The sequence below is a fragment of the Roseibium sp. JB4-4 genome, from assembly GCF_055693425.1.
Window position 1 is genome coordinate 5,171,908 of sequence record NZ_CM146333.1, and the last position, 57,671, is coordinate 5,229,578.

General features: G+C 55.6%; 44 protein-coding genes, 1 other RNA gene and 2 pseudogenes (2 of these 47 only partly in view). 36 read left to right on the forward strand and 11 right to left on the reverse strand.

All coding sequences use genetic code 11. The features are described from left to right. Positions 1–1,529: the 5' portion of a putative bifunctional diguanylate cyclase/phosphodiesterase gene (locus tag ACZ1HV_RS24290; RefSeq protein ID WP_472716576.1), read on the reverse strand. 586 nt of this gene lie to the left of the window's left edge; the window shows 1,529 of its 2,115 coding nt (coding positions 1–1,529); its start codon is at positions 1,527–1,529; its stop codon lies beyond the left edge, outside the window. A gap of 310 nt (positions 1,530–1,839) precedes the next feature. On the opposite strand from ACZ1HV_RS24290, the gene ACZ1HV_RS24295 reads away from it, so the two are divergent. The 3 genes from ACZ1HV_RS24295 to ACZ1HV_RS24305 all read left to right on the forward strand — a co-directional run bounded on the left by ACZ1HV_RS24295 (position 1,840) and on the right by ACZ1HV_RS24305 (position 4,319). Beyond that, positions 1,840–2,532: a molecular chaperone DjiA gene (locus ACZ1HV_RS24295; RefSeq protein WP_152500750.1), complete on the forward strand. Its 693-nt coding sequence runs from the start codon at positions 1,840–1,842 to the stop codon at positions 2,530–2,532. Then, the gene (locus tag ACZ1HV_RS24300) at positions 2,529–3,293 is read left to right on the forward strand and encodes an N-acetylmuramoyl-L-alanine amidase (RefSeq protein WP_298821369.1); all 765 of its coding nucleotides are present in this window, start codon (positions 2,529–2,531) and stop codon (positions 3,291–3,293) included. The genes ACZ1HV_RS24295 and ACZ1HV_RS24300 overlap by 4 nt, the downstream gene beginning before the upstream one ends. 519 nt (positions 3,294–3,812) lie before the next feature. Then, positions 3,813–4,319, forward strand: a complete 507-nt coding sequence (locus ACZ1HV_RS24305) for a lytic transglycosylase domain-containing protein (RefSeq protein WP_472718498.1) — start codon at positions 3,813–3,815, stop codon at positions 4,317–4,319. A 78-nt stretch (positions 4,320–4,397) separates the two neighbouring features. On the opposite strand, the gene ACZ1HV_RS24310 is transcribed toward ACZ1HV_RS24305, so the two are convergent. Then, positions 4,398–5,072 carry a pyridoxamine 5'-phosphate oxidase family protein gene (locus ACZ1HV_RS24310; RefSeq protein ID WP_472716577.1) on the reverse strand — a complete coding sequence of 225 codons (675 nt, stop codon included), beginning with the start codon at positions 5,070–5,072 and terminating at the stop codon, positions 4,398–4,400. 80 nt (positions 5,073–5,152) lie between these two features. Here ACZ1HV_RS24310 and pdxR point away from each other — a divergent pair, with 80 nt between their 5' ends. Further along, on the forward strand, positions 5,153–6,628 hold the full coding sequence (gene pdxR / locus ACZ1HV_RS24315) for a MocR-like pyridoxine biosynthesis transcription factor PdxR (RefSeq protein ID WP_472716578.1): 1,476 nt from the start codon (positions 5,153–5,155) through the stop codon (positions 6,626–6,628). 21 nt (positions 6,629–6,649) lie between these two features. On the opposite strand, the gene ACZ1HV_RS24320 is transcribed toward pdxR, so the two are convergent. Together ACZ1HV_RS24320 and ACZ1HV_RS24325 are read right to left on the reverse strand one after the other, a co-directional pair. Next, entirely contained in the window at positions 6,650–7,225 is a 576-nt protein-coding gene (locus tag ACZ1HV_RS24320; RefSeq protein ID WP_472716579.1) for a TetR/AcrR family transcriptional regulator, read from the reverse strand. A 55-nt stretch (positions 7,226–7,280) separates the two neighbouring features. Continuing rightward, on the reverse strand, positions 7,281–7,847 hold the full coding sequence (locus ACZ1HV_RS24325) for a carboxymuconolactone decarboxylase family protein (protein WP_472716580.1): 567 nt from the start codon (positions 7,845–7,847) through the stop codon (positions 7,281–7,283). Between the two features lie 278 nt (positions 7,848–8,125). Here ACZ1HV_RS24325 and rnpB point away from each other — a divergent pair. Next, positions 8,126–8,538, forward strand: an RNA gene (gene rnpB / locus ACZ1HV_RS24330) — RNase P RNA component class A. 13 nt (positions 8,539–8,551) lie between these two features. Here rnpB and ACZ1HV_RS24335 read toward each other — a convergent pair. Then, complete coding sequence (locus tag ACZ1HV_RS24335) at positions 8,552–10,039, reverse strand: flavin-containing monooxygenase (RefSeq protein WP_472716581.1); 1,488 nt, start codon at positions 10,037–10,039, stop codon at positions 8,552–8,554. A gap of 42 nt (positions 10,040–10,081) precedes the next feature. Further along, positions 10,082–10,528: a cupin domain-containing protein gene (locus tag ACZ1HV_RS24340; RefSeq protein WP_298821355.1), complete on the reverse strand. Its 447-nt coding sequence runs from the start codon at positions 10,526–10,528 to the stop codon at positions 10,082–10,084. 122 nt (positions 10,529–10,650) lie between these two features. Here ACZ1HV_RS24340 and ACZ1HV_RS24345 point away from each other — a divergent pair, with 122 nt between their 5' ends. From ACZ1HV_RS24345 to ACZ1HV_RS24460, 24 genes and pseudogenes are all read left to right on the forward strand, one after another. Further along, on the forward strand, positions 10,651–11,694 hold the full coding sequence (locus tag ACZ1HV_RS24345; RefSeq protein ID WP_472718499.1) for an AraC family transcriptional regulator: 1,044 nt from the start codon (positions 10,651–10,653) through the stop codon (positions 11,692–11,694). A gap of 539 nt (positions 11,695–12,233) precedes the next feature. Next, positions 12,234–12,701 carry a division/cell wall cluster transcriptional repressor MraZ gene (locus tag ACZ1HV_RS24350; RefSeq protein WP_298821352.1) on the forward strand — a complete coding sequence of 156 codons (468 nt, stop codon included), beginning with the start codon at positions 12,234–12,236 and terminating at the stop codon, positions 12,699–12,701. Further along, positions 12,698–13,867, forward strand: a complete 1,170-nt coding sequence (gene rsmH / locus ACZ1HV_RS24355; protein WP_472716582.1) for a 16S rRNA (cytosine(1402)-N(4))-methyltransferase RsmH — start codon at positions 12,698–12,700, stop codon at positions 13,865–13,867. The genes ACZ1HV_RS24350 and rsmH overlap by 4 nt, the downstream gene beginning before the upstream one ends. Further along, positions 13,806–14,093 (forward strand): cell division protein FtsL, encoded by a 288-nt coding sequence (gene ftsL, locus ACZ1HV_RS24360; protein ID WP_472716583.1) that lies wholly within the window; start codon positions 13,806–13,808, stop codon positions 14,091–14,093. The genes rsmH and ftsL overlap by 62 nt, the downstream gene beginning before the upstream one ends. A gap of 10 nt (positions 14,094–14,103) precedes the next feature. After that, on the forward strand, positions 14,104–15,816 hold the full coding sequence (locus tag ACZ1HV_RS24365) for a peptidoglycan D,D-transpeptidase FtsI family protein (protein ID WP_298821346.1): 1,713 nt from the start codon (positions 14,104–14,106) through the stop codon (positions 15,814–15,816). An 89-nt stretch (positions 15,817–15,905) separates the two neighbouring features. Next, on the forward strand, positions 15,906–17,375 hold the full coding sequence (locus tag ACZ1HV_RS24370) for a UDP-N-acetylmuramoyl-L-alanyl-D-glutamate--2,6-diaminopimelate ligase (protein WP_472716584.1): 1,470 nt from the start codon (positions 15,906–15,908) through the stop codon (positions 17,373–17,375). Continuing rightward, entirely contained in the window at positions 17,372–18,802 is a 1,431-nt protein-coding gene (locus ACZ1HV_RS24375; RefSeq protein ID WP_472716585.1) for a UDP-N-acetylmuramoylalanyl-D-glutamyl-2,6-diaminopimelate--D-alanyl-D-alanine ligase, read from the forward strand. Before ACZ1HV_RS24370 ends, ACZ1HV_RS24375 begins: the two co-directional genes overlap by 4 nt. Positions 18,803–18,812: 10 nt before the next feature. Beyond that, entirely contained in the window at positions 18,813–19,898 is a 1,086-nt protein-coding gene (mraY, locus tag ACZ1HV_RS24380; RefSeq protein WP_298986299.1) for a phospho-N-acetylmuramoyl-pentapeptide-transferase, read from the forward strand. Between the two features lie 5 nt (positions 19,899–19,903). Next, complete coding sequence (gene murD / locus ACZ1HV_RS24385) at positions 19,904–21,304, forward strand: UDP-N-acetylmuramoyl-L-alanine--D-glutamate ligase (protein WP_472716586.1); 1,401 nt, start codon at positions 19,904–19,906, stop codon at positions 21,302–21,304. Between the two features lies 1 nt (position 21,305). After that, complete coding sequence (locus ACZ1HV_RS24390) at positions 21,306–22,463, forward strand: FtsW/RodA/SpoVE family cell cycle protein (RefSeq protein ID WP_152500766.1); 1,158 nt, start codon at positions 21,306–21,308, stop codon at positions 22,461–22,463. 17 nt (positions 22,464–22,480) lie between these two features. Next, a pseudogene (gene murG, locus ACZ1HV_RS24395) lies at positions 22,481–23,586 on the forward strand (undecaprenyldiphospho-muramoylpentapeptide beta-N-acetylglucosaminyltransferase). Continuing rightward, positions 23,583–24,983, forward strand: coding sequence for a UDP-N-acetylmuramate--L-alanine ligase (gene murC, locus ACZ1HV_RS24400; protein ID WP_298821329.1), 1,401 nt, complete (start codon positions 23,583–23,585; stop codon positions 24,981–24,983). The pseudogene murG and the gene murC overlap by 4 nt, the downstream one beginning before the upstream one ends. Before the next feature lie 11 nt (positions 24,984–24,994). Continuing rightward, positions 24,995–25,966 carry a UDP-N-acetylmuramate dehydrogenase gene (gene murB / locus ACZ1HV_RS24405; protein ID WP_472716587.1) on the forward strand — a complete coding sequence of 324 codons (972 nt, stop codon included), beginning with the start codon at positions 24,995–24,997 and terminating at the stop codon, positions 25,964–25,966. Continuing rightward, complete coding sequence (locus ACZ1HV_RS24410) at positions 25,967–26,893, forward strand: D-alanine--D-alanine ligase (RefSeq protein ID WP_298963849.1); 927 nt, start codon at positions 25,967–25,969, stop codon at positions 26,891–26,893. Further along, positions 26,881–27,795: a cell division protein FtsQ/DivIB gene (locus ACZ1HV_RS24415; protein ID WP_298821323.1), complete on the forward strand. Its 915-nt coding sequence runs from the start codon at positions 26,881–26,883 to the stop codon at positions 27,793–27,795. The genes ACZ1HV_RS24410 and ACZ1HV_RS24415 overlap by 13 nt, the downstream gene beginning before the upstream one ends. After that, positions 27,792–29,114, forward strand: a complete 1,323-nt coding sequence (gene ftsA, locus ACZ1HV_RS24420; RefSeq protein WP_298821321.1) for a cell division protein FtsA — start codon at positions 27,792–27,794, stop codon at positions 29,112–29,114. Before ACZ1HV_RS24415 ends, ftsA begins: the two co-directional genes overlap by 4 nt. 115 nt (positions 29,115–29,229) lie before the next feature. Further along, positions 29,230–30,996 carry a cell division protein FtsZ gene (gene ftsZ, locus ACZ1HV_RS24425; RefSeq protein ID WP_472718500.1) on the forward strand — a complete coding sequence of 589 codons (1,767 nt, stop codon included), beginning with the start codon at positions 29,230–29,232 and terminating at the stop codon, positions 30,994–30,996. Between the two features lie 256 nt (positions 30,997–31,252). After that, positions 31,253–32,197 carry a UDP-3-O-acyl-N-acetylglucosamine deacetylase gene (lpxC, locus tag ACZ1HV_RS24430; RefSeq protein ID WP_298821319.1) on the forward strand — a complete coding sequence of 315 codons (945 nt, stop codon included), beginning with the start codon at positions 31,253–31,255 and terminating at the stop codon, positions 32,195–32,197. Between the two features lie 256 nt (positions 32,198–32,453). Next, positions 32,454–33,266, forward strand: coding sequence for an outer membrane protein assembly factor BamD (locus ACZ1HV_RS24435; protein WP_298821317.1), 813 nt, complete (start codon positions 32,454–32,456; stop codon positions 33,264–33,266). A gap of 105 nt (positions 33,267–33,371) precedes the next feature. Next, positions 33,372–35,039 carry a DNA repair protein RecN gene (gene recN / locus ACZ1HV_RS24440; protein WP_298821315.1) on the forward strand — a complete coding sequence of 556 codons (1,668 nt, stop codon included), beginning with the start codon at positions 33,372–33,374 and terminating at the stop codon, positions 35,037–35,039. A 10-nt stretch (positions 35,040–35,049) separates the two neighbouring features. After that, a pseudogene (ligA, locus tag ACZ1HV_RS24445) lies at positions 35,050–37,205 on the forward strand (NAD-dependent DNA ligase LigA). Positions 37,206–37,584: 379 nt separating this feature from the next. Further along, positions 37,585–38,652, forward strand: a complete 1,068-nt coding sequence (locus ACZ1HV_RS24450) for a nitrate- and nitrite sensing domain-containing protein (protein WP_472716588.1) — start codon at positions 37,585–37,587, stop codon at positions 38,650–38,652. Further along, positions 38,555–39,649, forward strand: a complete 1,095-nt coding sequence (locus tag ACZ1HV_RS24455) for a methyl-accepting chemotaxis protein (protein WP_472716589.1) — start codon at positions 38,555–38,557, stop codon at positions 39,647–39,649. The genes ACZ1HV_RS24450 and ACZ1HV_RS24455 overlap by 98 nt, the downstream gene beginning before the upstream one ends. Positions 39,650–39,982: 333 nt before the next feature. Then, positions 39,983–42,421, forward strand: coding sequence for an ATP-dependent helicase (locus ACZ1HV_RS24460; RefSeq protein ID WP_472716590.1), 2,439 nt, complete (start codon positions 39,983–39,985; stop codon positions 42,419–42,421). 261 nt (positions 42,422–42,682) lie between these two features. Here the strand turns inward: ACZ1HV_RS24460 and ACZ1HV_RS24465 are convergent, their stop codons facing one another. Then, positions 42,683–43,168, reverse strand: coding sequence for a hypothetical protein (locus tag ACZ1HV_RS24465; protein WP_298963856.1), 486 nt, complete (start codon positions 43,166–43,168; stop codon positions 42,683–42,685). Positions 43,169–43,366: 198 nt separating this feature from the next. On the opposite strand from ACZ1HV_RS24465, the gene ACZ1HV_RS24470 reads away from it, so the two are divergent. Both ACZ1HV_RS24470 and ACZ1HV_RS24475 read left to right on the forward strand, forming a co-directional pair. Further along, entirely contained in the window at positions 43,367–44,095 is a 729-nt protein-coding gene (locus tag ACZ1HV_RS24470; protein WP_298822174.1) for a response regulator, read from the forward strand. A 19-nt stretch (positions 44,096–44,114) separates the two neighbouring features. After that, the gene (locus ACZ1HV_RS24475) at positions 44,115–45,419 is read left to right on the forward strand and encodes a HAMP domain-containing sensor histidine kinase (RefSeq protein ID WP_472716591.1); all 1,305 of its coding nucleotides are present in this window, start codon (positions 44,115–44,117) and stop codon (positions 45,417–45,419) included. Positions 45,420–45,478: 59 nt separating this feature from the next. Here the strand turns inward: ACZ1HV_RS24475 and ACZ1HV_RS24480 are convergent, their stop codons facing one another. Beyond that, a complete protein-coding gene (locus tag ACZ1HV_RS24480; RefSeq protein ID WP_298822176.1) occupies positions 45,479–46,045 on the reverse strand; it encodes a tetratricopeptide repeat protein in 567 nt (188 codons plus the stop codon). Positions 46,046–46,187: 142 nt separating this feature from the next. Here ACZ1HV_RS24480 and ACZ1HV_RS24485 point away from each other — a divergent pair, with 142 nt between their 5' ends. Then, positions 46,188–47,078 (forward strand): 50S ribosomal protein L11 methyltransferase, encoded by an 891-nt coding sequence (locus ACZ1HV_RS24485; protein WP_472716592.1) that lies wholly within the window; start codon positions 46,188–46,190, stop codon positions 47,076–47,078. A gap of 121 nt (positions 47,079–47,199) precedes the next feature. Here ACZ1HV_RS24485 and ACZ1HV_RS24490 read toward each other — a convergent pair whose 3' ends face one another. Beyond that, the gene (locus ACZ1HV_RS24490; protein ID WP_298963859.1) at positions 47,200–47,397 is read right to left on the reverse strand and encodes a hypothetical protein; all 198 of its coding nucleotides are present in this window, start codon (positions 47,395–47,397) and stop codon (positions 47,200–47,202) included. Between the two features lie 249 nt (positions 47,398–47,646). On the opposite strand from ACZ1HV_RS24490, the gene ACZ1HV_RS24495 reads away from it, so the two are divergent. Continuing rightward, complete coding sequence (locus ACZ1HV_RS24495; protein WP_472716593.1) at positions 47,647–49,461, forward strand: aminopeptidase P family protein; 1,815 nt, start codon at positions 47,647–47,649, stop codon at positions 49,459–49,461. 75 nt (positions 49,462–49,536) lie between these two features. Next, positions 49,537–50,571, forward strand: coding sequence for a phytanoyl-CoA dioxygenase family protein (locus ACZ1HV_RS24500; RefSeq protein WP_472716594.1), 1,035 nt, complete (start codon positions 49,537–49,539; stop codon positions 50,569–50,571). Positions 50,572–50,591: 20 nt separating this feature from the next. On the opposite strand, the gene ACZ1HV_RS24505 is transcribed toward ACZ1HV_RS24500, so the two are convergent. Continuing rightward, positions 50,592–52,235, reverse strand: a complete 1,644-nt coding sequence (locus ACZ1HV_RS24505; RefSeq protein ID WP_298986333.1) for a chloride channel protein — start codon at positions 52,233–52,235, stop codon at positions 50,592–50,594. Between the two features lie 161 nt (positions 52,236–52,396). Then, positions 52,397–52,885 (reverse strand): thioesterase family protein, encoded by a 489-nt coding sequence (locus ACZ1HV_RS24510; protein ID WP_472716595.1) that lies wholly within the window; start codon positions 52,883–52,885, stop codon positions 52,397–52,399. A 141-nt stretch (positions 52,886–53,026) separates the two neighbouring features. Here ACZ1HV_RS24510 and ACZ1HV_RS24515 point away from each other — a divergent pair, with 141 nt between their 5' ends. Then, positions 53,027–54,451, forward strand: a complete 1,425-nt coding sequence (locus tag ACZ1HV_RS24515) for an FAD-binding oxidoreductase (RefSeq protein ID WP_472716596.1) — start codon at positions 53,027–53,029, stop codon at positions 54,449–54,451. A 198-nt stretch (positions 54,452–54,649) separates the two neighbouring features. Continuing rightward, positions 54,650–57,671, forward strand: the 5' portion of a protein-coding gene (locus ACZ1HV_RS24520) for an AsmA family protein (RefSeq protein ID WP_472716597.1). The gene runs 755 nt beyond the window's last position; the window shows 3,022 of its 3,777 coding nt (coding positions 1–3,022); the start codon lies at positions 54,650–54,652; its stop codon lies beyond the right edge, outside the window.

Below are 57,671 nucleotides of genomic sequence, written 5' to 3' on the forward strand. Positions count from 1 at the left end.
GCGACGCGGTGCTGTGTTTCACCCGCAATGAACTGAGCTGCTGAAACGTTGACCGCAATACGTCGGCTCTTGTCTTCCCAAAGTGCGGCCTCCAGACAGGCATGATTCAAGACCCAAGTGCCAATCTCTTCGATAAGTCCTGTATCTTCGGCTATTGGAATGAATATGTCCGGACGAATGGTACCTTTGGCCGGATGATCCCAGCGGATCAGTGCTTCATAGCCCTTCAACTCCCCGTCGCGCAAAGAGTACTGCGGTTGGTATAGCAGTTTGAACTGGTTGAACTTAAGGGCCTTGGACAGGCCTTCCTCGACTTCTTTCCTTTTTTGAGCTTCGGCGTCGAGCTCAGCGGTGTACCAGGAAAATGTCGACCGGCCGCTGTGTTTTGCCCGGTAGAGGGCAAGGTCGGCGCAATGGAGCAGTCGCGATGCCCTCCAGGATCCGTCTGTTGCGCGTGCAATCCCGACAGAAAGCGAGATCTTGATGTCCTTGCCGTCTATTGTGCAAGGGGCATCGGTGGCCGCAATCATGTCCGCTGCAAGGCGGGTCATGCGGGCCGGATCCGAAATTGACGTCAACATGACCGCGAATTCGTCGCCAGACAGACGGGCAACAAGGTGATTGTTGAAGACAGATTTCAAACGCTCGCCGACAATCTGCAGAAACACGTCACCTGTTCCATGGCCGTACGTGTCGTTGATTTCCTTGAATTTGTCGACGTCGATCAACATGACGCCAATGTTGGAGGCTTTGGCCTGTGACAGACGCAGAGCTTCCGTCAAACGTGCATTGAATACGGCCCGGTTCGGCAGCCCGGTGAGCGTGTCGTGGTGAGCGAGATATTGAATGTCGCGATTTGTGCGCACCTGATCATAAAACCGCATCCACAAGAGAAAGCCTGCAAACACGATGGAGGCAAGGCAGAGGCCACCGATGGCCGCGCTGATTGACCAAATAAGAGGTGTCAGGCTTGTAAGGAGTTCCGACTGGGTCACCAATATGAGCAGACCGGGCACGTTCGGACCGATGTTTTCAGGTCTGTAAGCAAGCACAGCATTCGGCCCGAATTTCCCGAACAACGTCATGTCCGGCACGGCTGTCAGCAACTTTGAAGAATTCAATGCAGTGCGTGCGCTGGTCAGCGTGTCAGCAGAAACCAGCGTGTTGGCTTTGTACCAGTCAATCTTGCCGAAGCCGGTATCGAATTTCTCGGCGCTCGATGTTGAGCCGGGAAAGACAAGTGCTGCGTCCAGGACTTCGGACCGCCCCATCTTAAGCTGCAACATGTCTCTGATGTTGTTCAAAGTGCTTGTGGGTAGCAGGGATGTCGGCTCTTGTGCCTTGGATAAACGGAGCTGACTAACGTTCGGCAGCGCCGGCTGACGATCCTGCTGCAAGGACACAAGCATGTCCTGTATGGATTTCTCATACGGGATGAAGGCTTGTTCCAAACCACGCACAACCAGCCAATGAGTCAGCAGTCGGTTGCTGGCATAGACCCCCAGCGCCAATGTCAGAACCAGTGACATCGATATGAAAAATATTACAATGTTTCTTCTGACCAGGGGGCAGCCATTCGGCGTATTACCAGTATCTCAACATAAGTGCGAAAATTTTAGTCGCAATTCCTTTAACCATCATGAATCCCCATTGGGAATCAGGGCTATATTTGCTTATCTCAATTGTCTTCAGTCCCAGTCACGCTGTTGATCATGGCCAGTTGCCGCCATGATCACTGGTCAAACATCCCTGTGGTGGATAAGAGTGTTATGAGCAATTGAATCAGATGGATTGGGCTGGCCAGAACTTTCTGGTGCTATTCCGAATAGGAGCGCATGGGTGAGCGTCTGGAGCAGCCTGGGCAGTATTGTAAGTTCTATTGGTACGGGTGGAGCTCAATTCGTCGACCGGCTCGTGCAGCTTGTGCTGGCACGCCCGGAAGGCACCAGCAGTGTTGGCTTTACCGTTGCAATGATCGCCTTGTCGGCCAAGATGGCAAAGGCTGATGGGGTTGTTACAACCGATGAGATCATCGCGTTTCGGGAGCTTTTCGAAGTTCCACCGAAAGAAGAGCGCAATGTTGCCCGCCTTTTCAACCTGGCGCAGGAAGATGTCGCCGGATTTGAAGTCTATGCCAAGAAGCTGGCTGATCTGTTTCCCTACGATCACAAGACTTTGCTCGACATTCTTGACGGCCTGTTTCACATCGCCAAGGCCGATGGTGTCGTTCACGAAAGCGAAGTCGGCTACCTTTCAAAAGTGGCTGAAGTCTTTGGACTGGACGAACGAGAGTTTTCAAAAGTCCTCGCGCGTCACGTTCGCAAGGACGGAAATCCTTATGATGTCCTCGGGCTTGGACCTGACGCCAGCAATGCCGACCTCAAGGCTCATTATCGCCGGGAGGTTCAGGAAACCCATCCGGACCGCTTGATAGCCAGGGGTGTTCCAGAAGAATTCGTCCGCATTGCGAATGACCGGCTCGCCGCGTTGAACAACGCCTGGGCACAAATCAGTGCGGAAAGGGGTATATGAGCGCCTTAACAGATACGGGAGTTCCGGCGAGGGTTCATCCGTCTCCCAATCACGGCCCGCGAGCTAATGGTGCCCAAATCGATATGGTCGTTTTGCACTATACGGGCATGCAATCAGCGGAAGCCGCCTTACAGCGGCTATGTGATCCCCGAGCAGAAGTGTCTGCACACTACTTTGTTGACGAAGATGGATCGATCCTCCAGTGCGTTCCGGAGGCCCGGCGTGCATGGCATGCGGGGCAAGGTTCCTGGAAAGGTGAAACGGATACGAACTCCCGCTCGATCGGCGTTGAAATCGTCAATCCGGGACACGAATTTGGGTACCGTTCTTTCCCAACCGCCCAAGTCGCTGCAGTTATCGAGCTTGTCAGCGACATTTGTAGAAGACACGGAATTCAGCCCTGGATGGTTTTGGGACATTCCGACATCGCTCCGGAACGAAAAGTTGACCCTGGAGAGTTGTTCCCTTGGGACCGCCTGGCCGCATCCGGGGTCGGGCACTTCGTCGACCCGAGCCCGATCGGCAGCGGTTTGATGATGCAGGAAGGCGATAGCGGTCAGCCTGTAGAGGCTCTTCAGTCCATGCTCGCTCTTTACGGCTACGAGGTCGCCGTCAGCGGTGATTTCAGCACCCAGACAAAGCATGCCGTTTCCGCGTTTCAACGGCACTTCCGCCCTGAAAAGGTGGATGGGGTGGTTGACAGATCAACGATCGAGACATTGCACGGCCTTCTGAAAAGGTTGCCGTCGCTCGCGAGTTGAACCGGACAGACGTCTGAGAAAAACTGTTGGCTCAAAGTTCGTTCACGCAACTGTTGAAATTATGCTGCGCTGCGGCAAGAAAGACTTCTGATTCGCCAGATGGCGTCACAGTCTTTCTCCAATTTGCCAACCAAACGCCCTGTTGCCTGCCCAATTTCGTCAAAATTTGCAGTTTCTGACGAATTTTTGCGCCGAAACTCCGAGAGAATTCGAAATAAATTGAAATAAATCGTGATTGGGAGGTGCCCAATTTTGTCCCATAGCTCCGTCATTTCTCCGCCTCGAAATCAACAACACCAAAAACCAAAAGGGCTGGACTGAATGTTACGGTCATTGACGAAAGTTACTGGGGCGCTTTGCCTTTTCGCCTATGCTACATCCTCTTTCACATCTTCTGCCATTGCAGTCGGATCAGGTGCGGACCCGATCCTGCATGTCATAGACACTAAGAAGAAGGACAAGGATGCCAATTCAAATGATGTGAAGCAGGTCACGAATGTCGGTTCGGGATCAAAACCGATCCTTCACATCATCGAACCGGAAAAACCGGAAAAGTCTGCGAAGAAACCCAAGGCATCGTCCGCGAAAGCGAAATCGAGTGCGAAAAGCACAAAAAACGCCAAGGCCAAGACATCCAAGAGGTCAGCAAGTCGCGACAGTTATACCACGCTGATCCGCAAGGCAGCTGCAAAACACGGAGTTCCGGTCAAGATCGCCAAGGCTGTTGTGGAAGTTGAAAGCAATTTCAACCCGCGCGCACGGGGCAGGGCCGGTGAAGTAGGTCTGATGCAGATCAAGCCAGCGACGGCCCGTGGCATCGGATATCGGGGCTCGACAAAGGCGCTTTACGATCCGGCGACCAATCTCGAATGGGGCATGAAATATCTTGCCGGTGCCCATCAGAAAGCCGGTGGCGACTTGTGCGGCACGATCTTGCGCTACAACGCCGGACACTATGCAAAGCGCATGAATCCGGTCAGCCGCCGCTACTGCTCCAAGGTCAAGCGTCTTATAGGTTCCATCTGAATAGATTGCAGGGCGGTCAATCGTGGACCAAAACCCGTCGGGAGATCCCGGCGGGTTTTTTGTTTGCATACTCCAAAGCTACGCAAACTTTCGCTGCGCTGCGGGTACGGAAGCTGGAACAGGCGTCCCTTCCGGAACATCTGCGGCGGCAAAGGGTGGACCAAGGGCAGTAACGACAGGGACGACACCTGCCCACAGGTCTGTTCCAAGGTCTTCCTTATCGTCGACTGGACCGCCAGTTCTGACCTTTGAACTGGCATGTTCGATCTCAAGTGCGAGCACGCCTGTTGCTTTGTGCTCGGTCGCTGTCATTTCGCGGCATTCATCCCAACGACCGGGCATCAGATGATCGGTGATGGCTTTCAAGGCATCGATTTGCTCGGCATGGTCCTCAACAAGTCGCGCAGTGCCATGAACGATCGCGCAACGATAGTTCATCGAATGATGAAAAGCGGAACGAGCGGCCACGATGCCGTCGACGAGAGTCACGGTCAGACTTGCGGGGGCACCCTCTGCATTTTCCTTGATGATGCGTGTTTTGCTCGCACCGTGAATATAGATCTTGTTGCCGGAACGTGCATAAGCCATCGGGATGACCATCGGTCGTTGTTCATGGATGAACGCACAATGCGCCAAAAGACCCGCGTCCAATATCTCGTTGACGAGATCTCGGTCGTAGCTTCCTCTGTTCATCTGCCGGATTTTAGCGTAGCGCGGCAAATCATTTGCCTGCCGCTTTTCCAAGGAGGACATCAAACTCTCCACTTGACTGTCAGTTGTGCGATGTTCTTTGCTCAAGAAATTGGCTCCACAAAAGATCCGGTTTTTTAAAAATGACAGAACCAGTTTTACCCGAAGGTGTTTTGACGCTCAAAAGACGGTCAGACGTGCCGCTCGCTGAGCAGATTTATCGGTCGATCAGGATAGCTGTTCAGTCTGGTCTGCTGCACTCGGGCAGCGCCTTGCCATCAACGCGTCGTCTTGCTGCCTCGTTGCAGGTCGGCAGAAATACGGTGAATACGGCATACGATTTGCTCAGAGCTGAAGGGATTACCAGGGTCAAGTCCGGAGCCGCGCCGCGCATTGCAAGCGGCATTCGTCTGGAAGGTGGACCTTCCCCTGCCGGACGTGGTGCGACGTTGCCGCGCCTCTCTGGGCGCGGAGAACTCATGGCAGCAAATATTCGTGGAAACGGGTGGGCCTTCAGACATGGAGCGCTGCAGCCTGGAACGCCCGCATTAGACTGTTTTCCATATGAAGAGTGGGCAAGATCGCTTCGCCGAGCCGCCCGACTTGAGCGTAGTCCGGATCTGCAATACCGAAACTTTTCCGGCCTGCCTGCATTGAAGAAACGTCTAGCACGCTACCTTGCATCTGAACGTGGGGTAAGAGCAGGACCGGAACAGATCCTGGTCACCAGTTCCATGCAGGCTTGCCTGTCCTTGCTGTCTCTTGCATTGGCCGACCCCGGAGATGAAGCCTGGCTCGAGGAGCCAGGTTATCTCGGTGCTCGCACTGCGTTTCATGTGGCAGGGCTTAAGGTTCGGCCGCTGCCGGTGGATGAAGAAGGCGCAGATCCGGGCAAACTCGCACAGTGGGAGAAACCACCAAGGCTGATCTACGTCACGCCTTCCCATCAATACCCGCTTGGCATCCGCATGCCGCTCGCGCGACGTCTTGCGCTGTTGGACGCAGCACGCGAGGCCGGGGCGGCAATCCTGGAGGATGACTACGACAGCGAGTTCCTGTTTTCAGGTCGTCCAGTTGCAGCGTTGCAGGGCCTGGCGAGCGAGGGTCAGGTGATTTATCTCGGGACCTTCTCGAAAAGTCTGATGCCGGGTTTGCGCATTGCCTATTGCGTGGTTCCGCAAGGCCTGGTGGCATCGCTTGAGCAATTCATGCGCAACATGGGTTGTGCAGCCAATGTGCAAGCTCAGGCAGCTCTTGAGCATTTCATGGACTGCGGTGCATATCAAAAACACCTGAAGCAGATCCGCAGGGTCTATGAAGCGAGGGGGATTGCGCTGGTCGAAACGTTGCGGGCGTGTTTGGGCAATCGCGTCGACGTCAAGCTGCCAACCGGTAATGTACAGGTTGCGATCCTCTTTCGAGAACCGATTGACGATGTCTCTCTTGCCGTTGCCATGCAATCGAGAGGTTTCGCGGTTTCGCCGTTGAGCAACTGTTATCTCGACAGGGGCGCTAAACCCGGGCTTATCATCGGTTTCGCTAGCGCTCAGGAGAGACAGATGGTGGCCGGTATCGATACTCTCAGCAATCTCTTGGACAGTGGAAATTTCTGTATATGAAACTTCGAGGTTTTATCGCTATCAGGACGCAATGCTTCTTGCGGCATAATCCGCTGCTGCCCTAATTCTTGAAGAGCCGCAGTCAGCTTTGGCCATTGCGTTGAGGCCAAGAATAACGGCGAGAACGAAATTGGCTTGGTCGCGGGCACAGAGCGAAGCCGTTTCGTCGCTGTCTCTTTCCAGCGTTCGCAACAGCCGATTTTCCAGTTCGGTCATCTTTGAGCAAACAAACGACTGTTCACCACTATGCGCATCAGCTGTTTCGCTAGATGAAGACAAAAGCAGGCAGCCTCGTGGCGTATTGAGGGACATGAACGATCCGATGTGCCGAATGAAGTTCGCGACCGCCTGTTTTGGCGGCTTGTCTTCGTCGAGGATCTTGAGGCCAACCTCGGTCGCCTCATTCCAGTATTTTTCAAGAACTCTTTCGAATACGTCGTCCTTGCAGCCGAAAGCGGCATAGAAACTGCCGCGTTTGATGCCGGCAGCGTCTTGAAGATCGTCAACAGAAGTTCCTCTGTAACCGTTGGTCCAGAATACATCGACAAAGGCGTCAATAGCCTCATCGACATCAAAGGATTTTGGTCTTCCGGCCATGAAACCTCATTGCATTTCAGTCTCCGGCATTTGATTTGCCGGAGACTGAAAATCGTTATTCGGCTGCGATCGCCGCTGGAGCCCAGGCGAACTTCTGAAACGGTGGATCAACAGGCGTGTCAGCCAGGTGGTTGACGTAATTAGACATTACTTTCTGTGCGACGCCAAGAATGACGTCAAGAACATGTTGTTTGGTGTAGCCGGAGGCCAGAAAGCTCTCCACATCTTGCGTTGAGACATTGCCGCGTTGACGCACGACCTGAAGCGTGAACCGACGAAGGGCTTCAAGTTTCGCGTCTTCAAGCGGTTTCGCGTTTCGAAGGTCTTCGATGAGGCCGCTGTTGATTTTCTGCATATGTGCAATGGCGGTATGGGCCGGTACGCAATAGTGACAGGCGTGCTCCACATTGATCGTCATCCAAACCACAGTCTGCTGAGCTGCAGTGAGGCTGGTCTGCTGAAAGAGCTCATGAAGCTTCTGGTAGGCCTCCAGGTGCTGGGGAGATTCAGCCATGACGGCATGCAGGTTCGGTATCATCCCAAACGCTTGAAGTGAGTTGTTGAGAAGCGGTTTGCTCTGCTCTGGTGCGGTCTCAAGTGTGTGGCGTGAAAATTCAGTCATATGCCTGTCTCTCTTTCATTTCAGAGCGCGACTCGCACTCATGATGGCAGGAGACATATGGGAATTATGTACTGCATAGTCAAAAATGTAGCGATGCTATTTTTTGGCAGAAAACATGGGTTTTTTAGTTCGCTCAAGGAAACGTGAAACCGAGGCTTTCAGCTGAATTCCCTAAAAGTTAGCCAAAAGCCGTGACAGTCAAATAAAGATCGGGTAGCGCACCAGCGCCATGCACAGTTGCTTGACCTTGCCGACAAAGCCACTTAAGTCCGCAGACGCCAGTCGGCCGGACAGCCGCTGCCGCAAATGCCGAAAGGTTGCGGGGGAGGAAAGTCCGGGCTCCAAGGAAACACGGTGCCGGGTAACGCCCGGCGAGGGCGACCTTAGGGAAAGTGCCACAGAAAGCAAACCGCTCCGGGCCAATCGAAAGGTTGTATCGGAGTAAGGGTGAAAGGGTGGAGTAAGAGCCCACCGCGCTGCTGGCAACAGCAGCGGCATGGTAAACCCCACCGGGAGCAAGACCGAATAGGGACAGCATTGGGCCATGGAGCGATCCTGGCCCGGGCCCGTTTCCAGGCCGACTGTCCGGGTTGGTTGCGCGAGGTGCCTGGTAACAGGTGCCCCAGACGAATGGCTGTCACGTCCGCGAAAGCGGGCCATACAGAACCCGGCTTACAGGCCGACTGGCACTTCTTTGACCACTTTCAGCATGCGGTATATTGCGGCGTGCTTTTCAGGAAATCTCCATATGCATCTGCATTTGGGTATGAGAACTGTTCGGCCACCGGATTGGCGCGCTTGCGCTTTGTTGCGCCCATGTCGGCCAGCAACTCGTCGAAGTGACGGAAATGAAATGGTGCAGAACACAACCCACCATAAACCTTGGCGGCGGGACGTTCGTGACGTTTCCATTCAAGCATTTCATCGATATTTTTGCGCATGACGTCTGCGCTGGGCTGGTTGGCAAGCTTACCGTCGGCATAACGTACCAGCCAGTTGGCGATCATCTCGGCCGACAGGATCGTGCAGAAGCTGGAATTGAAACCGACGAACCCCATGTCGGGCAGATCGGGATTAACGGCAAGTCTAAAGACCCGATATTGCCCGTCAGGTTCAATCAGCTTGTCCTGATACGTTTGCGCCAGGTATGGGACTCCCAGTTTCCAGCCAACAGCGAGAACGGCAAGGTCGCAGGGCAACTTGTCGCCGTTCGCAAGAACCACTTGACCTTCCTCATACCGCTCAAAAGTACTTCTTATCGGCTTTATAGATCCGTTCTCAAAGCCTTCAAACAGGCCAGGCGTTACGATCGGCAATGAGCAAGATGCGTCCTTCTCGATGGGGCCGTCTGGAACCATGTCCCACTTCTTCAGTTTCAGTTGAAGTTTGAGAAGCGTTTCAAGCCCTCGGAAGTTGGCCCAAATCAAGGGTGTGAATGCGGCGAAAACAGCTTTGCGTATGGTCGAACGCCCCCAACCGTTGAACTGCTGCTCCTGCGCGCGCATGTACAAAAGCCGTTTGAAGTTGATGCCGCCCACAAAATATGGAACGCGCCATACAGGTTCCCGGTAGACCATTGTTACGGATCTCGCTCCGTTTCGGGCTGCATTGACGACGATGTCGGTGGCCGATTTCGACCCGCCCAACACGACCACTCTTTTGCCATCTGCCAGATTGCTATCGGTGTATTCGGAACTGTGCACGACGTTGCCACCGGCAGCTTCGAATTCGGCCTGTCCTGGGTGGCGTATGATGTTCTTGTCGGAAAACTGGCCGGTACATACAGCGACGAAATCGAATTCTTCGGACCATGTCTTTCCGGCTGCCTCCAGAATAAGTGTCCAACCTTTCCCGCCATCGGCGCGCTTCTCCATGGATTGTACGCGGGTATTGAGACGAAAAAGTCTGCCTAGCTTATGCTTGTCGGCATAAGCATGCAGGTAAGCGTGCACCTGAGGCCCCTTTGGCCATTCCGGATAACTCTCCGGCATCGGCATATCTGTAAAACGGTAAAGGTCTTTCGGCGATTGTGTCTGGACATCCGGGTATGACCTTGATGGTTCCCAAACCCCGCCAAGATCGTGACTGCGTTCAAACCCGAGTACGCGGTGGCCGCGCTCGTCAAAGGCTTTGGCAGCCGCAAGCCCACTTATGCCGCCGCCGATGACGGCGACAGTCTTGCGTTTCGTCATTGAACTAGTCCTCTGTCTTAATCTATGAGACGGCTCGTTCGATCAGGCCTCATCTGGCGGGGGTAGAAAATCGACCTCGTGCAACGCAGAAAGCCGCACAAGCTCCGCGGGGTCGGTAATGCCGTTCAGGGCGCCGAAAAGGTCAAACAGCTTTCGGGTCGGCGCGACGCCAAAGACGCAGGTTGCCGTCTTTCCGGACCGATTGAAGATGCCGTGAGCTTCGCCCATGGGCATGCGCACCGTGTCTCCAGGGCCGGCTTTGTGAACGTTGCCGCCCATTTCTACCTCCAGTTCCCCCTCCAGCATGACGATCCACTCGTCCTGTGTGGGATGAATATGAGGTGGCACGAAGGTTTCCGCCGGTATCTCGGCATGCCAGATAAAGGCGTTGTTGCTCACTAGCTTGGGCGTATAGGTGTGGCCAACAACATTCCAGCTGACATTGTCCAACCCCTTTTCGGCAGAGGTGACGCCTGCTCCGTTCTGCATGATGTTTGTCTCGCTTGTCTTTGCGTTAATCAGCGCAAAAAGCTAAGCGCGCCTTGCGCAAATGTTTTATCCGATTTGCGAAATTACCTGATCACCTGCTGTGAAATGCCGCATTGCAGAACGTGTTCTTCTTGAACAGCGAAGGCTTCGACGGCATGCTCTCATGCATGATTTCGCAGCTGTCAGGCAAAACTCCGCTGGATCGCTATCGGTGCTTCGAAACGTTGGATGTCGATGAAGCCCGGGACATTGTTGCGCGCCATTTTTGCAATCATCGATTGGAGTTGGCTTCGGCAGATGCTCGTTTTGACGCTTGTCAGAACAGAGTGGCCGGCCGGCACCTGTCACTGAACTACCTTCGATACGGTGCCGATGTGTCCATCGACCCCGGAGAGTTGGCGGATTTCTACCTGATACAGATACCTATCGCCGGCACCGCAGAGGTCGCGAATGGTCATCAGTACGTCTCGTCCGATACCAGGACAGCGACACTTCTGAACCCTGATCGCCATACGAAGATGCAGTGGCATGCGGGTTGCGAACAGGTTCTCTTGCAAATCGAACGCGCATTTGTTCGGCAGATTGCGGTTCGCATGGCTGGAACCGAGCTTGGCCCCATAAGGTTCAACGCAAAGCTTGATCTTACGCAGCCGGAGCTTGCCCGGTGGTCAAGGAGGCTTCGCGGGCTTTTCAAGGGAGCTGAAGCGGGGGAGATCTTTAGCAATAAAAACGATCGTTGCCAGGACCTCCTGGAAGAAATGCTGGTTGCATCGCTGTTAGATAGCCAGCCAAATACCGTTTCTCCGATGCTGGGCAGGACCAGCAGCGGGGCGACGCCGGCGATCGTCAAGCGTGCTACTGAAATGATCTGTGAGCGCTTTCAGGAAGATATCAGCCTGCTGGACATCAGTTCACACTCCGGAACAACGCCGCGCAATCTCCAACTGCTTTTCAAGCGCGAGTTTGGTCGCAGCCCGATCCAGTATCTGCAAAGCATCCGGTTGGCATATGCGCGCCATCTTCTGATCAGTGGATCCGACAGTCTCACGATTGCGGAAGTGGCCGACATGTCGGGGCATCGGCATTTCGGCCGTTTTAGCGTCGCTTACAGACGGTGTTTCGACGAAACTCCTCGGGAAACCCGGCGTTATCAAAAATTCCGTTGAGCTCCGTTTTTGGGAAGAGACGAATTTCCCAAGTGTTTAACGTAATCCGCGCGTATTTTTCTTGGGTGAATTGGTAACCCGGTTCTTGGGATGCTGCGAGAACCGGCTGAATTTTGCTTAAGGTGGTGCGCGGTTTCCCGTCGTTTTTCATTCTCCACAAGTCTTTAGGCGCTAGGCAATTTTTGCCGAAATCCGCAACTGCAATTTGGAAAACCTCCGTATTCCTGCGAATCCGATTCTTGGTTTCTGTCAAGGCTTCATTAAGCATGTTCGTCTTAACATCGCTCGACGGGGTCGTGTGCGATCAAATCATGCTGGAATCCAAGAGATTCCATTGACCGCCCATGAATTCCCATGGTATCCCATAAGAACCCAGAATGGGGAGTGCGGGCCCATATTTGTCGGGCTCAGGGCATCTGTTTTAACGGCTTAGCAGGAGCCGCTTTCGCAAATTGCATGTCCTGGCGGGTATCTGGCCTTCCTTCATTCCAGGGTGATTAGGGGATTTCTGCGGGTGGGGACCCGCTTCGAGGGGATTTATGGCCGGATTTGTTTCTCACTACACCAACCGGCTGGATGCCAAGGGTCGCGTTTCGATCCCGGCACCTTTCCGCTCGGTGCTTGCGAGAGATGGTTTTGAAGGTCTTTATTGTATCAAATCCTCCCATTGCGACGCGGTCGATGCAGGCGGCAACGAACTGCTGGCGCAGATCGAGGCAACGTCTGAGGCCTTTGCCAAACTTTCACCTGATCACGATGCGCTTGCCGTCGCACTTTTTGGGGCCAGCGAAAACCCGAGAATTGATGGAGATGGGCGTATGACCATCTCCGACATGATACGGGACCACACAGGCATTTCCGACCAGGTCACATTCGTTGGCCTGAAATACAAATTTCAGATCTGGGAACCAAACAAGTTTCGTGAGTACAGCGCGGAGGCCCAAAAGCGCGCGCTCGCGATGCTGTCGGGGCAGAGCCCCGTCTCCTCTCAAGGAGGACCGGCATGATGACGCTTGGCGTAAGAGATGAAAATCTCGCCGCAGGCGGACCTGAGCGTCATGTGCCGGTTCTTCTGGATGAGGTTCTTGAGTGGCTGGACCCGCAGCCCGATGAAGTCATGGTGGATGGCACATTCGGCGCCGGCGGTTATTCCCGTGCAATTCTAGAGCGTGGCGCAAAAGTTGTCGGCATAGACCGGGATCCGGATGCGATTGCCGGTGGGCAGACGTTGGTCCAGGAAGCCGAAGGCCGCCTGATACTTGTTGCTGGACAGTTTGCAGGTCTGGAAGATCATGCTCGTCAGTCTGGATTTGATGGTGTTGACGGGGTTGTTCTGGACCTTGGCGTTTCGTCCATGCAGCTCGATGAGGCCGAGCGTGGTTTTTCCTTCATGAAAGACGGCCCGCTTGACATGCGTATGGAGCAGTCCGGCCCGTCTGCGGCCGATGTGGTCAACGAGATGCCGGTGAAGGACCTTATTCGCATCATTGGCCTTTTAGGGGAAGAAAAGCGGGCTACGACCGTTGCGCATGCGATTGGCAATGCGCGCAAGGAAAAACCATTTTCTCGCACGCTGGAGTTGGCGCGCCTTATCGAGAAGGTGCTTGGCCGCTCACCGAAGAAAGCCCAGATTCACCCGGCAACGCGTACGTTTCAGGCGCTGCGGATCTACGTAAATGGAGAGTTGCACCAGGCAGCTGAAGCATTGGGTGCCGCTGAGCGCATTCTTAAGCCCGGCGGGCGTCTTGTGCTGGTGAGTTTTCATTCGCTGGAAGACCGTATCGTGAAGCGGTTTTTCCAGGACAGGACACGAACTCGCGGGGGTGGTTCGCGTCATATGCCCGAGCAAGAAGTGCCTCCGGCGACATTTGAGCTTTTGACGCGCAAGGCTGTGGAAGCGGCGGCGGATGAAACAGGCGTCAATCCGCGGGCTCGTTCCGCAAAGCTCAGGGCTGGTCGCCGCACGGAAGCGCCGGCGCGGGAATTGGATATCCATGCAGCGGGTGTTCCACGCCTGGCAGACTATCATGGGTTAGGGGCTGAAGGTGGTTCGTACGCTGAACATATTGTTCATTCTGGCAGTCGTTATTGGCGCTGCAACCGTCTACGACATGAAGCTGGCGGCAACAAAATCGGCGGAGAAAGTTGCCGATCTTCAGCGTCAGATAGATGAAGAGCGAAATTCCATCCGGCATTTGAAGGCCGAGTGGAGCCTGTTGAACAAGCCCGACCGGCTGCAGGCCCTGGTCGAACGTTACAACGATTATCTCCAACTGAAGCCGCTTGATGTGAAGCAGATCGTGGCGCCGGAAGACCTTCCTGCGCGCCCGGTCATGCTGGAGCCGATCGGCGGCAACCAGATGGGCGGCTATGCCGGCTCATCGGCAACGATCCGATGAGGGCGGTAAAATGACGTTGGTAAGCGAACCGGAAAGTTTCCTCCAAGTGCGGCGCTCCCAGCCACGGGCCGCCCGGGGATCCGTGTCATCAAGCGCGGTCAAGTCTCGTGTCTACGTCGCCATGCTTGCCTTTGCATGCGTTTATGTCGCTATTGCCGGGCGTCTTGTCATGCTTGCGCAGATGGAGGAGGCACCGTCGCGTGCCTTTATCTCCGCTCAGGACTCTGTCTCGGCATCGCGGCCTGATCTCATTGATCGTAATGGAGAAATCCTCGCCACGGATATCAAGACCGCGTCGCTCTATGCCGAGCCGCGTCGCGTCATTGACGTTGACGAGGCCGTCGAGGGGCTGATCCGCGTTCTGCCGGAGCTTGATGAGGCCCTGGTGCGCCGCCGCCTGGAAAGCGGCACCGGCTTTGTCTGGCTGAAGCGCGAAATGACGCCGCAACAAGCCAAGAAGATTCACAATCTGGGTCTGCCCGGCGTCGGGTTCCTGTCTGAAAACCAGAGATTTTATCCAGGTGGTCCGACTGCGGGACACATTGTCGGTTCGGTCAATGTCGACAATCAGGGTCTGGCTGGTATTGAAAAATACATTGATGGTGAATGGCTCGCAGATCTGCAGTCTCTCGGCTTCACGTCGGACCGCTCGATGGAGCCCGTACGCCTTTCCGTTGATCTGCGTGTTCAGCATGTAGTGCGCGATGAGCTGGTCAAGGCAATGGAGCGCTACAAGGCAATCGCAGCCGCTGGGATCGTTCTGGATGCTAAAACTGGCGAAGTCGTTGCGATGTCCTCCTTGCCTGATTACGACCCGAATGATCGTTCGCAGGCACTTGAAAAAGACCGTCTGAACAGAGCAACAGGCGGTGTCTTTGAAATGGGCTCCGTTTTCAAAACATTCACGACTGCGATGGCGCTGGATTCCGGAGCGGTTTCAATCAACGACAGTTTTGATGCCACGCGCCCGATTCGAGCCGGAGGTCGCACAATCTCTGATTTCCACGGGAAAAACCGCATATTGTCGGTCCCGGAAATCTTCATCTATTCCTCCAATATCGGCACAGCCAAAATGATGCTGGCAACCGGCATATCCAGACAGCGTGAGTTTTTCGAACGCCTTCATCTGACGAAGCGTTTGAAGACTGAGTTGCCGGAAAATGCAGCGCCGTTGCTGCCGCCGAAATGGAACGAGCTGGCAGCCATGACGATTTCATTCGGTCACGGAATATCGGTGACCCCAATGCAGACCGCAGTTGCTGCAGCTGCACTCGTGAATGGCGGTAAACTCCTGCCTCCAACCTTTGTGCCACGCAGCCCGGCAGATGTCCAAGCTGTTGAAAAACAGGTCATTTCACCCGAGGTTAGCCGGATCATGCGGTATCTTTTCCGCCTGAACGTGCTGTCCGGATCGGGGCGCAAGGCGGATGTTCCCGGCTATGTCGTTGGCGGCAAGACGGGAACTGCGGAAAAGATTGAAAATGGCCGATATGTCGACAATAAGCGGCGTAACTCGTTCCTGTCAGCCTTCCCGATGGACGATCCGCGCTACGTGGTGCTTGTCGTGATCGACGAGCCCAAGCGCGAACGCGAGGGAACAGGCGTTACAGCAGGTTGGAACGCTGCGCCCATGGTTGGCGCAATTGTACGCCGCTCCGCGCCGATGTTGGGTGTAATGCCGCGTTTCGGTAAAGGGGATGAACCAATCGAGATTTCCTATTAAGGAGACACTTTAACAAGGTTCGAGAGCCGGCGGGGTCGCAGCCGGTACCGGTTCTCGAAAAGACGACGCACAGATGACGATCGGGTGAAATGGATCTTGAATATCTAGCCGCTGGCCTTGATGTGCCGGGCGAGGCGAAGAACCTGCAGCTTTCTGGGTTGACGGCGGACAGTCGAAACGTCGGGCCCGGCTATCTTTTTGCAGCTCTGAAGGGCGCCACAGTCGACGGCACAAAGTTCGCCCCGGATGCGGTTTCTTCCGGGGCTCTTGTCATTTTATGTGCTTTGGATGCGGTCGAGAGCGTCAGAAACAACTGCCCAGCTGGGACGATCGTGCTTGGCGCTGGAGAGCCGCGGCAGGTTCTGGCGCGCATGGCGGCAAGGTTTTACGGGGCTCAGCCGGATACGATTGTTGCTGTTACCGGAACCGCAGGCAAAACCTCCGTCGCTCATTTCGTCCGGCAGATTTTTCAGTCGGCAGGCCATCCGGCAGCAAGCCTTGGAACACTTGGGACAATCAAGCCTGATGGTGAAAGTTACGGCGGACTGACGACGCCTGACCCGGTGGCCCTCCAGAAGGAGCTTGCGGAGCTTCATGTCGAGGGGATTGACCATGCCGCTATGGAGGCCTCGTCCCACGGGCTGGATCAATTCAGATTGGACGGTGTGCGGCTGACAGCGGCGGGTTTCACCAATCTTGGCCGCGATCACATGGACTATCACGCCACTCTTGAAGACTATCTTCAAGCCAAGCTCCGCCTGTTCTCAGAACTTCTACCGACTGGCGGAACGGTGGTTCTGGATCCAGGCGAGAAATATGCTGACAGGGTTGCAGATGTTGCCCGAGAACGTGGTCTGGCCGTATTCACGGTTGGAGAAACGGGCAAGGATCTCACTCTCACCGGACTGAGGCCGCAAGGTGCGGGGCAGGAGTTGACCCTCCAGACCGTACGCGGCGAATACAGGGTTACGCTGCCTCTGATTGGCCGGTTTCAGGTTTCCAACGCGTTGATTGCTGCCGGATTGGCGATTTCAGCCGGTATCGATACGGGCACGGCACTTCGGTCGCTTGAGAATCTGAAGGGAGCGCCTGGACGACTGGAACTCGCCGGCAAGACCGGTTCAGGGGGGCTTGTATTTGTCGACTACGCCCACAAGCCGGACGCGCTGGACAACGCTCTAGCGGCGCTGAAGCCCTTCGCACGTGGAAAATTGTCCGTCGTGATCGGCGCTGGTGGCGATCGGGATCCCGGCAAGCGTGAATTGATGGGGGCTGCGGCTTCCCGTCAGGCAGACCTGGTCATTGTCGCCGACGACAATCCGCGGTCCGAAGATCCGGCCACGATCCGCAAGGCCGTTCTTGCGGGTGCTCCGGGAGCCATTGAGATCGGGGATCGGTTTGAGGCGATCGCGGAAGGTGTCCGCCGTCTTGAGGCCGGCGATATCTTGTGTGTTGCGGGAAAAGGACACGAAACGGGCCAGATTGTTGGCGACACAGTGATTCCCTTTTCAGATCACGATGCAGTGCAACGCGCCATCAGCAATGAAGGAAACACATGAGCGAGCCGCTTTGGACTCTGAATGCCTTTGCTGAGGCTGCAGCAGGCAGCACCAGAGGTGATGTTGGTGCAGACATCACCGGAATATCCATCGACAGCCGGTCACTTGAGCCCGGGGATGCTTTCATAGCGATCAAAGGCGACCGCCTGGACGGCCACGACTATGTTGCCGCAGCGCTTGATGCCGGTGCAGCCGTGGCGCTCGTGTCGGAAGACAGGCTTTCAGAATTGCCGGAAGACGGACGCTATGTGATCGTCAGTGACACGCTGGAAGCGATGCGCAAGTTGGGTATTGTTGCGCGGGCGCGTTCAAATGCCAGAATTGTTGCGGTGACCGGGTCCGTTGGCAAAACAGGAACGAAGGAAGCACTTCGCATGACGCTGGAGCAATCCGGCAAGGTTCATGCCTCAGCTGCATCTTTCAACAATCATTGGGGCGTGCCCCTGACGCTTGCGCGTATGCCTGCGGATGCAGACTTTGGAGTGTTCGAAATCGGCATGAACCACGCCGGTGAGATCACACCTCTGGTCAAGATGGTTCGCCCGCATGTTGCGATCATCACCACGGTTCAACCGGTTCACCTGGAATATTTCGATTCAGTTGAAAAGATTGCCCAGGCGAAAGCGGAGATCTTCAGTGGCTTGGAGCCGGGCGGTATCGCGATCTTGAACAGGGACAACCAGCAATACGATCTGTTGAAGTTCCTGGCCGTCAATGCGGGCGTATCGGTCGTCCAAACCTTTGGTGAAACAGCTTCGGCCGACAGTTGCATCGAAAACCATGCCAGTTATCCAGGTGGATCGAGTGTCGATGCAAATATCCTGGGACAGGAGATCACTTACAAGATCGGTGCACCCGGCAAACATTTCGTCAAGAACAGCCTGGCGGTGCTGACCGCAGTTGTTGACCTTGGCGCCGACCTTGCAAAAGCCGGTTTGGCGCTTGATGCGATGCGCGCTCCCAAGGGCAGGGGTGAGGTGACGCGGCTGCCGATGCCAGATGGCGAACTGAACCTTATTGACGAAAGCTATAATGCCAATCCGGCTTCAATGCGTGCGGCTCTTGCGGTACTTGGCGAAGCGCCGGTCACACGTCCGGGGCGACGCGTCGCGGTTCTGGGCGACATGCTGGAACTTGGCGCCGACGCCGATAGGCTGCACGGAGAGTTGCAGGTGCCGATCTTTGAAGCTGGCATAGATGCGGTCTACTGCGTTGGGCCTCACATGCATGTGCTTTGGCAGAACCTGCCACGGGAAATTCGGGCTCACTACAGCGAAAGTGCAAAAGATCTGGAAGACCTTCTTTTGGGCGACGTCAGGTCTGGTGATGTTGTTATGATCAAGGGATCGCTTGGTACCCGAATGGGCCCGCTTGTCGAGGCCCTCAAAAAGGAATATCCGCCCGCGGACGATATCGCGGCGGCATAAGGGATAGCTGATGTTTTATTTCTTGGGGGAATTTGCGGACCAGATATCGGCACTGAACGTGTTCCGGTACATCACGTTCCGCACAGGCGGTGCGATCATGACCGCCTTGTTTTTTGTCTTTCTGTTTGGTCCCAAAATTATTGCCAGCCTGCGTATTCGCCAGGGACACGGTCAGCCCATCCGCTCCGATGGACCGGAGAGCCATCTCCTGACCAAAAAAGGCACACCGACGATGGGAGGGTTGATGATCCTCTCCGGTGCGATGGTTGCAACCCTTTTATGGACGGATCTCTCCAACCCTTATGTCTGGGTGGTGATCTTCGTAACACTTGGTTTCGGCAGCATCGGTTTTTATGATGACTATCTGAAAGTGACAAAGTCGTCCCACAAGGGTTTCGGCAGCAAAGCGCGTCTTGGTCTTGAATTTCTGATTGCCGGAGTTGCCGCCTATGCGGTCACAGTGCTCGACACTTCGGAGTATTCCGAGGCGATAACCTTTCCATTCCTGAAGGACTTCACACTCAATCTCGGTCTGATTTTCATCCCCTTTGCCGCCTTTGTCATGGTCGGCGCAGGCAATGCGGTCAACCTGACGGACGGGCTCGATGGGCTCGCAATCGTACCGGTGATGATTGCATGTGCTTCCTTCGGTTTGATTGCCTATCTGTCCGGTAACGCTGTTTTCGCAAGCTATCTGCAAATCCATCATGTTTCGGGAACAGGTGAACTCGCGGTCATCTGCGGTGCCGTCATTGGCGCAGGTCTCGGGTTCTTGTGGTTCAATGCGCCTCCGGCGGCGATCTTCATGGGTGACACGGGATCGCTTGCTCTGGGCGGTATGATTGGAGCTATTGCAGTCGCAACCAAGCACGAGATCGTACTGGCAATCATCGGCGGTTTATTCGTGCTTGAGGCTGTTTCAGTGATTGTCCAGGTCATATCGTTCAAATTGACGGGCAAGCGTGTTTTCCGAATGGCCCCGATCCACCACCATTTCGAGATCATGGGTTGGACCGAAAGCCAGGTGGTGATCCGCTTTTGGATCATTGCTGTTGTGCTTGCTCTGGTTGGCCTCGCCACGCTGAAGCTGAGGTAGGCCACATGATCCCAGTCACCACATTTGCAAACCAGAAGGTTGCCCTGTTCGGATTGGGTGGATCCGGACTTGCGACCGCGCGTGCCCTCAAGGCAGGCGGTGCCGATGTGGTGTGTTTCGACGACAACGAAGGCAGGGTCCAGCAAGCTGCCGGCGAAGGCTTGCAGACATCAGACTTGAAGCAGATTGACTGGTCGGATGTCAGCGCACTGGTTCTTGCGCCTGGAGTCCCGCTGACACATCCGTTACCGCATTGGTCAGTCGAACTGTCGCGAGATGCGGGTGTTGAAATCATCGGCGATGTGGAGCTCTTCTGCCGCGAAAAGCGCAGGCTTTGCCCAGAAGCCCCGCTGATTGCCATCACAGGCACAAATGGGAAGTCGACAACAACCGCACTTGTTGCCCATCTCCTGAAAGAGCTTGGACTGGATGTCCAGGTTGGCGGAAATATAGGCACACCGGTCCTGGATCTTGAAAGACCGCAGCCCGGTCGACACTATGTTGTGGAGTGTTCTTCCTACCAGATCGATTTGGCTCCATCGCTTGACGCGACCGTCGGCATCCACATGAACCTGTCGCCCGACCATCTCGACAGGCATGGTTCCATGGAAAACTATGCTGCGATCAAGGAGCGGCTGGTGGCGGGTTCGAAAGTTGCCATTGTCGGCGTGGATGACCGTCTGTCCTCAACGATTGCCGATCGCCTGGAACTTGCGCGCAAGCCTGTCTGCCGGATCGCTGGTGAGCGTGAACTCACCAATGGAATCTATGCGCGCCACGGTCGCCTCTTCGAAGCGCACGAAGGAACACAGAGTGAAGTTGCGACGCTTGGGGGTATCGACAGTCTTCGCGGTGATCACAATGGCCAAAACGCTGCCGCGGCATTCGCTGCATTGCGCGCGCTGGAGCTTCCTGCAGACCGTATCGCTGAGGCAATGAAGACCTTTCCGGGCCTTCACCATCGCATGGAAGTCGTTACGAGGCAGGGACGTGTTCTCTTCATCAATGATTCCAAGGCAACAAATGCAGACGCGGCTGCGCGGGCACTGGCAAGTTTTGACCGGATTTACTGGATTGCAGGCGGGCGGGCCAAAGAAGGCGGCATTTCATCCCTGGACGAGTATTTCCCGAAGATTGCGAAAACATTCCTGATCGGCGAAGCAGCTGACGCTTTTGCGAAGACGCTGGATGGTCGTGTTCCTTACAAGGTCAGTGGAACCATGCCACAGGCGGTCAAGGATGCAGTTGCCGAAGCGGCTGAAGACGACGCAGCCGAGATAGCGATCTTGCTGTCTCCTGCCTGTGCGAGCTTCGACCAATTTCCGAATTTTGAACTGCGGGGCGCTGCTTTTGTAGATGCGGTGCGTGCCTTGCCTGGTGCTGGTAACACTCAGGAGGTGGCATAGCATGGTCTCGCGCGCGGATCGCAGCAAATTTGCCGAATGGCTCTGGACGGTAGATCACTATCTGCTTGCTGCCTTCGGACTTTTGCTTTTGGCAGGCGTGGTCTTTGCCTTTGCCGCAAGCCCGCCCGTGGCGGAACGGATTGGCGTTGACTCTCTTTATTTCGTCAAACGTCAGGCAATGTTTGTTGTTCCAGCACTTGTCATCATGTTGGCCGCGTCTTTGATGACGCCCCGCATGGTTCGCAGGGCAGCGCTTGTCGTGTTCACAGTCTCGGTATTCCTGTTGATTGCCACGCTGTTCATGGGATTTGAAACTAAGGGCGCGCGCCGGTGGATTTACATAGCCGGGGTTTCTCTGCAGGCCTCAGAATTCCTGAAGCCGGCTTTTGTAATCCTGGTGGCATTTTTGCTTTCTGAAAGTGGCCGTCGGCGCGAGATCCCAGGTATCTTGTTTGCCTTTGTCCTGTTTGCCATTTGCGCGGCGCTGTTGATCGCGCAGCCCGATTTCGGTCAGACCATGCTGCTTGGTCTCGTCTGGGCAGGCCTGTTTTTTCTCAATGGCATTTCCTGGGTGATCATCATTGCGCTGGGGCTGATCGGCGTTGTGGGGCTCTTTGCGGCCTACGTTTTTCTGCCGCACGTTACCAATCGCGTTGATCGTTTTCTTGATCCGAGTTCTGGCGACACATTCCAGGTGGATACGGCAATGGAGTCCTTCCTGTCTGGTGGCTGGTTCGGTCAGGGGCCGGGTGAGGGGACCGTCAAACGCGTTCTGCCGGACAGCCACGCGGACTTTATCTTCGCTGTTGTCGGCGAGGAGTTTGGCGTTGTTGTTTGTCTGTTACTGGTTGGTGTCTTTGCCTTTATCGTCATCCGGGGTCTGAGCCACGCGGGCCGTGACCAGGATGCGTTCAGCCGTCTTGCCACGGCAGGTCTCCTGGTTTTGTTCGGGTTGCAGGCGACCATCAATCTCGCCGTCAATCTTCACTTGATCCCATCCAAGGGCATGACCTTGCCATTCATTTCCTATGGCGGATCGTCGCTCCTGTCGTCTGCCATGACTGCAGGTGCCATTTTGGCTCTAACCCGACGGCGTCCGCGGCCCTCGCGCAGCGAAGCCGTGACGGTTAGCCGACTTTCGCCTTCTTCGTTGATGTAGTTTCAGACCGGTATTCCATGGGTAAGACAGTATTATTGACGGCGGGTGGCACAGGTGGCCATCTTTTTCCCGCACAGGCGCTGGCAAGCGAATTGCTCCGGCGTGGTTGGACCGTGGAACTGGCGACCGATGAGCGTGCAGACAAATACGGGTCTGCTTTTCCTGCCAGAAATGTTCACATCATCGCTTCTGAAACCATCCGTGGCCGCAATCCGATTTCGCTCGCCAAGACTGTTTTCAGTCTCCTGAAAGGCACGTTGCAGGCACGTTCCGTGATCAGGACGTTGAAGCCAGACGTTGTCGCGGGATTTGGAGGTTATCCAACTTTTCCACCCATGTTTGCAGCTCGAATGACCGGAACGCCGTCCATTCTTCATGAGGCCAATGCGGTCATGGGCCGTGCAAACAAGCTCCTGGCGAAAGGAGTGACCGCGATTGCCACAAGTGTTCCGATCGAGGACTTGTCGGATACTTTCTCAAGCAAACAGGTCGAGACGGGCAATCCAGTGCGCGATGCTGTGCTGGAGGCTGCTGATTTGCCTTATGACGCGCCGTGCTCCGGTGGTGAGTTCAAACTGCTTGTCTTCGGCGGCTCCCAGGGAGCACGTTTCTTTTCAGATTTGGTTCCACCGAGTGTTGAACACCTGCCTGGTGAAGCAAGATCCCGTTTGCGCATTGTGCAGCAATGCCGTCCCGAAGACATGGATCGCGTGCAAAAGGCCTACAAGGATCTTGGCGTTGCCGCCGAGTGCGCCCCTTTTTCCAGGATATGCCGAAGCGCATCTCACAGGCGCACATTGTTGTTTGCCGCTCTGGTGCTTCGTCCGTGAGTGAGCTTAGCGTACTTGGCCGTCCATCCATCCTGGTGCCGCTTCCGGGTGCAATCGACCAGGACCAGGCGGCCAACGCCAAGGTTCTTGAAAAGGCCGGTGGCGCCTGGCCGATCCGCGAGGTGGACCTTCATCCGGAGCGCCTTTCAAAAGAAATCCTCCGCTTCATGGATGCACCCGACATGCTGTCGAAAGCTGCCGAAAGAGCACGCAGTGTCGCCAAACCCGATGCAGTGAAGCGACTGGCCGATTTGGTCGAGACCATTGCGCATAAAAAAGGAGAACGGCCATGAAAATGCCGCAGGACATCGGACCGATCCACTTTGTCGGTATCGGCGGTATCGGCATGAGCGGCATTGCCGAAGTGTTGAAGACACTTGGCTATCAGGTTCAAGGCTCCGACATGGCCGAGAACGCGAATGTTCAAAGACTGCGTGCGAATGGAATTCCGGTCACTGTCGGGCATGAGGCGGATAACCTCGGCGAAGCTGAAGTTCTCGTCGTGTCTTCGGCGATCAAGAAGGACAATCCGGAATTGGTCGCCGCTCGGGAGAAGCTTATACCTGTGGTTCGGCGTGCTGAAATGCTGGCGGAACTCATGCGCTTCAAGCAGGCTATTGCGGTCGGCGGAACTCACGGCAAAACCACCACCACTTCCATGGTGGCGGCCTTGCTCGATGCCGGACGGTTGGACCCGACGGTGATCAATGGCGGTATCATCAATGCTTATGGAACCAATGCCCGGATGGGTGCCGGTGACTGGATGGTGGTAGAGGCCGACGAAAGCGATGGTACGTTTGTAAAACTTCCTGCAGATGTTGCCATCGTGACGAACATCGACCCAGAGCATCTCGATCACTATGGCGATTTCGCAGGGGTGCGCGCAGCGTTCCGGCAGTTTATCGAAAATGTACCGTTCTATGGGTTTGCGGTGATGTGTCTCGACCATCCGGAAGTCCAGACCATGATCGGAACCATTGAAGACCGCCGTGTTGTTACCTACGGCACCAATCCACAGGCGGATGTCCGCTTCACCGATGTCTCCATGGATGGTGGTAAGTCCATCTTTTCGGTCACAATCAGGGATCGGCGCACGGATCAGGAGATCGAACTGAAGGATCTCGTTCTGCCGATGCCAGGATTGCATAACGTATCCAATGCTACGGCTGCAATTGCAGTAGCGGCGCAACTTGGTGTCGGTCCCGAAGATTTGGAAAAGGGAATATCGTCTTTTGGCGGTGTGAAGCGTCGGTTTACTCACACAGGGACCGTGGACGGTGTACAGATCTTTGACGACTACGGTCATCATCCCGTGGAAATCAAGGCGGTTCTGCATGCAGCCCGTCAGTCAACAACGGGCAAGGTTATCGCCGTCATGCAACCGCATCGATATACGCGGCTGCAGAGCCTGTTCGACGATTTTTCGAACTGCTTCAACGATGCCGACAGTGTGATAATCGCGCCGGTTTTTGCTGCGGGTGAGCAGCCGATTGAAGGCGCTCTGCACACCGACCTCGTGTCAGGCATGAAAACACGCGGGCACCGGCATGTTCAGGCCATCGACGGTCCCGAAGAGATCCCTGGCCTGATCAAGGAACTGGCTGAACCCGGTGACTTCGTTGTCTGTCTTGGAGCCGGGAATATCACGCAATGGGCCTATGCATTGCCCAAGCAGCTTGAAGAATTGTGAGGGAGACAGAAATGTCGTTTCCCGATCTGCTACAGCTCTACCCGGAACTTGTAGAGGGTGTTCGCGGCAGGCTTACGGCCAATCAGCCGCTCTCCGCAGTGACCTGGTTCCGGACAGGGGGACCGGCGCAGCTGATGTTCCAGCCTGCAGATGAAGACGATCTGGCCGTTTTTTTGACGAAGCTGCCGCGCGACATTGCGGTGCTGCCCGTCGGTCTTGGTTCAAACCTGCTGATCCGCGACGGAGGCCTTGAGGGTGTGGTTGTGAGGTTGAGTGCCAAGGGCTTCGGTTCGATTGACACGGCGGGTGGAAACCGTCTGCGTGCAGGGGCCGCTGTTCCGGACAAGCGTCTGGCTGAAGCTGCGGCGACAGCTGGGTTGGGCGGTTTTGCATTTTACACCGGCATTCCTGGCGGGCTTGGCGGCGCACTCCGGATGAATGCGGGTGCGCATGGCACCGAAACGCGCGAACGCATGGTTGAGCTGACCGCAATCGATCGAGACGGAAAGAAGGTGGTGTTGAGCAATCCGGAAATGGGGTACGCGTATCGTCATTCAGCGGCCTCAGGAGACCTGATTTTCACCTCTGCAGTCTTCGAGGGCATTCCACAGGACGAAAGCGCCATTCGCGAGGAAATGGCTGAAGTGGTGGCCCATCGGGAAAAAGCCCAGCCTATCCGAGAAAAGACAGGCGGATCGACTTTCAAGAACCCACCGGGGACTTCGGCCTGGAAGGAAGTTGATGCGGCCGGCTGCCGGGGTCTGACGATCGGCGGCGCGCAAATGTCAGAAATGCACTGCAATTTCATGATCAACACAGGCTCGGCAACCGGACACGACCTGGAACTTCTGGGCGAAACGGTGCGGGCGAGGGTGCTGGCACACAGCGGCATAAAGCTGGAATGGGAAATCAAACGTCTCGGTCAGTTTGGCGCGAAGGGTGCCATCAAGCCGTTCCTTGGACAAGAAGGGGAGGCCGCGTAGATGGCTAAGAAACACGTCGCCGTTTTGATGGGGGGATGGGTCAATGAACGGCCGGTTTCCCTTTCCAGCGGAAAAGACTGCGCCGATGCTCTGGAAGAGGCGGGCTACAAAGTTACTCGTGTCGATGTCGACCGGAATGTCTCTGCCGTATTGAAGAAACTGCAGCCCGATGTGGCCTTCAATGCGCTTCACGGACCGTTCGGTGAGGATGGGTGCATTCAGGGAATTTTAGAATTTCTTAACATCCCCTACACGCATTCCGGTGTGATGGCTTCAAGCCTTGCGATGAACAAAGTGAAGGCCAAAGCAGTGATGGGAGCCGCCGGAATTCCGGTGACTGAACACATTGTCGTGAACCGGCACAAGATCCAGCGCGAACACCCGATGGATCCGCCATACGTGCTAAAGCCGATCAATGAGGGCTCCAGCTTCGGAGTGCTGATTATCAAGGAAGATCAAGAGTTTCCGCCCCAGGAGCTGAGCCGTACGGACTGGCCTTATCCCGATGTTCTGATGTGCGAGCGGTTCATTGAAGGACGGGAACTTACCTGCGCGGTCAGGGACGATACCCCCCTTGGGGTCATTGATATCATTCCAATGGGGCACGGCTTCTACGATTACGATGCAAAATATGTAGAAGGCGGTTCAAAACACATTCTTCCTGCAAAAATTTCACCGATTGTTTACCAAACCATAGAGACACTAGCGGTTAAGGCGCATCAGGCTTTGGGATGCCGAGGTGTTTCCCGGGCCGATTTCCGATTCGACGAGCGCGAAGACGGAAGCGGAGAACTGATCTGCCTTGAAGTGAACACGCAACCAGGCATGACGCCCACATCTCTTGTTCCGGAAATGGCGGCGCACAAGGGAATGAGTTTCAAAGACCTGGTCAGTTGGATGGTTGAGGACGCAAGTTGCTGTCGCTAGGGCGAAAAAATAACCGGGACCTACTGACCCCGCTGGAAGCCGAACTGGCTCCGCGCGGGCGCGGTGTCGCGCGTTTGCATCGCCAGCCTGTGTGGCGATCCGCAGGGCGTCTCGCCGATCTTCCTCGCTGGACGGGGTCCGCAGCTGCTCTGGGTTTCTTAACCTTAACAATTGGTTATGGAATAGTCATAGGAGGGCATGGGCGCATTGTTTCCGACGCGTTGCTGTCTGCAGCCGGCTTCGGGATCGAAGCGGTCAAGCTTTCCGGTCAGCGTGAAATCAACGAATTTCAAATCCTCGAAGCGCTCGAAATTCACGAAGGGACATCTCTGGCACTGTTCGATGCTGCCGGGGCCCGCGAGCGTTTGAACGACATGGCCTGGGTGAAGAACGCTTCGGTGATGAAATTTTATCCGAGCACACTTCAAATCAAGATCGAAGAGAGAGTGCCATATGCTCTCTGGCAACGTGGCGATCTGGTATCGATCGTAAACGAATCAGGTGACGTCATCACCGACGATGTCGACGGGCGCTATGCGAATCTGTTGCTGGTCGTCAATCATGGTGCGCAGCGAAGGGCTGTCGAAATTAACAAGGCCCTTGAAAATGTGCCGGAGCTGCGGCCGCGTGTGCGTGCTGCATTCCTGATCAGTGATCGTCGTTGGGATCTTCAACTTGAAAACGGTATTTCGATCCGGCTACCGGAGCAGAATATTGATGCGGCTCTGGCAGACCTTGTGAAGATGGATGATGAGAACGGGCTCTTGTCGCGGGATATTGTGGCCATCGACATGCGCCTTGGCGACAGGGTCACTGTCCGTTTGTCGGATGAGGCTGCCGAAGAACGGAATATCATGACCGGTGGCGAAGGCGGATCAAAGAAGAGGGAGCGGGATACATGAGCCGTTCCTCTTCAAATCTCTACCTTCCGAAAATGCGGCCGCTGCCGAGCAGACGGGCTGTTGTCATGTCTGTTCTTGACGTCGGGTCGACCAAGGTCTGCTGCCTGATTGCCAAATTGATCCCGCAGGAAGATAAGGCGATCCTGTCGAGCCGGTCCCACAAGGTGGAAGTGCTGGGATATGGCTATCAGCGTTCGCGCGGCATCAAGTCGGGTGTCGTCGTCGATATGGATGCTGCCGAGCAGGCAATCCGTCTCGCAGTTGACAGCGCAGAGCGTATGGCCGGAGTAACCGTTGAATCCCTGATCGCAAATATCAGTTGCGGCCGTTTGCAGAGCGAGATCTACAGCGCGGGTGTGCCGCTGGCTGGTGACAGCGTCTCTGAGGCCGACATTCAACGCGTGCTTTCTGCAGGTTCCAGCCATTCGGTGACGGAAGGCCGCGCGGTTACGCACGCTTTGCCGATTTCCTATTCGCTCGACGGCAGCCGTGGAATTCGTGATCCGCGCGGCATGATGGGCCACAAGCTTGGCGTGGAAATGCAAGTGGTCACAGCAGAAGTGCCGCCTGTCCGCAATCTCGAGCTTTGCATCAATCGCGGTCATCTTCATGTGGAAACCATGGTAGCAACACCGTTTGCCAGTGGCCTGTCCACAATTGTCGATGATGAGGCCGAACTTGGCGTTGCCTGCATCGACATGGGTGGTGGCACAACAACGCTTTCGGTCTTTGTCGACGGTCACATGGTGCACCTGGATGCGATTGCCGTTGGCGGCAACCATGTGACAACAGATATTGCACGTGCATTTGCAACGCGTCTTCAGGATGCGGAGCGCTTGAAAACACTTTACGGCTCGCCGCTGGCGTCCAGCTCTGATGATCGTGATCTGCTTACGGTCCCGCCGCTGGAAAGTGACAGCGACTTGCCAAACCAGATTCCGCGTTCGGCGTTGACAAGAGTCATTCGTCCGCGCGTGGAAGAAATCCTTGAACTCGTGAGGGATCGGCTTACGGCCTCCGGTTTTGCCGGAAGGGTGGGCAAGCAGATCGTTCTGACAGGGGGCGCAAGTCAGCTCACGGGTCTAGGAGAAGTTGCGCGTCACATCCTGGGGCGCAACGTCCGTCTTGGCCGGCCATTAGGCGTCGCCGGTCTTCCCGAGGCTGCCAAAGGCCCGGCATTTGCTGCCGCGGTAGGCCTCTTGATTTATCCGCAAGTCGCCCAGATCGAACAGTTCGAGCACAAGAGCCGTCGATCCGGGTGGGGCGGGCAATCTGGTTATCTGGCCCGTGTCGGTCAGTGGATCAGGGAAAGCTTCTGACGACATGAGCCAAGAAGACGAGAACCAGGAAACGGAGCTGCCGAACATGGCAGATGAAATTAGGGAAGAAGAGGGTTCTCCCGTAGCGGGGGCGCCAGTGGGTCGCGAGGATAATATGACCATCAACCTGAAGATGCCCGACATTCAGGAGCTGAAGCCGCGAATTACGGTCTTCGGCGTCGGCGGCGCGGGCGGAAACGCCGTCAATAACATGATCACTGCAGGTCTCCAGGGGTGCGACTTTGTTTGCGCCAACACGGATGCCCAGGCACTGGCCATGAACCAGTCCGACCGCCTCGTCCAGATGGGCGTGGCTGTAACGGAAGGTCTTGGTGCAGGCTCTCAGCCGGAAGTCGGCTCAGCCGCGGCCGAAGAAGTGATCGACGAAATCAACGATCATCTGTCTGGATCGCACATGGTGTTCATCACCGCCGGAATGGGCGGTGGCACCGGTACTGGCGCTGCGCCCGTTATTGCCCGCGCAGCACGCGAGCAGGGCATCCTGACAGTTGGTGTTGTCACAAAACCGTTCCAGTTCGAAGGCGCCCGTCGCATGCGCATTGCCGACAGCGGCATTGATGAACTGCAGCGCAATGTCGACACGCTGATCGTTATTCCGAACCAGAACCTGTTCCGGATCGCCAACGCACAGACGACCTTCGCGGACGCATTTGCCATGGCCGATCAGGTCCTTTATTCCGGGGTTGCCTGCATCACCGATCTGATGGTGAAGGAAGGCCTGATCAATCTTGATTTTGCTGACGTCCGGTCCGTGATGCGCGGTATGGGCAAAGCGATGATGGGCACCGGTGAAGCCAGCGGCGAGAAGCGCGCGCAACAGGCTGCCGAAGCCGCGATTGCGAACCCGCTTCTGGATGAATCATCCATGAAGGGTGCCAAGGGTCTGCTCATCTCGATCACAGGCGGTAACGACCTTACCCTGTTCGAGGTGGACGAAGCTGCAACCCGCATTCGTGAAGAAGTCGATTCAGACGCAAACATCATCCTTGGCGCGACATTCGACGAGACGCTTGATGGTATCATCCGGGTGTCCGTGGTTGCTACCGGAATTGATCGGGAGGAAGGCGCAGCCGCCGATCCGTTTCCCGCGTCAGCAGCACAGTCTTTGAAGTCTGCGGCTCCTGCACAGATCGCTGAAATCGCAACGCCCAAGCCGGCAGCTGCGAAGCAAATCACCGCAGATGCCGCCGCAAAAGCAGTCGCAAATCTTGAAAAGGAACTTGCGATCCCTGAGCCGACACCGGTATCCGTTGCCAGCGACCCGGCTGTTGAGATCAAGAAGGTGCAGCCGGTCGCTTCGGGTCTGGCAAACAAGTCACCGATGATGGACATCGAAGACGAAACGCCTACGCGCGTCGTCGAGGATGCTCCGGTCAGCAAGCCCTATATTCCGCCCGCAGCGGAAGAACACAGCCCTGCACCGCGCATGCCGCGCGTTGAAGATTTCCCGCCGATCGCTCAGCGTGAGATCCGTGCACAGCACACAGAGGCGCCGGCACCGCAAACTGCGGCTCAGCAACCCGCGCCGTCTCAACCTGCCGCTCCCACCACGCAGTTCGATGACAGTGGTGAGGAAGACAGGCGGCCAATGGGGCTGTTGCGACGCCTTGCCAGCGGTCTTGGCCGCCGGGAAGACGAGGAAGACCAGGAACAGGAACTGAACGCGCCTCAGGCCGCGCGTCCGGCTCCGCAGATGCAGCCTGCTCTTCAGCCAGCACCGCGTGCGCCGCAACAAAGGCCTGCCGCGCAAGGGGCGACGGGTCAACTTGACGGCACCGGACGCGCTGCGCCCAAGCCGGTTGCCGCCTCAGAAGACGAGCAGTTGGAAATTCCGGCGTTCCTGCGCCGCCAAGCCAACTGATTCGAAACGCGATCTCCTTCCCTGATCGCAACAGCCCGGAGCTCACGCTTCGGGCTGTTTCCGTAACGGAATTGATTTCCGCTTTTAGATCAGTGATTTGCTGGTCTGTGGATCGTTACAAAGCGTAATAAAGCTTTATTTCGTTCATAGCTGGTTCGCGACTATCTTGCCCCCAACTTGTGATCGTTAAAAGTTCGTAGACCCGGATAGGGGATTTTGCGGCTGTCCAGATCACACACTGGAAGGGTAGGGGCTTATGACCGCTTATGTAGACCGACAAACGACACTTGCAGAACAAGTGACGTTGACCGGTATCGGTGTTCATTCAGGCAAGCCCGCCTCGATTACCTTGATACCGGCCGAAGCCGGTGTCGGAATTGTTTTCACCCGCACAGATCAAGATGACAGTGTCGAGGTTCCAGCTCGCTGGGACAAGGTTTCCGCTACTGCCCTTTGCACCGTTCTCGGCGATCCTTCCAAGGATGGGATCTCCACGGTTGAGCACATCATGGCTGCGCTTTTTGGCATGGGTGTCGACAATTTGATTGTTGAAATCGACGGCCCGGAAATGCCGATTATGGACGGCAGCAGTGCCGTCTTCGTGGAAGCCATCGAACAGGTGGGCGTCAAGCGGCTGGATCGCGGTCGCCGTTACCTGAAAGTCAAGAAGGCCGTTCGTGTGGACACCGGCAGCGCCTGGTGTGAACTGCATCCCTATGAAGGCACGAAGTTCGACATTACCATCGACTTCGACACGCCTTTAATTGGGCGCCAGGAATTCTGTGCCGACATGACACCGGGTGTGTTCCGTGACGAGTTGTCCCGGGCTCGGACATTCGGCAACGTCAAGGATGTCGAGCAGCTCTGGAAAATGGGTTTTGCGCTCGGTTCTTCCCTGGAGAATTCCGTCGCGATCGCCGAAGACAAGGTTCTCAACCCGGAAGGCACGCGCTGGCCGGACGAGTTTGCCCGTCACAAGGCACTTGATGCAGTTGGCGATCTTGCTCTTGCAGGCTTGCCGATTCTCGGTCTCTACCGCTCCTACAAGGGCGGCCACAAGATGAACCACGCCATTTTGGTCAAATTGTTCGAAGATCCAAGCTCTTTCGAGGTTGTGGAGTCACCGGCCTTCAGGCAGGTCGGTCAGGTTGACAACGGCGGATTGGCCGCAGCAGTCGCTTTCGGCCCGGACGTATCCTGACAAGATTGATCGTAAGTTACGGGCCGCTTCATTGAAGCGGTCCTTTTTATTTGGCGGAAAAACTGATCAAATAAGGCACCTTGCCATAAAAAAGCTCAAAAAAACCGTCAGATGGCCGATGAAGGCGTGACGGGGACATGCGATTTCCGCTAAACACTGCTGTCGACGCAGGAATATGGCCGGATGGGCGAATGAGCCCGGGAGTATGGGTGTGAACGGAATGGACACTGGTTTCGCTTGGAACGGGACCAAGCGAATGCAATTGTTTCTCAGAATGAGCGTACTGGCATTGCCGGTTGCCCTGGTTGCGTGCGGCGGCAAGGACGACCTTGACGAACTTGCTCTGAACGACACCCCGCCAGAAGTTCTCTTCAACGAAGGGCTTGCTCTCCGCTCTCAGGGGAAACTTGGCGATTCAACGCAGAAGTTCGAGGAGCTGGACAAGCTTTACCCCTATTCCGAATATTCCAAGAAATCGCTGGTGAACCTGGCATTCCTGAATTATTCGCGTGGCAAATACACGGAAACCGTTACAGCAGCTAAACGCTTCGTGACGCTTTATCCGGGTGATCAAGATTCGGCCTATATGCTTTATCTGGCGGGTCAGAGTTATTTCCGGCAGATGCCCGACATCACGCGCGATCAAGCTGTCACCAGAAAGTCTGCCGCGGCCTTTAACGAGTTGATCCAGCGTTATCCGGATTCAGAGTATGTTCCGGACGCGGAAAAGAAGCTGCGCATCGTGAAAGACCAGCTTGGCGGCAAGGAAATGCAGGTCGGGCGCTACTATCTGAAAAAGCGCAACTACATTGCTGCCATCAATCGCTTTAAAACGGTTGTCGTGGACTACCAGACGACCCGGCATGTTGAAGAAGCGCTGTTCCGGCTGACCGAGGCCTATTATGCGCTCGGTGTTGTCAGCGAGGCACAAACCGCTGCCGCCGTCCTGGGTCACAACTACCCGGATACACAGTGGTACAAGGATGCGTTCTCGCTTCTCAACAAGGGTGGCTACGAGCCGACAGAAGACAGTGGAAGCTGGATCAGCCGCGCATTCCGCTCGGTCTAGTCTGCAACCGCTAAAATCAAGTTGAAATGCCTTAACAAGGCTCTGGCAAGACGGCGCGGTCCTCCTATATGGTGGTCCGCGCCGAACTTTTAGGAGCGACCCTTCATGCTGGTCACGCTGTCTATCCGTGACATCGTTCTCATTGACCGTCTTGATCTTGATTTTACGGCTGGAATGTCTGTTCTTACAGGCGAGACCGGTGCCGGTAAGTCAATTTTGCTGGATTCCCTGTCACTTGCGCTTGGGGCGCGCGGAGACGCGGATCTTGTCCGTCATGGTGAAGCCCAGGGTCAGGTGACGGCGGTCTTTGACGTAGCCGGCGCTCATCCGGTACGCGAATTCTTGCGATCAAATGATGTCGATGACGACGGCGACGTGATCCTGAGACGCATACAGACAGCGGATGGGCGAACCCGTGCCTTTGTCAACGATCAGCCGGTCAGCGCGGGCCTTTTGAGACAGGCCGGAAGTCTGCTCGTCGAAATACACGGTCAGCATGATGATCGGGCGCTTGTCGATCCAGATAGCCACCGTTCGCTGATCGACCTCTTTGGCGGCCTGACGGCCGATGCAGAAGGTGTTTCTGCGGCCTATTCTGCCTATCGGGCCGCTGCGAGAGCGGTAACCGAACATGAGCAACGTATTGAGGCTGCGCGCAAAGAGGCAGACTATCTGCGATCTTCCGTTGATGAATTGTTGCAGTTGAAGCCGGAGCCTGGCGAAGAACAGCAACTGGCAGAACGCCGCACGGACATGATGCAGGTGGAGAAGATCGCTGGTGATCTCAACGAAGCTTTCGAGACGCTGAACGGATCGGCGTCTCCTATCCCGGAACTGGCAAGCCTGCTCAGGCGCCTTGAGCGCAAGGTTGACCAGTTGCCGAGGCTGTTGGGGCAGCCGGTTCGATCGCTCTCCGAAGCATTGGATCAACTTGAAGAAACGCGCGGCGGACTTGAAAGCGCTTTGCGTGAAACGGAATTCGACCCACGCGAGCTGGAAAGCGTAGAAGAGCGATTGTTTGCACTGCGCGCTGCGTCCAGAAAGTACTCGGTAACTGTCGAGGAGCTTCCGGCCCTCTGCGACCGGATGGTCGCCGATCTTGCAGACCTTGATGCCGGTGAAGACAAGTTGGCAGCCCTGGTCGATGCATCGGCAAAGGCCCAGTCGAGCTACGACAAGAAAGCAGCGTCCCTGTCGCAAAAGCGGCGAAAGGCGGCAAAGGCGCTGGAGAAGGCTGTTGAGCAAGAATTGCCGGATCTGAAGCTGGAGCGTGCCCGCTTTATCGTTGAAATGCAGAGCGAACCCGAAGCCCGAGGCAGAACCGGCACCGATCAGCTGGAGTTTCACGTCCAGACCAATCCCGGTACCAAACCCGGTCCGATGATGAAAGTTGCTTCCGGCGGTGAACTGTCGCGGTTCCTTCTGGCCCTGAAAGTGTGTCTTGCGGACAAGGGCTCTGCTCCAACGCTTGTCTTTGATGAGATCGACACTGGTGTCGGGGGGGCCGTTGCCGAGGCGATTGGGGTTCGCCTGGCGCGGCTTGCCAGTACCGTTCAGGTGCTGACGGTCACGCATGCGCCACAGGTTGCTGCGCGTGCCGAGGGACATTTCCTGATCGCCAAGGAGGCTGCCAAACCGGACAGGGTGGCGACCCGCGTGCAACGAATTGATGATGACCATCGCAGCGAGGAAATCGCTCGCATGTTGGCGGGCAGCGTCATTACCGAAGAAGCAAGGGCCGCGGCCCGTAAACTCCTGACAGTTGCGGAATAGAGAGACGCTCATGGCAGACCCCGTTGAGACCTCCACACTCGATATCGATGCGCTGTCACCGGATCAGGCCACGCTCGAGCTGAAGCGGCTGGCAGCGGAAATTGCCGAACATGACCGCAGATATCACCAGGAAGATGCTCCAACTATTTCCGATGCGGACTATGATGCATTGCGCAGACGAAATACAGCGATTGAGGAGCGATTTCCGGATCTTGCCGTTGCAGATGGACCCTCCACCCAAGTGGGGGCGGCACCCGCGTCCGGGTTCGGCAAGATTGCCCATCGTGTGCCGATGTTGTCATTGGACAATGCCTTCAACGACGATGATGTGCGTGATTTCGTGGGTCGGGTCCGGCGGTTTTTGAAGTTCGATCCACTTCAGGGTGTCCTTGGTGTTACGGCCGAACCGAAGATCGACGGCTTGTCCCTGTCGCTGCGTTTTGAGAACGGTGATCTTGTCTATGCAGCAACACGCGGCGACGGCACGACAGGCGAGAATGTCACTGCCAATGCAAGAACCATAAAGGACATTCCGCAAACGCTTGCAGGCAAGGTCCCGGAGATTGTCGAGATCCGGGGCGAAGTCTATATGGCGCACAAGGATTTTCAGGCCTTGAATGAGCGCATGGCGGCCAATGGCGGCAAGGTTTTTGCCAATCCGCGCAATGCGGCTGCCGGTTCTTTGCGCCAGTTGAAGTCTGAAATAACGGCGTCCAGGCCCTTGCGTTTCTTTGCCTATGCCTGGGGCGAGATGAGTGCGATGCCTGCCGAAACACAGTTCGGCATGGTTGGCCGGCTCAAGGACTGGGGCTTTCAGATCAACCCCTTGATGAAACGATGCGAAACCGTTGAGGAGCTTCTCGGTGTCTACCATGGCATTGAGGAAAACCGCGCGCGGCTCGACTATGATATCGATGGTGTCGTTTACAAGGTCGACCGGCTCAATCTGCAGGAACGGCTTGGGTTTGTGTCCCGTTCGCCCAGATGGGCAATTGCACACAAGTTTCCTGCCGAGCAGGCATTCACTGTACTGAATGATATCGAAATTCAGGTTGGCCGAACCGGTGCACTGACACCGGTTGCCAAGCTGGAGCCCATTACAGTTGGAGGCGTTGTTGTCTCCAACGCGACTTTGCACAACGAAGACTATATCAAAGGCATCGGCCAGGATGGGGAACCCCTCCGCGATGGCAAGGACCTGCGGATCGGCGATACGGTCAAGATCCAGCGCGCGGGTGACGTGATCCCCCAGATTGTCGATATTGACCTCGAAAAGCGCCCCGTTGACGCGGTTGCGTTTGAATTCCCGACTGTTTGTCCTTCCTGCGGCAGTCATGCGGTGCGCGAAGTAAATGAAAAGACAGGCCGGGTAGATGCGGTTCGGCGTTGCACCGGAGGGCTTATCTGCCCGGCTCAGGCAACAGAGAAGCTGAAACACTTCGTTTCACGAAATGCCTTCGACATTGAAGGTTTCGGTGACAAGCAGGTCGATGCCTTTTACCAGGATGGTCTGGTGAAGAGCCCCGCGGATATCTTCACATTGGAAGAACGGGACAAGCGGTCACTGACCAAATTGCGCAACAGGGAGGGCTGGGGAGCCTTGTCGGCCAAGAACCTTTTCGAAGCGATCAATGCGCGCCGGGATATTGACCTGCACCGTTTTATCTTCGCACTTGGTATCCGGCATGTGGGCGAGGGGAACGGCAAATTACTGGCAAGAGCCTATGGGTCGTGGCAGGCGTTCTACGACGGCATGCAGGCAGCTCATGACACTTCAGGAGAAGCCTTTGCCGATCTGAATGACATTGATGGCATTGGGCATATTGTTGCAGACGCGCTGGTGGAGTTTTTTGCAGAACAGAGAAACCGTGCACAGCTCGACGCTTTGCTGGAAGAGGTAAGGCCCAAAGAGGCTGAAAAGATCGATGCCACAGGATCACCTGTCGCCGGAAAGACTGTTGTCTTTACCGGCTCTCTGGAGCGTATGACCCGGGAGGAAGCCAAAGCGATGGCCGAGCGCTTTGCGGCAAAGGTATCGGGCTCGGTCTCGAAAAAACCGATCTTGTGGTGGCAGGTCCTGGAGCTGGCTCCAAGCTGAAGAAGGCGCAGGATCTGGATGTGGAGGTCATCTCTGAGGATGACTGGTTTGATCTTGTCGGCATGTAGGCGAAGGTGCTCATATTCGGTCAGTCAATTCATTGCGGAACACAAGACCTGCCTTGAGGCTCAATTTGGCGCAATGCGGATTTTTCGCATTGTGTGCTTGCTGACCATTGGCAGTCTCAAAGGGCAAAATTGGTGTGAATTCGCGCCTAGAGAATCCTCCTGGAAATGACACGACAGGGCAAACGTTTCCGGGTCCGGTGATATACGTATTGGCACTTATGACAGGGGCAGAAAAATTGAGACTACCACCTGAAATTGATTCGCTTGGCGAATGAAATTTTTTGCGTCGGAAAATGCCAAGTTTGCGATTGACGTTAAGTAACAAGTAACGCGCTCCCTCCACTTTTAAGGAACGTAATTTTGTTCTGGAGGGGATGCGATGATGAAGCGCATTAAGGTGCAAATCGGGCTCCTTGCGATTGTTCCGATGCTCGCCGTGGTCGGTTTCGCGGCTTTGAGTGTTTATGAAAAGTCTGTCGAATTGGCGCATCATGAGTTCATGAGACCGCTGACCCGGATTGCCGAAGATGCCGGCAATCTCATTCACGAGCTTCAAAAAGAACGGGGTATGAGCGTTGCGCTCATCAAGTCGGATTATGATCCAGCCGCTCGCGCCAGACTTGATGCACAGCGGCCCAAATCCGACGATGCTCTGAAGACGTTTGACGATCATCTCGCCGCGATTAGTCTCAGTGACGAAGCGTTGCTTGCTGATCTTCAGCATGTCGCGGAAGAAGTGCACAAGACCGACTCATTCCGGCAGGCCGTTGATGCGAAACAGTTCACGGCTGGCGATGTGGTCAAGAATTACACCTACGAAGTCCAAAAGTTGATCCATGTGATTGGCATCACGACGGAATCCAGCCCATCAGCCGAAATCACCACCGAATTACTTGCCTATCTGACGGTTGTGGAAGCCATGGAATCCGGCGGCCTGGAAAGGGCAACGGGCGCAGCTCTGCTGAACGAGTTCAATCTTTCCGGAGAAGTTAATCTTCAGACCTACAAATCCGTCATCACCCACTATGGTGGCGAGAAAGCCTTCCTGAAGGAGTTCGCATCAATCGCGACAAAAAAGCAAAAAGCACTTTGGGAAAACACCGTAAAAGGTGCGTCGGTTGACGAAACGCTTGCATGGCGGAAGGTTATTCACGACTTGCCGGCAACCAAGGACGCGAAAGGCATTGAAGGCGCCGCTTGGTTTGCCAAGGCGACGGAACGCCTGAACCTGATGAAAACGGTTTCCGACGATTTCATTCACCGTGCCGAAGCGGCTGCCGACGCCGATTCTGTCCCGACTGAATTCCGAGATCTTCGTCCTTGCGGCGGTTGCCGTTGGTTTTGTTGCAGTGACGCTGGCGCTCGTCGTTTGGCAGGTTATGGCAGTTACGAAAATGCTGGGTCGTCAACGAGATGGCATCACCGAACTGGCCGATGGCAATCTTGAAATCTCAATCTCTGACACGGATCGTCCTGATGAGATTGGTGATATTGCGCGGGCTTCCGAAGTCTTTCGCGAAAAGCTGATCCGTCAGCAGGAACTTGAAGAAGCTGCGGAAGTTGATCGTGTTAAGCGCCGCGAGCGACGGACACAGCTGGAAAATGCGATCCGGCATTTCGAGACATCTGTGACGAGTATCCAGGAACAGCTTTCCGGCGAGACCAGAGGTGTTCAGGACAGTGCCGGTGAAATGCTGACAATTGCCCTTCATGCCGACGAAAGCGCTCGTGCCGCCAATTCGGCAACGGAAGAGGCAACCACAAATGTTCAGACGGTTGCTTCTGCTGCGGCCGAACTGTCGGCGTCTATCGGCGAGATTTCCCGCCAGGCCGGAACGGCCATGCAGATCTCAGCGTCCGCTTCTGAAACGGCGGTCGCGGCCGACAAGGATATCTCCATCCTGGCGGAAACGGCCGACAAGATCGGCGAAGTCGTCGAGATCATTCGCGCCATTGCCGAGCAGACAAATCTGCTGGCTCTGAATGCGACTATCGAGGCTGCACGCGCAGGTGAAGCCGGAAAAGGGTTTGCGGTTGTGGCTGCGGAAGTGAAAGAGCTTTCCACCCAAACAGCGAGGGCGACCGATGAGATCGCCAGCCAGATATCCGGCATTCAGGGATCGACCCAGAAATCGGTTGCCGCAATCCGTGACATCGTTGAGAAAATCGAGGAAGTGCGCGGTGTGACCGAGACGATTTCTGCTTCCGTCGACGAACAGAATGCTGCGACAAGCGAGATTACGCAAAGCATCACCTTTGCTTCCGATGGCGCTTCCGCTGCGGCAAGCAACGTTGCCGGTGTCTCCGGTTCAATTGATCAGACACGCCAGAAGTCGGAAACACTGAGCCAATCCGCTGAACAGTTGGGTCTGGTTGCCAATGATCTCTCCGACGCTGTCGGGGAGTTCCTCAACGAGGTTCGTGAAGAAGAAGAAGCGGCCTGACCGACAGCGAATAGTCGATTGAAGCGGGGCAGTCCCTTGATACTGCCCCGCTTTCATTTTTTCTGGTCATGTTCATGGATACCATTGCAGCTGCAACGAAGCTGAGCGAAGGGTGTCCCGGAAACTGCCTTGGTTTTGACGCTCTCCTGAGATTTGCCTGTGACCATCGTGAGACAGGCAGCTGTCCTTTGGCGCCAACCTGCCAAACCCATATTCCAAGCTGGTTCGCTGGTTTATCTTGTCCCCACGAAATCCTTATCTTCTGCCTCGCCACGTTCATTTTGTTGCTATATTGTTCTCTATGAACATTTTTATGTAATCGGACCAAAAATCATGGCAGACCCTGACGGGTATGACGATCCGTTTGATGATCCCTTTCAGCCGATTGGCACGAAGGCGGAACCCGCAGCAGCACCTGCAAGACCCGCGGGTGGGATCGCAGCCCGCGCCATGGCGGCACGTCAGGCGCCCGATTACCTGACAGGTCTCAATCCGGAGCAGCGGCTTGCTGTCGAGACAACGGAAGGTCCGTTGCTTGTGCTGGCGGGTGCCGGAACTGGCAAAACGCGAGTGCTGACCACACGAATAGCCCATATTCTTGCAACGGGTCTCGCGCGCCCTTCCAAAATTCTGGCCGTCACGTTCACCAACAAAGCGGCACGGGAAATGAAAGAGCGTATCGCGGGTTTTGTCGGTGGCAATGTGGAAGGCATGGCCTGGCTCGGGACTTTCCACTCCATCTGCGTCAAAGTCCTGCGAAAACACGCTGAACTTGTCGGACTGAAATCCAGCTTTTCCATTCTCGACACGGACGATCAGATCCGGTTGATCAAACAGATCATTCAGGCGGAAGGCCTTGATGACAAGCGTTGGACAGCCCGCGCCTTTGCCGGAATGCTCGATGGCTGGAAGAACCGTGCGCTTGGTCCTGCAGACATTCCCGAAGGCGAAGCGCGCGCTTTTGCCAACGGCAAGGGGCGCAGGCTCTATGAGGAGTATCAAGAACGCTTGTCGATCCTCAATGCCGCTGATTTTGGCGATCTCCTGTTGCATGTCATCACGCTCTTCAAGACCCGTCCGGATGTCCTGAAGGAATATCAGCGCCGGTTTCGCTACATGCTGGTTGATGAATACCAGGACACGAACATTGCGCAGTATCTCTGGTTGCGATTGTTGGCACAGGGAAACCCGAATGTGTGCTGCGTAGGTGATGACGACCAGTCGATATATGGTTGGCGCGGGGCCGAAGTTGATAACATTTTGCGCTTTGAACATGATTTCAAAGGCGCCGAGGTTATCCGACTTGAGCGAAATTACCGGTCGACCAGTCATATTCTGGCTGCGGCGTCCCATCTCATTTCCTACAATGAAGGGCGACTCGGCAAAACGCTTTTCACTGATTTCAACGAGCCGGATCATGATCTGGTTTCGGTCGCTTCCGTTTGGGACTCAGAAGAAGAAGCCCGCACCATCGGTGACGAAGTTGAAGCGTTGCAGTCCAAAGGGCACGTGCTCAATCAAATGGCGGTGCTTGTCCGCGCTTCCTTCCAGATGCGCGAATTTGAAGATCGTTTTGTAACCCTGGGGCTGAATTATCGGGTGATTGGCGGTCCGCGGTTCTATGAACGTATGGAGATCCGCGATGCCATGGCCTATTTCCGGTGCGTTGCCCAGCCGGCGGACGACTTGGCATTCGAACGTATCGTCAATACGCCAAAGCGTGGGCTGGGTGATGCCACGCTCAAACTTGTCCATGGTCTTGCCCGCGCGGAACGCATTCCTTTGATGCAGGCTGCAGCGCAATTGATCGACACAGAAGAGCTGAGGCCGAAGCCCCGCAATGCACTAAAAAATGTGCTCGATAATTTCGAGCGTTGGCGGCACCAGCTTGACCAGATCAAACACACCGAGCTTGCCGAAATCATCCTGGACGAGAGCGGCTATACTGAAATGTGGCGTCAGGACCGGTCGGCCGAGGCGCCTGGCAGGCTCGACAACTTAAAAGAACTAGTTCGTTCCATGGACGAATTTGAGTCTCTCAGTGGTTTTCTGGAACATATCTCGCTGGTCATGGATCGGGACAGTGCGGATGCGAGTGACGCCGTTTCCATCATGACACTGCACTCGGCCAAGGGGCTCGAGTTCGACACAGTGTTCTTGCCGGGATGGGAAGAAGGCCTCTTCCCCCACCAGCGTGCCCTCGACGAGAGTGGCCGGGCAGGGCTTGAGGAGGAGCGCAGGCTTGCCTATGTCGGCATCACCCGCGCCAAGAAGCGGGCAAAGATCTACTTTGCCTCCAATCGCCGGATTCACGGATTGTGGCAATCCACGGTGCCGTCCAGGTTCCTGGACGAATTGCCACCCGATCACGTCGAAATTGCCGAACCGTCTTCAAATTATGGCGGGTATGCGGGTGGAGGCTATGGCCCGTCGCGTTTTGACAGCAATGACCCTTTCGAGCGCGGCAGCTATTCGACGCCCGGTTGGCAGCGTGCACAGCGGGCCAAGCAGAACTCAGATGGTTTTTCAGAAGGTGGTGGACGCGGCTATAAATCCGCTCGCATGAAGCGCCAGGGACCATTGACCATAGAAGGGGAGCTGGTGGCGAAATCTGTCAGCGAAACACCGTCAGAATACTCCACTGGCGAGCGGGTCTTTCATATCAAGTTTGGCTATGGCGCGATTAAATCGATCGAGGGAAACAAGTTGACCATCGATTTTGAGAAGGCCGGCATGAAAAAAGTCATCGACAGTTTTGTCGAGCGGCATTGATGGGTGTTCCGGCTGTGTGTCTCTGGGTTCGTCTGTGTTCAGCGCCGTATTGAGCAGCGACATATTTTCCGAGCACGTTTGTTTGGCGATGCCTCTCAAAATAGGGGATTGACCAAGGAAAAACCGGCCACCCGAAGATGACCGGCCGGTTTCCCGAACCAGCTAGGCAAAGTGTATTCGAGTTCTTGGCACGAATACAGTTGATCGGGAGACCTAGTCTGACCGCGCAAACGTGGGGCGTGCGTCAGACATTCCAGACGGCTAAGCTGTGTAGTCTGCAAGCAGCGATGTGACATCGGTGTCGGATTGATCGCCGGACCCATCGTAGGCAGAGCTGCTTTGCATTTGCGTCAAGATAGCGGACATCAATTCTTCCATCATGGCGCTGCCGTTTTCACCCGGAGGTGGCTCTTTGGCCCCTGGAGGTCGCCCGATCTCACCTTCCTCGAACATTTCCAGCAGGTGCTCGGCCTGGTCCTGGTCGATGGTCCCGGCTTCAATCTGATCGTCAAGCATGCTTTCAAAATTTGCCTGAATTTCTTCTTTGGTGGGGCGTGTACTGTTGGGTGGTGGAGGCCCATTCTCCATTCGCTCAGCATGCATGGCATCCAAAGCTTCCAGCATGGCGTCCTGGTCATCGGCAGTGATTTCACCTGCTTCAACCTGTGCTTCCAGGCTTGCGACCGCCTGATCTCTGGGAGACGGACCTGGCGGCATCATGGGCGTTGAACCGATCTGCATCTTCATTCAGCTCCTAAATAGGTGTTTAAGCCATTGCTTAAGCGACGGTGCTGCTGAAAATGTTAACGCTGTCTTAACCTTGAGGCGGGGCTGATTTCGGCCTGTTTCCAACATTCTTGACAGAAACATTGGGAAACACTTTTCACGGACATTAACCTTGAAAGGGAGCTGCAATTCACACAGGAGAAGACCTAAGGTCCAGCCATGCACAAACCTCCACACATCCTGATTGTCGAGGATGATTCGGAAATCGGACTCCTCATCAAACGGCATTTCGTTGCCAACGAATTCAAGGTGACGCTGGCGCAAGACGGAGCGGAAATGGACCGATTGCTGGCGAGCAATCGGGTGGATCTGATCTTGCTCGATCTCATGTTGCCCGGGGAAGACGGTATCAGTATTTGCCGGCGGCTCCGTGCGACCAGCGCCGTGCCGATAATTATTGTCTCTGCCAAGAATGAGGACATTGACCGTGTGGTTGGACTGGAAGTTGGCGCAGATGACTATGTGCCCAAGCCGTTCAACCCGCGAGAGTTGATCGCACGGGTGCGCGCCTTGTTTCGAAGAATGGAACTGTGCACGCGATCAGCACAGCCGCCGACCGGCAAACTGTACTTCGAAGGCTGGTGCATGGATTGCCGCTCGCGTTCTCTTCACAACAGTGAAGGAGCTCTCGTTTCCGTCACGCCTGCTGAATTCAATCTGCTTCTGGTTCTGGTGGAACGCAACGGCCGGGTGCTGAGCCGCGAACAGCTTGTTGAACTGACACTTGGCCAGTTTGGGGCAACAAACGGCCGGAACATTGATATTTTGGTCAGCCGATTGCGCTCTAAGCTAGATGCCGGTGGGGCCGTTTATCAGTTTATTCGAACGGTCAGGGCCGGGGGATATGAATTTGTCGCTACGGTGGAGCGCGATGAAGTTGAGGTTTGATTGCCTCTGGCCGGACAGCATGTTGAATCAGATTCTGGTGCTGTTATCGGCCGCCGGTGTTTTCATGGCTCTGATTGGTGCTGTTACGTTCCTGGTTGTTAAGCAAGCCTACGACAACACAAGCGCGGTGATGAACAGTCACCTGGTTAGCGTCGCAATTGCCAAACTGAACGAGACGCCACAGTTTGAGCGCGCTGAGGTTTTGCAAACACTGCAGCAGGAACTGCCCGATGTCGCGATTTCGTGGGCAAATGATGCAGTTCTGAGTGACTATGGTGGCGCTAGTGAAGGCGAACGCTTTGGGCCCTTCATAACGGGCGACACGCTGTTCGGCATGCGCATCGAGCACGTTTTAGGTCCTCACGAGCGAGGTCTGGAAAAGCCACCGCTTGTTTTTGTCAGGCTGAAAGACGGTTCGCTATTGGCAGCAGAATGGGGACCGCGAGGACCGCCACCGCCGGTTCTTGGAGCGCCGTTCTATCTATTCTTCGGGTTTTTGGCGCTTACCCTGTGTGGTTTGCTGATCTGGGCTGCCCGCAGCCTTGTCGGTCCGCTTGCTGACCTTGCTGCTTCGGTTAGCCGTTTTGGTGAAGCTTCGACGTCTCCAGTGCCAATCAGCGAGGGCGGTCCGAAGGAAGTGCGGGCTGCGGCCAGTGCCTTCAACCGTATGCAGTTGCGTATCAACGCGTTTCTGGAAACTCGAACCCGAATGCTGACAGCCGTCAGCCACGACTTGCGAACGCCATTGACGCGTTTGCGATTGCGTCTGGATCTTCTGGAAGAGGGGGAGGTTCGCGAACGGAGTTTGCAGGACTTGAGGCAAATGGAGTTGCAGATCGACTCCGCACTGACCTTTTTGCGTGATGGTGAGAGTGCGGAGCCGATGCAACGGATCGATCTACCCAGTTTCCTGCAGACACTGGCGGATCAATATGCGGACACTGGACGAGGCCTGAGGATTCGTTTTGATGGTTCGCTAAGTGTCATGGGGCGAGCCAGTGAGCTGAGCCGCGCATTTTGCAATCTCATCGACAACGCGCTGCAATATGGAGCGGAATTAGAAATCCTCGCTTGGTGTACTGGCGACCGGGTTCAGATCGATTTCGTCGATCACGGACCGGGGATTGCTGCCGATGACCGCGAGCGCCTGCTGGAGCCATTTGAGCGTGGAGACTTTGCGCGCCGGATCCGGGAGGGAACCGGCTTTGGATTAGGTCTGCCAACCGCCAAGTCAATTGTCGAGGTCGCAGATGGACGTTTAGAACTTTTGGAAACACCAGGAGGCGGTCTCACGGTTAGTCTTTCGCTACCTCTGGCTCCGTAGTCAGTGAGCGGGATTTCTGACTTTTAAACGCGCCAATCTGAAAATTGGCTGTTCCCGCGCTAAAGATCCGTGCCCTTTGGTTTGATCAGCAGGTTTCTCTCATTCAGATATGGATGGATCTCAACAGCTTGCCTCAGGAGCTTTTGACCAAGCTTTGCGCGCCCCATGCTGAGGAAAATCATCGCTTTGCCCGACAGGGCTCCAAAGTGTCGGGGTTCAAGCTCCAGCACCCGGTCGATGTCCTCAAGGCTTTCGTCGTAGTTGCCCTGCAGGAACAAAACGAATGCGCGCTGGTTCCAGCCTTCCGAATAATCCGGTGCTTCTTCCACCACTTCATCAAGAATGTCTTTTGCGCCTTGAAAGTCATAGATGCCACGCCGGCTCATGGCTTCATCAATGCGTTCCCGTATGGCCGGATTCGGGGCAGCGTTCAGCCAGGCTTCCCAGATCTGGTTTTCAATCTTCTTGGCTTCCACTTCATTGGAAGCGTTTTTGAGTGCGCGGAACAAGGCGTCCTGCTCTGGTGTTGCACTGGCAGCCGGCAGCGGAGCAGTCAAAAGGATTAATGTCGCGGCAATGGCGACCTTAATCCAGGACGGAGAGTGGATTCTCACAAGTGTGGACATGGTACCTCCCGTTTCTCTCTTCTCTAGAGATGGGGCGAAACAGGCATTTGCCCAGGCTTTTGCTGAGGCTCTACTGGAATGTGAAAGGCCGGGCCGCTATACCGCTGGCCTTGTGGCCAATTTCAACAAGGCGTGAGTGAACATGAAAACCATTCGGGTGCGGATAACAGCCGAGGAACTGGAAGCCAAACGGATTTCCGACATTCTTGAACGCGCATTCGAGGATGAAGGCAATCCGGTAACGGTTTATGAGGCGTCGTCTGACGGCAAGATCTGGGCAGCCGAAGTTCTGTTGTTTGATGTTTCGCCCGAGGAGGCAGAAGCAACTGTTCGCGATCGTGTTGGTGCCGACGCTTTTGCCGCTCCGCTTGAAGCCGAAGAGTTGCCTGATATCAATTGGGTTGAGAAGAGCCTGGAAGGACTTAAGCCTGTTCGAGCCGGGCGGTTTCTGGTTCACGGAAGCCACGACCGGGACAAGGTTCTGCCCGGCGCAATCGGGCTGGAGATCGAGGCGGCTCTTGCGTTTGGGACTGGGCATCATGGCACCACCGCAGGGTGTCTTGAGGAAATTGATCGGCTTCTCTCACTGCGCGAATATGACAACATTCTGGATTTGGGCACCGGCACGGGCGTTCTTGCGATTGCCGCCGCTCTGAAAGCCAGACAAATCGTGCTGGCCACGGACATTGATCCAATCGCTACTCAGACAGCTCTTCAAAACGCCCGTCTCAACGGCGCAAGTCATCTTGTTCGAGGATTTACGGCAAACGGCATGGATGACCGGCGGTTCGGATTGTACGGACCGTTCGATCTTGTGGTTGCCAATATTTTGGCGCGACCCTTGATGAAAATGGCAAAGTCCATTGGGGAAAAGATGACCCAAACAGCAACACTTGTCCTGTCAGGCCTTCGCGTCGAGGACGGACCCCGGATCCTGTTCGCATATCGGTGCCAGGGATTTGTATTGGACCGCCGGAGGGAAAAGGACGGCTGGTTGACGCTGACACTGGTGCGCGGACGAAAATTGGCCTGAGCTGCACTAGAGTGCCTATTTCAGTCACTTCTGAACACAAAAAAAGCCCGCCGGGTGAATCGGCGAGCTTTAGCATGTGCACAGTTCTTGATCTTGTCCTGAGCCCTAACCTGTCGTCCGATCAGAAGCCTGTTGTTGTAGACCCTTCACGCTCTAGCTCTTCACGGTCATAGCCGTGTGCAGCGAGCGTCGCGTCGTCGAGAGACAGCAGGTAGCCATTGACGTAGCGGCGTGCCTGAACAGACCGGGCCTCAACCATACGATCGAATGCGCGGCGCATGAAGCCGTTGCGGGTGGATGTCGTCGTTTTCATGGTCATTTTCTCAATCCCATTTGGAGTTTTGAGAGCTTCCCTAGGGAGCCACGTCTTTCTTATTGTGTTGGTCCTTATATGCGCCTTCAACGATGAGTCTGGTAGGCCTGATTGCGCATGACAGCTCTGCGTCTCTCGCATATGCGAAAGAAATGCTGCGCTGCACTATTGATGTGAATTTCATCCCTTTCCGAGGGCTTGAAAGGAAAAATTATCTGGCTTGATCCATAGCTGCGGGCAAATTACCGTGCCGCCATGTTTCAATCTTTTGAAGATCTCAGCGATCCTTCCTGCGGGGCGCCGCATGCGGCGCTCTTGCGGGCTGAACTCGGCCGTCTTGGGCTGGACGGATTTTTGATACCGCGCGCCGATGCCCATCAGGGTGAGTATGTGCCTCCTCATGATTGCCGGCTTCAGTGGCTGACAGGATTTACAGGGTCGGCGGGTGTCGCTGCTGTGCTCGCCGATCAGGCTGCCATTTTCGTGGACGGCCGATACACGATCCAGGTTCGCGAGCAAGTCGATATGGAGGTGTTTCCGGCCGCGCACCTGATCACCGATCCTGTCACAAACTGGCTGGCATCCAGATTGAAGCCCGGACAAAAAATCGGCGTCGATGCGATGCTTCATACGGTTCGTGAAGTGCGTCGGCTTCGGAAAGTCTGCGAGGCTGCAGGCGCGGAGCTTGTGACGCTTGACGAAAACCCGATCGATGCTATCTGGGTCGACCGGCCGGAACCTCCGCTGGGTGAGGTAATGCTTTATCCCCTGGAACTCGCCGGAAAGGCGTCCGAGGACAAAATTGCTGAAATTCAGGCCGCGCTTTCAGAAAAGAAGGCAGATGCTTGCGTGTTGACCCAGCCGGACTCAATCGCCTGGTTGCTGAATATCCGTGGCTCCGATGTCACTCACACGCCTTTGCCTTTGTCGTTCGCGACCGTTCCGTCGACCGGCAAGCCGTCTCTATACATTGACGGTCGCAAGCTTTCCAACTCGGTGCGCGACGCGCTCTCCGAACTTACCGAGCTGGCTGAACCTGGTGAGTTTATGGAAGGGCTCAAAGCGCTTGGCCGGGACGGTGCAAATGTCATGATTGACCCGTCACTGGCCGGTATCGGCATTGCAGATGCAATAAGCGATGCGGGCGGCTCCTTGATTGAAGCCCAAGATCCTGTGCTTTTGCCGAAGGCAATCAAGAACGAAGTCGAGTTGAAGGGGGCCCGTGAGGCCCATATCCGCGATGCCGCTGCCTATATCAGGTTCTTGTGCTGGTTCGACGACGAAGCGCCCAAGGGCGAACTGGACGAAATTGGTGTTGCTGAAAAACTTGAAGAGTTTCGGCGTGATACCGGTGTTCTGAAAGATATTTCCTTTGATACGATCTCTGGTGCGGGGCCAAATGGTGCCATTTGCCACTACAGGGTCAGCCACAGCAGCAACTTGAAAATTCCGATGGGAAAACCGTTCCTGATCGATTCGGGCGCGCAGTTTGAAGACGGAACGACCGATATTACCCGCACGCTTGCGGTCGGCGACGTTTCGGCTGAAATGAAGAAGCATTATACGTTGGTGCTAAAAGGTCATATCGCCATTTCGACTGCGCGTTTTCCGGAAGGAACGACAGGAGCCCAACTTGATACGCTCGCAAGGATCGATCTCTGGCAGGCCGGGCTCGATTTCGATCACGGCACAGGTCATGGGGTGGGAGCTTACCTCAGTGTCCATGAGGGGCCGCAGCGCATTGCGAAGACGGGTACAACCCCTTTGAAGCCAGGCATGATCCTGTCGAACGAACCTGGATACTACCCGGCTGGCGAATACGGTATCCGGATTGAAAACCTGGAGATCGTTACCAAAGCACGGGACATAGCCGGAGGCGAACGGCCGATGCTGGGGTTTGAAACGATCACCTTGGTCCCGATGGACCTTCGAATGGTGGATATTGCCCTCCTGACCGACCGGGAACGCGCTTGGTTGAACTGCTATCATGATCGTGTTCGTGGCGAGATTGGCCCATTGGTTGGGGCAAAAGAACGCATCTGGCTGGAACAAGCCACAAAGACAATCTAGTATTGGAGGAGCCGGAGAAATTCGGCTCCATTTCGAAATCTATTTAATTGCAGTTTGTATTCTATGGGTGACCTCGTGCGCGCCGAAAAAATACTGAAAATGCCTTATTACGCAGCGGCTCTGGCAAGCGGAGCGAAATCCTTTTGTGACAATCCGCTCATAGGAAGCCGACGCCTGAATGAGGCCGGGCTTCATGTGCGCCGCATTAAACTTGCGGAAAAGCTGGCGGATTTTCGGCGGCGCAAACTCAGACACTTGTTACCTGAGGAAGATCGGGTCGCTTATGAGCGTGATGGGTTCATAGCAACACCCGGGCTTTTGACAGATAAAGATCTCGCAGGTGTTCGACATGAAGTTGAAACGACGCGGTTCCACGCATGGGATATGCGGCAAGGCAATGCCGTAACGCGTTTTATTCCCCTGCCACCCAATGTTTTGAAAGATCTTCCGTTTTTGAAAGCGCTCGTTTGGTGCAAACCGTTTCAAAACGGCCTGCGGTACCTGGCTTCCACAGACGGGGACCCGTTGGTCTACCTTCATATCGTAATGACCGACCCGGGAAGCAAAAAACGTGCTGACCCGCAAACGGCTTTTCATTCCGATACATTCCATCAGACCGCCAAATCCTGGTTCTTTCTCTACGATATTGACGACGCCGAAGGGCCTTTCACATACATTCCAGGTTCGCATCGTCTTACCGAAGAACGATTGAATTGGGAGCGAGAGCAAAGCCTCGTTGCAGCTGAGAGCAAGAACAAGCTTCACGCACGAGGATCGTTCCGGCTACGGACGGACGAACTGAGCCGGCTGAATTATCCTCAAGCCACCCGGTTTGCGGTCCCGGGAAATACGCTCGTCGTTGCTGACACGCATGGCTTTCATGCGCGTGCATCGAGCGAACGACCCTCCGTCAGGGTCGGCATCTATGGTTCTCTGCGTCGCAATCCGTTCCTTCCCTGGGCAGGCCTTGATCCGTTCAACTTACCGGGGCTCCGGGGGCAGCAAGCAAGACTGTTTGTTGCCATGAAAGATCGTGAAGCGCGGAAAAACGGGCGGGCCTCACACATGTACGCCGGCAAGATATTGGCAACCGAACCGCCAGCGCATTAAAGCTTCGGCACGTCCGAAAGTCAGTTGTGCTCTTCCTTGGTGGCCTTGATCAACGCGGCATTGAAATAACGCAAACCTCTCACGTGCCGGGCCATGCCAATGATCTTTGTGGCGTCGCCCTTCCGCACCACCGGCAGCGCTGCTTTGCCGCAGGAGTCAAAACTTTTCAAGGCACTTTCCAGAGAATCCGTGTCGTGTAGATAAGGACCGTCTTCACCTGGATTGAACGCGCGCTCTTCTTCCTTTTCAGGTGGCGGATCCATGAAATCGCGAACCTTTACGGTTTCACTCAAGAACTGATGCACGCCTTCGTTCACGAAGCAGCCGCGCATCCCCAATTGCCAATGAAAATAGGATTTGCCGTGAACTGCCTGGGTCAGTCCTGTTGCGATCGATACGGCGAGCAGCAGTGCTATGGAAAGGGCATAACCACCGGTCAGCTCAAACACGATCACGGTTGTTGAAAAGGGCGCTCCAAGCACCGCGGCGGCAACAGCCCCCATACCCAAGATGGCGTAAAGACCATGACTGGACGCCATTTCCGGAAATACAGAGGCCGCGATCAATCCGAATGCGCCACCTGTCATGGCGCCAAGATAAAGGGACGGCGAGAATATGCCGCCTCCGAACCGGGAGGCCAGCGTAATGGCTGTTGCTGCTGTCTTGACCACCAGAAGCGTGAGCATGGTCTGAATTGTCAGTTCGTGTTTCAGCGCAAGGTCGGTCGCCTCATACCCAACGCCAAGGACTTCAGGAAAGAAAATGCCAATTGCCCCGACGGCCAGACCGCCAAGAACCGGGCGGAACCATAGTGGCATTGAGATATTGCGTGCGGTCCAGTCCGTGCCGATCAATGCGAATTGAAACGCGATGGCCACGGCTGCGCAGGTCAGCCCCAGAAGAGCGAAAGCCGGAATCTCCAGATAAGAGGATATCTCATACTGGGGAATTTCGAACGCGGCGACATTCCCGAACCAAAGCCGGGAAAGCAACGTGCCCACCACCGACGCCAGAACTATGGGTACGAAGGCCGAAACAGCGTAGTGGCCGAGCACCACTTCATGGGCGAACAAAACGCCTGCAATCGGTGCATTGAACGACGCAGAGACGCCGCTGGCAACCGCGCAGGCCAGCATCACGCGTCGCCCGGCATCCGGGAGATTGAAAAAATTGCAAACGGCAGTGCCGAGCGTTGCACCCAAATGAACGACTGGTCCTTCGCGACCGGCACTTGCCCCGCCACCCAGGGAAATGGCTGTGACAACCGCGGACCAGAGGCCAGCACTGAGAGGCAGGCCCCGCCCGCCATGTGCGCGTGCCTCAATCACGTCCGCGACACCACCCGCGCGCTGCTGAGGGTGGAAGCGATGAAGGATCCAGCCGACAAGCAGTCCAGCAAACGCCGGGGCGAGCAAGATAACCCACCAGGGTTGTTGGCGTGCAGCCTGTATGGTCAGCTCGGTGACCGTTCCAAGCCAAGGCCACTGGATCAGCCCGATTGCCGTACGAAAGGCAATTGCGGCCAGAGCCACCAGCGCGCCGACGAGGATAGCCAAAAACCAGATGAGTGGGAGTTTGTTGCCGCGAAACTGGCGCAGGTTTGGAGTAATCCAGCTGATGAGGATCTTGGGAAGCTGACCGGCTGTTTCTATTATTTTACGCATCAGTCATGGCACATGGAGCGGAATTCCTGCTTTTGTGCATTGTGCCCGAGTCGCAGCAAATAACTAGTCGACCGACGACACTTTGAATGTCAATTCACGTCACAAACTTCAAATTTGAGAAAAGGTTGCTTGGAGATTGATGTCTTGACGCTTGATTGACGTCATTTCCGAATTTCAATGCGTCTTCCGCTGCGCGCCGGTCGCGGCAGGCTTTCATGCGCCTTGGCAAGGGCAGAAAGGTTCTGAAAGACATCTTGCGGCCAATCAGCAACCTTTCTAGCCGACATGTCCACATGGAGGCTCAACTGTTCCATCGTTGCAGACAGCCAGTTTTCTTCTGCGTGCCAAAGCTCCTGGAAAAAATGGGCGCGCTTGTGGTCGAAGTCGATCAACTGAAGTGTTGCTGTCACGGGCATCCCTGCACTGAGTTCACGCAGGTAACAAACATGGGTCTCAGCTGTGAAAAATGAAGCGTTTCTAGTTTTCACGTAGTCCGCGCCAAGGCCCAGACCAAGAAAGATCTCATCAACGGCTTTATCGAACAAAACGTTGTAATAGGCCATATTCAGGTGGCCGTTATAGTCAATCCAGTCCTCCTGCACGATCATGACCTTGCTCTTGATCGGTTCGTGTTCCCATTCCACCGTCATAGTCAGCACCTTTCTCCACTTTGCCCTCGACTGTGTCTTAGCACGCAACTTCCACTTTGACCTTTTGATGATCTGCTCACATATTCTGCGTTGGTAAGCATGGCGTCGGCCAGCAACCCTGACCCGTGGAGGATGGAATAAATGTCTGATTTGGCAAACGCATTGGATGACGTGCAAGACGCCAGTCAGCCTGAAAGTTTCGGTGCGGCGTTGTCGCAACTGAGCGATCTTTTCGGTGAGCGGTTTTCAACTTCGCATGCGCTTCGAGAACAGCATGCCCATACAACGACGTGGCTCAAAAACCAGCCGCCTGATGCGGTTATCTTTGCGCTGTCAACGGAAGAAGTCGCAAAGGCCGTCCGGATCTGTTCAGTGCATCATGTTCCAATTATCCCCTTTGGCACAGGATCTTCGCTGGAAGGTCATGTCAACGCGCCGTCTGGTGGTGTCTCTATCGATCTATCCCGAATGGACAAGGTGCTGGAAATCAACGGTGAAGACCTTGATTGCAGGGTAGAAGCTGGCGTTACGCGCAAGACACTAAACAGTTATATCCGCGATACCGGGTTGTTCTTCCCGATTGATCCGGGGGCGGATGCGAGTCTCGGCGGTATGGCCGCAACGCGAGCGTCCGGAACAAACGCGGTCCGTTATGGGACGATGAAAGACGCAGTCCTTGGCCTGACGGTCGTGACGGCGGACGGCCGGATCATTCGAACCGGTGGACGTGCGCGAAAGTCTTCTGCCGGCTATGACCTGACCCGGCTTTTCGTTGGGTCGGAAGGTACGCTCGGGATCATTACGGAGCTAACGCTAAGACTGTATGGTCAACCAGAAGCGATTTCAGGCGGTGTCTGTCCTTTTCCCGATGTCCAGTCAGCATGCAACGCGGTTATCACGACAATTCAAATGGGATTGCCTGTTGCCCGGATCGAACTGATGGACAGTCTTCAGGTGAAGGCTTGCAACGCCTATTCGAAGCTTGAGTTGGCCGAGACACCGACATTGTTTCTTGAATTTCATGGCTCTGAAGCCAATGTGCGGGAACAATCCGAGACCTTCTCGGCCATTGCTGAGGAAATGGGCGGCGGTCCGTTTGACTGGGCCACGGTTGCGGAGGAAAGGTCGAAGCTCTGGGCCGCGCGTCATGACGCATATTGGGCAGGCAAGTCATTGAAGCCGGATGCACAGGTCATGGTGACGGACGTCTGCGTCCCGATTTCCCGGCTTGCCGATTGCGTGTCGGCAACAGCGGAAGATATCCGGGCTGAAGGGTTTCTCGCTCCCATCGTAGGCCATGTTGGTGATGGCAATTTCCACGTTCAGATCCTGGTCAATCTCGATGACCCGGAGGAAAAGCGCAGGACTGAAGCATTTGTCGAACGCCTGGCCATCCGTGCCATCGATATGGGGGGTACCTGTACTGGTGAACATGGCGTTGGCCAGGGTAAGCAGAAATACCTGCGCCGGGAGCACGGAGAAGCTCTTGATGTCATGCTGGCCTTAAAACAGGCGCTTGATCCGGGCAATGTGATGAATCCGGGCAAGATACTGCCGCAGTCGTGATATTGTGTCGAATCAGATCGTTAAGCTTCGGCGGCCAAGTGCGAAAACCCGCCGGAGCAAAGACCGTTTTATGATACTGTGTTTGCAGTGCAGCACAGTTAGGCTAAATCTATCCCGCGTAACTTACGGTGACCAGGGAGCATAAGGAGACAAGGCCTGAACTCCGTCTACATCACATTGGGAATTACCGTCATTCTGGTGCTGGTTACCGCACTGGTCGGGCCGTTTTTTGTCGACTGGACCAACTACCGGTCTACCTTCGAGACCTACGCAGAGCGTGCATTGGGACACAGGGTGACGGTGCTTGGCGAAGCGGATCTGCGTTTGCTTCCAGCACCGTCCATCAGCTTTTCCGATGTTCGCGTCGGCGAGGCCGAAGATCCGCTTCTTGTTGTGTCGCAATTCAATGTTCGGATCGAGTTGCCACCGCTTCTGAAAGGCGAGATCCGGGTTCTGGATATGGAACTCGACCGCCCGCACCTGTCGCTCTCTCTTGATGAAGGCGGGCGACTGGACTGGTTGACGGCAATCACTTCCAGCGGGGCCCTGTCCAAACTGCCGCCTGAAGACATCGCCTTCGAAAAGGTGACTGTGCGTGACGGTGCTCTCTCGATTATTGATGCCCGTTCCGGAGCAATCCACAGGATCGACAATGGCAATCTTGCTGTTAGTGCCCGCTCATTGGCGGGTCCTTTCAAGGCGGCGGGAAGTCTTTCGATCAACGGCGCGCCATACAATATCAGCCTTGCCACAGGCCGTGCCCAGCAAGACACGGGCCTGCGGATCAAGGGTGAAGTAACACCAACAAATCGCCCGGTGAATTTTTCTTTCGACGGAATGCTCAACGAGGTGGATGCTGCTCCTGCCTTTGGCGGCAGCTTCAATATCGCATCGGTTCCGATAGAGGAAAACGACCGGAATATCTGGCAGGCTGAAGGCGAATTCACCGCTGACATTGCCGAAGTTGCAATTCCAGCATTTGAATTCCGGTATGGTCCCGAAGACAATCGCCTCGGCATGACTGGCAGTGCCGACCTTGTCTATGCGGGCGACAAACGTTTTGAGGTGCGCACCAAGTCCAAGCAGGTAGATCTTGACAGGCTGCTCGGCGGTGGACCCCAGTCTCCTGTCGAACTGGAGACTGCTAGCCGGCAATTGGTCGCAGCGCTGCGTGCTGTGCCGCTTCCCCCGATCGACGGTGCCCTTTCGATGGATGTGCCGGCAGTTGTGGCCGGTGGCGGCATCATCCAAAACGTACGTCTTGATCTTGAAACCATGTTGGGTGGCTGGCGCGTTGCCCGTCTGGCAGGGCGCTTGCCGGGCCGCACCTTGGTGGCGACACAGGGTGACCTTGGTCTCGATCCCGAGCTGACCTATCGCGGCGCTGTTTCTGTAAGCTCCGAGCAGCCGGGTGCATTTTTGAGCTGGTGGCGCCAAAGAGATACCGGCGTGACAGCAATTGATCCCGTATCGCTGGAGGGGCGTTTGAACCTGGTTCCGGAAGGAGCCGCATTGGACAATCTCAGGCTGACGCTTTCGGGTTCCGAAGCACGGGGTGGCCTCGCCTATCGGAAACCCAGAAGTGGTAATTCGGTGTTCTCCCTCAGTCTCGATGCTGAACGGCTCGACCTGGACCAGATTGAAAGTCTGGCGGCTCTCGTGCGCCCGGAACGCGACGCCTCGGGCAAAACGGAAGACCCGGAAGGTCTGGACGTTTCCGTAAGGTTGCGAGCCAAGGAAGTGGTCGCACGTGGTGTCGAGGGTGAAGGCATTGCCTTGGAAGCAGAGTATTCCGATGGCGGTGTCCGGATTGACAGGTTGTTTGCCGACGATCTGGCAGGGGCCCGCTTCGATGTGGAAGGTCGGATTGATAATCTGTTTTCCGCTCCGGATGGCACTGTCACCGGCACGCTCGATGCGCGCGACCTGTCAGGCCTCGTTGCCCTGACCGGGAGCCTTTTTCCCGATACGGCCTTTGCAGAACGGCTTGAAAAAGCTGCTGGTAGTCTGGTTCCGGCGAAGTTCGATGGTGAGCTTAAGGCAGCCGCGGCAGGGGAAGGGACGGAAATGACCCTGCGCCTTGAAGGTGCGGCAGGAGGTGCGGAGACCACAGTTGAGGCAGCGTTGAAAGGTCGGGTCGACAATTGGCAGAACGCAGAAGTCAATCTATCCGTTGCCATGCTCGGCCCCGATGGAAGCAAGTTGCTCCAGCAGCTGGGTTTCGACATCATTCCAGTTGAAACCAGCGGCACCGGGCAACTGTCACTGAGTGCCGAGGGTGTTCCGGAAGAAGGCCTGAATGTCGATGTCGTTGCACAGGTTGGTACTTCAGAATTAATTTCTGAAGGCTCGGTAACATTGAAGAAGGACACCGATCCTGACTTCCGCTTCCGGGTCGGTGCGAAAACGTCGGATCTGGCGCCGCTTGCGCTGATGGCCGGGCGCGTGCTGCCGATCATGACAGGAACAATTCCAGCGGAAATGGAATTCGAAATTGAAGGTGTTGGGACAGCTCTTGCGCTGACCAAAGCCGCAGGAACAATCGGTGAAACAAGGTTTGAGGGGCGGCTTGAAGGTGATATGGAGCCCGCGCCGGGTGAAAGGAACCGACGGTTTACCGGTGAACTTACACTCAACCAGGTTGATCTTCGCAATCTGAGTGAACTTGTTCTTGGACCGGATCAATGGTTCTCCGCCGGAGATGGGTCGAGTATCTGGCCGACTGCTCCATTCGGCGCCCCCTTGCTTGAAGGGTTTGACCTTACGCTTGGCCTCCAGGCTGATCGAATGATCATTGACGAAACACTCGAGATTTCCAATCCGAATGCCGAACTCAGACTGACCCCAGTGATGATGCGTCTTGACGGTTTGAATGGTGTTTTTGCAGGAGGGGCTCTGACCAGCAGCCTTTCGTTGCGCAGATCCGAGGCCGAAGCCGCGATTTCGGGACGGCTGAAGCTCGACAACGGCGACTTGCGGCAGGTTGTCTGGCGGCCGGGTGACCGGGCAGTGGCTTCTGGAACGCTTGATCTCTTTCTGGAATTCGAAGGGGCGGGACGTTCCATTTCCGCGATTGTTACGGGTCTGAGCGGTGGCGGCACGTTTGCGCTTGAAGAGGGCGACTTCCGCAGCCTGAGCCCGCAAGCTTTTCCGCTCGTGACGCGCGCTGTCGATGCCGGACTGGATCTGCAGGACGATAGGATACGGGAGGTATTCGTAA

Coding starts and splice junctions, on each gene's coding strand:
- ACZ1HV_RS24320 (WP_472716579.1), bottom strand. CDS start 7,225: ATGGCCGGAAGACCAAAATCCTTTGATGTCGATGAGGCTATTGACGCC.
- ACZ1HV_RS24465 (WP_298963856.1), bottom strand. CDS start 43,168: ATGAAGATGCAGATCGGTTCAACGCCCATGATGCCGCCAGGTCCGTCT.
- ACZ1HV_RS24335 (WP_472716581.1), bottom strand. CDS start 10,039: ATGACGAAACGCAAGACTGTCGCCGTCATCGGCGGCGGCATAAGTGGG.
- ACZ1HV_RS24300 (WP_298821369.1), top strand. CDS start 2,529: ATGAGCGCCTTAACAGATACGGGAGTTCCGGCGAGGGTTCATCCGTCT.
- murC (WP_298821329.1), top strand. CDS start 23,583: ATGAAAATGCCGCAGGACATCGGACCGATCCACTTTGTCGGTATCGGC.
- ACZ1HV_RS24375 (WP_472716585.1), top strand. CDS start 17,372: ATGAGCGAGCCGCTTTGGACTCTGAATGCCTTTGCTGAGGCTGCAGCA.
- ACZ1HV_RS24475 (WP_472716591.1), top strand. CDS start 44,115: ATGTTGAATCAGATTCTGGTGCTGTTATCGGCCGCCGGTGTTTTCATG.
- ACZ1HV_RS24370 (WP_472716584.1), top strand. CDS start 15,906: ATGGATCTTGAATATCTAGCCGCTGGCCTTGATGTGCCGGGCGAGGCG.
- recN (WP_298821315.1), top strand. CDS start 33,372: ATGCTGGTCACGCTGTCTATCCGTGACATCGTTCTCATTGACCGTCTT.
- mraY (WP_298986299.1), top strand. CDS start 18,813: ATGTTTTATTTCTTGGGGGAATTTGCGGACCAGATATCGGCACTGAAC.
- ACZ1HV_RS24490 (WP_298963859.1), bottom strand. CDS start 47,397: ATGACCATGAAAACGACGACATCCACCCGCAACGGCTTCATGCGCCGC.
- ACZ1HV_RS24350 (WP_298821352.1), top strand. CDS start 12,234: ATGGCCGGATTTGTTTCTCACTACACCAACCGGCTGGATGCCAAGGGT.
- ACZ1HV_RS24325 (WP_472716580.1), bottom strand. CDS start 7,847: ATGACTGAATTTTCACGCCACACACTTGAGACCGCACCAGAGCAGAGC.
- ACZ1HV_RS24435 (WP_298821317.1), top strand. CDS start 32,454: ATGCAATTGTTTCTCAGAATGAGCGTACTGGCATTGCCGGTTGCCCTG.
- ftsZ (WP_472718500.1), top strand. CDS start 29,230: ATGACCATCAACCTGAAGATGCCCGACATTCAGGAGCTGAAGCCGCGA.
- ACZ1HV_RS24450 (WP_472716588.1), top strand. CDS start 37,585: ATGATGAAGCGCATTAAGGTGCAAATCGGGCTCCTTGCGATTGTTCCG.
- ftsA (WP_298821321.1), top strand. CDS start 27,792: ATGAGCCGTTCCTCTTCAAATCTCTACCTTCCGAAAATGCGGCCGCTG.
- ACZ1HV_RS24410 (WP_298963849.1), top strand. CDS start 25,967: ATGGCTAAGAAACACGTCGCCGTTTTGATGGGGGGATGGGTCAATGAA.
- ACZ1HV_RS24470 (WP_298822174.1), top strand. CDS start 43,367: ATGCACAAACCTCCACACATCCTGATTGTCGAGGATGATTCGGAAATC.
- ACZ1HV_RS24510 (WP_472716595.1), bottom strand. CDS start 52,885: ATGACGGTGGAATGGGAACACGAACCGATCAAGAGCAAGGTCATGATC.
- pdxR (WP_472716578.1), top strand. CDS start 5,153: ATGACAGAACCAGTTTTACCCGAAGGTGTTTTGACGCTCAAAAGACGG.
- ACZ1HV_RS24505 (WP_298986333.1), bottom strand. CDS start 52,235: ATGCGTAAAATAATAGAAACAGCCGGTCAGCTTCCCAAGATCCTCATC.
- ACZ1HV_RS24485 (WP_472716592.1), top strand. CDS start 46,188: ATGAAAACCATTCGGGTGCGGATAACAGCCGAGGAACTGGAAGCCAAA.
- ACZ1HV_RS24480 (WP_298822176.1), bottom strand. CDS start 46,045: ATGTCCACACTTGTGAGAATCCACTCTCCGTCCTGGATTAAGGTCGCC.
- ACZ1HV_RS24515 (WP_472716596.1), top strand. CDS start 53,027: ATGTCTGATTTGGCAAACGCATTGGATGACGTGCAAGACGCCAGTCAG.
- murB (WP_472716587.1), top strand. CDS start 24,995: ATGTCGTTTCCCGATCTGCTACAGCTCTACCCGGAACTTGTAGAGGGT.
- ftsL (WP_472716583.1), top strand. CDS start 13,806: ATGAAGCTGGCGGCAACAAAATCGGCGGAGAAAGTTGCCGATCTTCAG.
- ACZ1HV_RS24390 (WP_152500766.1), top strand. CDS start 21,306: ATGGTCTCGCGCGCGGATCGCAGCAAATTTGCCGAATGGCTCTGGACG.
- ACZ1HV_RS24310 (WP_472716577.1), bottom strand. CDS start 5,072: ATGTCCTCCTTGGAAAAGCGGCAGGCAAATGATTTGCCGCGCTACGCT.
- lpxC (WP_298821319.1), top strand. CDS start 31,253: ATGACCGCTTATGTAGACCGACAAACGACACTTGCAGAACAAGTGACG.
- rsmH (WP_472716582.1), top strand. CDS start 12,698: ATGATGACGCTTGGCGTAAGAGATGAAAATCTCGCCGCAGGCGGACCT.
- ACZ1HV_RS24495 (WP_472716593.1), top strand. CDS start 47,647: ATGTTTCAATCTTTTGAAGATCTCAGCGATCCTTCCTGCGGGGCGCCG.
- ACZ1HV_RS24365 (WP_298821346.1), top strand. CDS start 14,104: ATGACGTTGGTAAGCGAACCGGAAAGTTTCCTCCAAGTGCGGCGCTCC.
- ACZ1HV_RS24340 (WP_298821355.1), bottom strand. CDS start 10,528: ATGCAGAACGGAGCAGGCGTCACCTCTGCCGAAAAGGGGTTGGACAAT.
- murD (WP_472716586.1), top strand. CDS start 19,904: ATGATCCCAGTCACCACATTTGCAAACCAGAAGGTTGCCCTGTTCGGA.
- ACZ1HV_RS24460 (WP_472716590.1), top strand. CDS start 39,983: ATGGCAGACCCTGACGGGTATGACGATCCGTTTGATGATCCCTTTCAG.